Annotated in this window: 56 protein-coding genes and 2 tRNA genes (1 of these 58 only partly in view); 10 read left to right on the top strand and 48 right to left on the bottom strand. The window is 67.2% G+C overall.

What is annotated here, in order from left to right; all coding sequences use genetic code 11:
• Nucleotides 1-195, top strand: a 195-nt coding sequence (locus KF709_12915) for a hypothetical protein (GenBank protein MBX3175308.1), incomplete at its 5' end; no start/stop codon positions are given.
• A 269-nt stretch (nt 196-464) separates the two neighbouring features.
• On the opposite strand, the gene KF709_12910 is transcribed toward KF709_12915, so the two are convergent.
• The 23 genes from KF709_12910 to thrS all read right to left on the bottom strand — a co-directional run bounded on the left by KF709_12910 (nt 465) and on the right by thrS (nt 20782).
• Complete coding sequence (locus tag KF709_12910) at nt 465-956, bottom strand: hypothetical protein (GenBank protein ID MBX3175307.1); 492 nt, start codon at nt 954-956, stop codon at nt 465-467.
• 190 nt (nt 957-1146) lie between these two features.
• Nucleotides 1147-1752 carry a cation transporter gene (locus KF709_12905; protein MBX3175306.1) on the bottom strand — a complete coding sequence of 202 codons (606 nt, stop codon included), beginning with the start codon at nt 1750-1752 and terminating at the stop codon, nt 1147-1149.
• Between the two features lie 471 nt (nt 1753-2223).
• A complete protein-coding gene (locus KF709_12900; GenBank protein ID MBX3175305.1) occupies nt 2224-2553 on the bottom strand; it encodes a hypothetical protein in 330 nt (109 codons plus the stop codon).
• Nucleotides 2554-2917: 364 nt separating this feature from the next.
• The gene (locus KF709_12895; protein ID MBX3175304.1) at nt 2918-3940 is read right to left on the bottom strand and encodes an integron integrase; all 1023 of its coding nucleotides are present in this window, start codon (nt 3938-3940) and stop codon (nt 2918-2920) included.
• 272 nt (nt 3941-4212) lie between these two features.
• Nucleotides 4213-4286, bottom strand: a tRNA-Met gene (locus tag KF709_12890).
• 104 nt (nt 4287-4390) lie between these two features.
• Nucleotides 4391-4464 (bottom strand) — tRNA-Met (locus KF709_12885).
• 118 nt (nt 4465-4582) lie between these two features.
• Nucleotides 4583-4939, bottom strand: coding sequence for a septum formation initiator family protein (locus KF709_12880; GenBank protein ID MBX3175303.1), 357 nt, complete (start codon nt 4937-4939; stop codon nt 4583-4585).
• 99 nt (nt 4940-5038) lie between these two features.
• Nucleotides 5039-6325, bottom strand: a complete 1287-nt coding sequence (gene eno / locus KF709_12875; protein ID MBX3175302.1) for a phosphopyruvate hydratase — start codon at nt 6323-6325, stop codon at nt 5039-5041.
• Nucleotides 6326-6437: 112 nt separating this feature from the next.
• Nucleotides 6438-7178, bottom strand: coding sequence for a 1-acyl-sn-glycerol-3-phosphate acyltransferase (locus KF709_12870; GenBank protein MBX3175301.1), 741 nt, complete (start codon nt 7176-7178; stop codon nt 6438-6440).
• Complete coding sequence (gene thiL / locus KF709_12865) at nt 7175-8122, bottom strand: thiamine-phosphate kinase (GenBank protein MBX3175300.1); 948 nt, start codon at nt 8120-8122, stop codon at nt 7175-7177. The genes KF709_12870 and thiL overlap by 4 nt, the downstream gene beginning before the upstream one ends.
• A gap of 43 nt (nt 8123-8165) precedes the next feature.
• Nucleotides 8166-9701, bottom strand: a complete 1536-nt coding sequence (locus tag KF709_12860; GenBank protein MBX3175299.1) for an NAD(P)H-hydrate dehydratase — start codon at nt 9699-9701, stop codon at nt 8166-8168.
• A gap of 30 nt (nt 9702-9731) precedes the next feature.
• Nucleotides 9732-10118: a hypothetical protein gene (locus KF709_12855; protein ID MBX3175298.1), complete on the bottom strand. Its 387-nt coding sequence runs from the start codon at nt 10116-10118 to the stop codon at nt 9732-9734.
• A 78-nt stretch (nt 10119-10196) separates the two neighbouring features.
• On the bottom strand, nt 10197-11426 hold the full coding sequence (locus KF709_12850) for a serine hydroxymethyltransferase (GenBank protein MBX3175297.1): 1230 nt from the start codon (nt 11424-11426) through the stop codon (nt 10197-10199).
• A 44-nt stretch (nt 11427-11470) separates the two neighbouring features.
• Nucleotides 11471-11944, bottom strand: coding sequence for an RpiB/LacA/LacB family sugar-phosphate isomerase (locus tag KF709_12845; protein MBX3175296.1), 474 nt, complete (start codon nt 11942-11944; stop codon nt 11471-11473).
• A gap of 47 nt (nt 11945-11991) precedes the next feature.
• The gene (locus tag KF709_12840; protein MBX3175295.1) at nt 11992-13068 is read right to left on the bottom strand and encodes a Glu/Leu/Phe/Val dehydrogenase; all 1077 of its coding nucleotides are present in this window, start codon (nt 13066-13068) and stop codon (nt 11992-11994) included.
• Between the two features lie 127 nt (nt 13069-13195).
• The gene (locus KF709_12835) at nt 13196-14347 is read right to left on the bottom strand and encodes an acyl-CoA dehydrogenase family protein (GenBank protein ID MBX3175294.1); all 1152 of its coding nucleotides are present in this window, start codon (nt 14345-14347) and stop codon (nt 13196-13198) included.
• Between the two features lie 50 nt (nt 14348-14397).
• On the bottom strand, nt 14398-15258 hold the full coding sequence (locus KF709_12830; GenBank protein ID MBX3175293.1) for a 3-hydroxybutyryl-CoA dehydrogenase: 861 nt from the start codon (nt 15256-15258) through the stop codon (nt 14398-14400).
• Between the two features lie 87 nt (nt 15259-15345).
• Nucleotides 15346-16173 (bottom strand): hypothetical protein, encoded by an 828-nt coding sequence (locus KF709_12825; protein MBX3175292.1) that lies wholly within the window; start codon nt 16171-16173, stop codon nt 15346-15348.
• A 60-nt stretch (nt 16174-16233) separates the two neighbouring features.
• Complete coding sequence (locus KF709_12820; GenBank protein ID MBX3175291.1) at nt 16234-17445, bottom strand: acetyl-CoA C-acetyltransferase; 1212 nt, start codon at nt 17443-17445, stop codon at nt 16234-16236.
• 76 nt (nt 17446-17521) lie between these two features.
• A complete protein-coding gene (locus KF709_12815; GenBank protein ID MBX3175290.1) occupies nt 17522-17977 on the bottom strand; it encodes a hypothetical protein in 456 nt (151 codons plus the stop codon).
• Between the two features lie 2 nt (nt 17978-17979).
• Nucleotides 17980-18198, bottom strand: coding sequence for a hypothetical protein (locus tag KF709_12810; GenBank protein ID MBX3175289.1), 219 nt, complete (start codon nt 18196-18198; stop codon nt 17980-17982).
• Nucleotides 18199-18284: 86 nt separating this feature from the next.
• Entirely contained in the window at nt 18285-18809 is a 525-nt protein-coding gene (locus tag KF709_12805; protein MBX3175288.1) for a hypothetical protein, read from the bottom strand.
• The gene (gene thrS, locus KF709_12800) at nt 18809-20782 is read right to left on the bottom strand and encodes a threonine--tRNA ligase (GenBank protein MBX3175287.1); all 1974 of its coding nucleotides are present in this window, start codon (nt 20780-20782) and stop codon (nt 18809-18811) included. Before thrS ends, KF709_12805 begins: the two co-directional genes overlap by 1 nt.
• 145 nt (nt 20783-20927) lie before the next feature.
• Here thrS and KF709_12795 point away from each other — a divergent pair, with 145 nt between their 5' ends.
• Nucleotides 20928-21662, top strand: coding sequence for a BON domain-containing protein (locus tag KF709_12795; protein ID MBX3175286.1), 735 nt, complete (start codon nt 20928-20930; stop codon nt 21660-21662).
• 6 nt (nt 21663-21668) lie between these two features.
• Here the strand turns inward: KF709_12795 and KF709_12790 are convergent, their stop codons facing one another.
• Together KF709_12790 and KF709_12785 are read right to left on the bottom strand one after the other, a co-directional pair.
• On the bottom strand, nt 21669-22085 hold the full coding sequence (locus KF709_12790; GenBank protein MBX3175285.1) for a putative toxin-antitoxin system toxin component, PIN family: 417 nt from the start codon (nt 22083-22085) through the stop codon (nt 21669-21671).
• Nucleotides 22082-22342, bottom strand: a complete 261-nt coding sequence (locus KF709_12785) for an AbrB/MazE/SpoVT family DNA-binding domain-containing protein (GenBank protein MBX3175284.1) — start codon at nt 22340-22342, stop codon at nt 22082-22084. The genes KF709_12790 and KF709_12785 overlap by 4 nt, the downstream gene beginning before the upstream one ends.
• A gap of 178 nt (nt 22343-22520) precedes the next feature.
• Here KF709_12785 and KF709_12780 point away from each other — a divergent pair, with 178 nt between their 5' ends.
• The 8 genes from KF709_12780 to KF709_12745 all read left to right on the top strand — a co-directional run bounded on the left by KF709_12780 (nt 22521) and on the right by KF709_12745 (nt 34125).
• The gene (locus tag KF709_12780; GenBank protein ID MBX3175283.1) at nt 22521-25307 is read left to right on the top strand and encodes a valine--tRNA ligase; all 2787 of its coding nucleotides are present in this window, start codon (nt 22521-22523) and stop codon (nt 25305-25307) included.
• Nucleotides 25308-26546 (top strand): Ig-like domain-containing protein, encoded by a 1239-nt coding sequence (locus KF709_12775; protein MBX3175282.1) that lies wholly within the window; start codon nt 25308-25310, stop codon nt 26544-26546.
• Nucleotides 26543-27937 carry an L-seryl-tRNA(Sec) selenium transferase gene (selA, locus tag KF709_12770; GenBank protein MBX3175281.1) on the top strand — a complete coding sequence of 465 codons (1395 nt, stop codon included), beginning with the start codon at nt 26543-26545 and terminating at the stop codon, nt 27935-27937. Before KF709_12775 ends, selA begins: the two co-directional genes overlap by 4 nt.
• Before the next feature lie 61 nt (nt 27938-27998).
• Nucleotides 27999-28556 (top strand): HAD family hydrolase, encoded by a 558-nt coding sequence (locus KF709_12765; protein MBX3175280.1) that lies wholly within the window; start codon nt 27999-28001, stop codon nt 28554-28556.
• 9 nt (nt 28557-28565) lie between these two features.
• On the top strand, nt 28566-29243 hold the full coding sequence (locus KF709_12760; GenBank protein ID MBX3175279.1) for a phosphoribosylglycinamide formyltransferase: 678 nt from the start codon (nt 28566-28568) through the stop codon (nt 29241-29243).
• A gap of 17 nt (nt 29244-29260) precedes the next feature.
• Nucleotides 29261-30793: a bifunctional phosphoribosylaminoimidazolecarboxamide formyltransferase/IMP cyclohydrolase gene (purH, locus tag KF709_12755; GenBank protein MBX3175278.1), complete on the top strand. Its 1533-nt coding sequence runs from the start codon at nt 29261-29263 to the stop codon at nt 30791-30793.
• A gap of 131 nt (nt 30794-30924) precedes the next feature.
• On the top strand, nt 30925-33186 hold the full coding sequence (locus KF709_12750) for a DUF2723 domain-containing protein (protein ID MBX3175277.1): 2262 nt from the start codon (nt 30925-30927) through the stop codon (nt 33184-33186).
• Nucleotides 33187-33270: 84 nt separating this feature from the next.
• Nucleotides 33271-34125 (top strand): tyrosine-type recombinase/integrase, encoded by an 855-nt coding sequence (locus KF709_12745; GenBank protein MBX3175276.1) that lies wholly within the window; start codon nt 33271-33273, stop codon nt 34123-34125.
• A 49-nt stretch (nt 34126-34174) separates the two neighbouring features.
• On the opposite strand, the gene KF709_12740 is transcribed toward KF709_12745, so the two are convergent.
• The 23 genes from KF709_12740 to KF709_12630 all read right to left on the bottom strand — a co-directional run.
• Nucleotides 34175-34582, bottom strand: coding sequence for a hypothetical protein (locus tag KF709_12740; GenBank protein MBX3175275.1), 408 nt, complete (start codon nt 34580-34582; stop codon nt 34175-34177).
• Nucleotides 34582-35202 (bottom strand): hypothetical protein, encoded by a 621-nt coding sequence (locus tag KF709_12735; protein ID MBX3175274.1) that lies wholly within the window; start codon nt 35200-35202, stop codon nt 34582-34584. The genes KF709_12740 and KF709_12735 overlap by 1 nt, the downstream gene beginning before the upstream one ends.
• Before the next feature lie 51 nt (nt 35203-35253).
• Nucleotides 35254-36345 carry a hypothetical protein gene (locus tag KF709_12730; GenBank protein MBX3175273.1) on the bottom strand — a complete coding sequence of 364 codons (1092 nt, stop codon included), beginning with the start codon at nt 36343-36345 and terminating at the stop codon, nt 35254-35256.
• 6 nt (nt 36346-36351) lie between these two features.
• Nucleotides 36352-36849 (bottom strand): hypothetical protein, encoded by a 498-nt coding sequence (locus KF709_12725; GenBank protein MBX3175272.1) that lies wholly within the window; start codon nt 36847-36849, stop codon nt 36352-36354.
• An 85-nt stretch (nt 36850-36934) separates the two neighbouring features.
• Entirely contained in the window at nt 36935-37501 is a 567-nt protein-coding gene (locus tag KF709_12720; protein MBX3175271.1) for a hypothetical protein, read from the bottom strand.
• Nucleotides 37502-38852: 1351 nt separating this feature from the next.
• Complete coding sequence (locus KF709_12715) at nt 38853-39401, bottom strand: peptidoglycan DD-metalloendopeptidase family protein (protein ID MBX3175270.1); 549 nt, start codon at nt 39399-39401, stop codon at nt 38853-38855.
• A gap of 442 nt (nt 39402-39843) precedes the next feature.
• Complete coding sequence (locus KF709_12710) at nt 39844-40425, bottom strand: hypothetical protein (GenBank protein ID MBX3175269.1); 582 nt, start codon at nt 40423-40425, stop codon at nt 39844-39846.
• Nucleotides 40426-40540: 115 nt separating this feature from the next.
• On the bottom strand, nt 40541-41026 hold the full coding sequence (locus KF709_12705) for a DUF416 family protein (protein ID MBX3175268.1): 486 nt from the start codon (nt 41024-41026) through the stop codon (nt 40541-40543).
• A 119-nt stretch (nt 41027-41145) separates the two neighbouring features.
• Nucleotides 41146-41718: a hypothetical protein gene (locus tag KF709_12700; GenBank protein ID MBX3175267.1), complete on the bottom strand. Its 573-nt coding sequence runs from the start codon at nt 41716-41718 to the stop codon at nt 41146-41148.
• A gap of 112 nt (nt 41719-41830) precedes the next feature.
• Nucleotides 41831-42361: a hypothetical protein gene (locus tag KF709_12695; protein ID MBX3175266.1), complete on the bottom strand. Its 531-nt coding sequence runs from the start codon at nt 42359-42361 to the stop codon at nt 41831-41833.
• Between the two features lie 26 nt (nt 42362-42387).
• On the bottom strand, nt 42388-42903 hold the full coding sequence (locus KF709_12690) for a hypothetical protein (protein ID MBX3175265.1): 516 nt from the start codon (nt 42901-42903) through the stop codon (nt 42388-42390).
• A 576-nt stretch (nt 42904-43479) separates the two neighbouring features.
• Nucleotides 43480-44007: a hypothetical protein gene (locus tag KF709_12685; protein MBX3175264.1), complete on the bottom strand. Its 528-nt coding sequence runs from the start codon at nt 44005-44007 to the stop codon at nt 43480-43482.
• A gap of 74 nt (nt 44008-44081) precedes the next feature.
• Nucleotides 44082-44444, bottom strand: a complete 363-nt coding sequence (locus tag KF709_12680) for a hypothetical protein (protein ID MBX3175263.1) — start codon at nt 44442-44444, stop codon at nt 44082-44084.
• Between the two features lie 31 nt (nt 44445-44475).
• Nucleotides 44476-44931: a DUF4329 domain-containing protein gene (locus KF709_12675; protein MBX3175262.1), complete on the bottom strand. Its 456-nt coding sequence runs from the start codon at nt 44929-44931 to the stop codon at nt 44476-44478.
• An 89-nt stretch (nt 44932-45020) separates the two neighbouring features.
• Nucleotides 45021-45614 (bottom strand): hypothetical protein, encoded by a 594-nt coding sequence (locus tag KF709_12670; protein ID MBX3175261.1) that lies wholly within the window; start codon nt 45612-45614, stop codon nt 45021-45023.
• Nucleotides 45611-45841 carry a hypothetical protein gene (locus KF709_12665; protein MBX3175260.1) on the bottom strand — a complete coding sequence of 77 codons (231 nt, stop codon included), beginning with the start codon at nt 45839-45841 and terminating at the stop codon, nt 45611-45613. The genes KF709_12670 and KF709_12665 overlap by 4 nt, the downstream gene beginning before the upstream one ends.
• 504 nt (nt 45842-46345) lie before the next feature.
• Nucleotides 46346-46762 carry a hypothetical protein gene (locus KF709_12660; GenBank protein MBX3175259.1) on the bottom strand — a complete coding sequence of 139 codons (417 nt, stop codon included), beginning with the start codon at nt 46760-46762 and terminating at the stop codon, nt 46346-46348.
• Nucleotides 46763-47990: 1228 nt separating this feature from the next.
• Nucleotides 47991-48572: a hypothetical protein gene (locus tag KF709_12655; GenBank protein MBX3175258.1), complete on the bottom strand. Its 582-nt coding sequence runs from the start codon at nt 48570-48572 to the stop codon at nt 47991-47993.
• A 45-nt stretch (nt 48573-48617) separates the two neighbouring features.
• Complete coding sequence (locus KF709_12650; GenBank protein MBX3175257.1) at nt 48618-49886, bottom strand: hypothetical protein; 1269 nt, start codon at nt 49884-49886, stop codon at nt 48618-48620.
• A 625-nt stretch (nt 49887-50511) separates the two neighbouring features.
• Nucleotides 50512-51087 (bottom strand): hypothetical protein, encoded by a 576-nt coding sequence (locus KF709_12645; protein MBX3175256.1) that lies wholly within the window; start codon nt 51085-51087, stop codon nt 50512-50514.
• The gene (locus tag KF709_12640; protein ID MBX3175255.1) at nt 51077-51652 is read right to left on the bottom strand and encodes a hypothetical protein; all 576 of its coding nucleotides are present in this window, start codon (nt 51650-51652) and stop codon (nt 51077-51079) included. Before KF709_12640 ends, KF709_12645 begins: the two co-directional genes overlap by 11 nt.
• A 596-nt stretch (nt 51653-52248) precedes the next feature.
• Entirely contained in the window at nt 52249-53127 is an 879-nt protein-coding gene (locus KF709_12635) for a general secretion pathway protein GspK (protein ID MBX3175254.1), read from the bottom strand.
• A gap of 41 nt (nt 53128-53168) precedes the next feature.
• Nucleotides 53169-53223: the end of a hypothetical protein gene (locus tag KF709_12630; protein ID MBX3175253.1), read on the bottom strand. The gene runs 476 nt beyond the window's last position; the window shows 55 of its 531 coding nt (coding positions 477-531); its start codon lies off the right edge, out of view; it ends in the stop codon at nt 53169-53171.

The raw sequence follows: 53223 nt of genomic DNA, 5'->3' as shown, positions 1-53223 counted from the left end.
GCCTGGCGCACGCCGATGCGTGCCTATCTGCGCGTCGCGAACCCTTCTACGACCCTTCGCACCAGCCTCTCGACCATCTGGCTCAACTCATGGTCGTACTCGCTTGCACCAGCTTCGGCGGTGATCACGGTTCCCGCCGAGTTTGCGGCCATGTGCAGGCGCACCACCGTGCGCGACTCCTCGCCGCCAGCGTGAAACCGGCATTCGACCACCGTGCCGAGGCGGGTCACGTCGATGGGTTGCTGAGGACGCTCAGCTTCCAGCACGCGGTGAAGCTCGAGGACAAATGCCGATGGCGTTGCGGGAACGGAGGCCTCGAATGCCGCTCTGCCCACGACCTCTCCTCGCTCAGGCTAACGTTTGCTTCAGCTGCGGACGCATTCAATAAACTGGCCTGGGCCCTGCGGGCGCCAGCCCGCTTGGCCCAGGCCTTCCTTAGCGCGGCCCGTCAGCTGCAAGCGTCGTTAGGCTGCCGGTGCTCCAACCATCTCACGCAGCCGGCGGCGGAACGCTACACCCTTCGGCCCGAACCCCACGGTCGATTCGTCGGCTGCATAGCGCGAGAGCACAGCGTCCGCGCCCCCCGCCGCTGCGAAGAATGCGTCTAAGGATGCGGCGGCGAGCACCGCTACCCCCTCGACGTCGATTGCGACTGCCCACATCCCCGATGGCGGCACGATTCGGAGGCCAACGTGGCCGAGCGGCGACCCGACTGCCGCGCTGTCCCATGCCGAGTGACGCAAAGGCAGCACCGACGCGGCCTGATCCTCAAAGTTCCACTCGGGATCCAGAACAAGGCACTCGTGGTCACCATGAACGCGGGCTAGGGCTTCGATTCCGAGAAAGTCCTCGGCGGTCAGCCGGAGACCGCCACCGAGGAGCGCCATTGTCCAGGTGTCGTCGCGGAACGGGCGCTCGTCAACTTCTCGGCCGCTGAACACGCGGCCGTAGAGCACGCGCCAATCGCGCTCAAAGTCCGGTTCACTCAGGAAGCGCATCAATGTCGGTGGGTCAGCCTAACGTTTGCTTCAGCTGTGGCCGTTCAAATAAGACGCGGCGGCGGGGCCGCCGCAAACACCCTGCCCTAGGCCATAGGCGGCGGCCCCGCCGCCGCCTCCGACGCACGGCCATCTGCTGCAAGCGTCGTTATTCGGCGCGCGCGAGACCACTCGCCCGCGCCTGCGCTTCCGCGTCGCGAACCCGGCGCGCGATCCGGAGCGCACCGCGAAGCACCAACCCGCACACGACCAGACCGACGACGAGGTCTGGCACGGGGGACTCGAGGACGGCAACGAGCGCTGCCGCGAGGAGGACGCCGAGGTTCGCCTGCACGTCGGTCGCCGAGAAGATCCAGGCGGCCTGGAGGTGCACCTCCCCGTGACGGTGCCGCCGCAGCAAGGCGAGGCAGGCCACATTGACGGCAAGCGCAATCAGCGAAACACCCACCATGGTCGGCGGCTCTGGCGCGCTTCCCACGATCGCCCGCCGGCCGAGCTCAAGGATGGCGAGCACTGCGAGCGCGAGTTGCACCCGACCGGCGAAGCGCGCCGCGCTCAGCTTCCGCGCTGCGGTGGCCCCGATGGCGAGCAGGGCCAGCAGGTAGACCGCGGCATCGGCGCCCATATCGAGGCCGTCGGCGATGAGCCCCATGGACTCGGCCTGCCAGCCGCTCGCGACCTCGACGACGAACATCACGCCATTCAGCGCTAGTAACGTGACCAGCGCGCGCCGTCCCAGATGCTCGTTGCTCAACGCCTCTGTCTCAGTCCGAATAACGTTTGCTTCAGCTGCGGACGCGTTCAATAAGAGGCCTGGGCCCTGCGGGCGCCAGCCCGCTTGGCCCAGGCCTTCCTTAGCGCGGCCCGTCAGCTGCAAGCGTCGTTATGCTGCGGCGGCAACAGACCCTGTGCGGCAAGACGTTGCGTGCGACTCCGCCGAGCCCACCGGGCGCTGCGCCGAACTCGCGAAGCGCACCTAACCGGCTGACGCGCCGTTCCTTCGGAGCGGACCCTTCCAAAGATTCCGCGGGCTAGCAACTCGAACGCTTGCGATCGGGTTGGTTCGGGCGACGACTGCGGGGAAGCCGTAGCCAGTCAGCTGTCTCCCGCCAGCATAACGTTTGCTTCAGCTGCGGACGCATTCAATAAACTGGCCTGGGCCCTGCGGGCGCCAGCCCGCTTGGCCCAGGCCTTCCCTAGCGCGGCCCGTCAGCTGCAAGCGTCGTTAGCTGGCCGATTGCGAAGGTGGAGCACTCGCCCGAATGAGCACGAAGACCGCGCTCGCGCCGCCTCCGAGATACGCGCCCACAGGCGCGAGGAAAGTCAGGTCCGAGAGCGACCACGCTGCAGGGAAAGAGAACGTAACGAGTCCCGCCACCGTGCCCGTCGCGACCACCTTGCCCGGGCTCATTGCCGCCGGCGAGCCGCCGCGTGCACGAGCGACGAGCACAAGCGCGGCCGTCACGAAATAGGCAATCGGCAGACCGAAGAATGCGAAGAAGAAGCTCGCGTGAAGCGAACCAGGCCACACCTCGGCTAGCGAGCGCTCACGCAACTCCGAAGCGATTCCCAGACTCGTGAGAAGCGGCACTGTCGTCAGTGGCGCGAGCAACAGTGCAAGTCGCGTACTATGACGCCGGCTATATCCCATGGCTCGAAAGTGCTCCGGTCCAGCTAACGTGTATTAGTTGGCGAGTTTATCTGTAACTGCTTGGTATTGTCTGCAGTTTCTCGCCATCAAGCACGTACGCTGAGGACCCGCGGCGTGCTCCGCAACCCCAGACACCGCACCGCCCTAGGCCTTTCGGTGATCGGTGGGCCAGTGCGGTGCTTGTCTGCGAGGGACGGCCTGCGAAGGATCGGGGCCGCGTGGCGGCGGATTCGGCGGGCGTCGAGGTTCAGGCGAGCTACGGGGCTCCCTACTCGCGCGCCGATTCGCGCCGATTCGCGCCGCCCGCGCCGCCCGCGCCGCCCGCGCCGCCCGCGCGACCAGCCCCACCCGCCCCCATCGCATCCATCGGACTCCTCACCCCCATCCCGCCGCGGTTGAGTACGTGCGTGTAGATCATCGTCGTGCTGACATCCGAGTGGCCGAGGAGCTCTTGGACGGTGCGGATGTCGTAGCCCGCTTCGAGCAGGTGGGTCGCGAAGCTGTGCCGGAAGGTGTGGGTGGTGATCCGCTTCTGCAGCCCGGCGGCGCGGCCGGCGTCTTGGACGGCTCTCGAGATGACGGTCTCGTGGACGTGGTGGCGACGCCAGGGGTGTGTGCGGTCGCCTTTCATCTCGTAGGGGCGGCCGGCGGGGAAGACCCAGAACCAGGGCCACTGCGTGGCGGCGTTGGGCAGTTTGCGATGGAGGGCGCCGGGGAGTTCGACGGTCGCTGTGTTGGCTTGGAGCCAGCGGCGGTGTCGGCGTTGGGTTTCCGTGAGGTGGCGGCGCAGCGCGGGGATGATGATGTCGGGGAGCATGGTGAGGCGGTCCTTCTGGCCCTTGCCGCCGCGGACGAGGATCTCGCGGCGGTCGAGGTCGAGGTCCTTCACGCGCAGGGCGATCGCCTCGCCGACGCGGAGGCCGGCGCCGTAGAGGATCGAGGCGACGAGCCAGGGGACGCCGTCCATCGCGGCGAGGACGCTGCGAGCTTCGTCTATGGAGAGGACGGTGGGTTTGCGCTTGGGGCGTTTGGCGTGGACGGGCTGGATGGGGCCCATCGGCTGCTTGAGGACGTCGCGGTAGAGGAAGAGGAGGGCGGCGAGCGCTTGGTTCTGCGTGTTCGCGGCGACGTTGCGTTCGACGGCGAGGTGGGTGATGAAGCGCTCGACTTCGTGGCGGCCGAGGTCGCGGGGGTGGCGGCGGCCGGCCCAGCGGACGAAGTGGCGCACCCAGCCGCGGTAGGCGACAAAGGTGCGGGTGCTGTAGCGGCGCACGGCGAGTTCGTCGCGCAGGGCGTCGTAGAGGCTGCGCGGGGGCGAGGGGTCGCTGCGGATCTCGTCGCGTGGCGTGTGGTCGGATCGTTCGGTCACGCCGCCATTGTGGGGTGCGGTGGCGCGGGCTCGTCATCGGCGCATCGCCTGCGCCGCCGCATCTACGCGGGAACGACAGACCTGCGTCGAGCGTCGGACACGGCGCGGCAGGGGGACTCGGGAGGGAGCGAGAGCGCCGTGCAAGCGAACGCCCCCTGCACCGATCCGATGCAGGGGGCGTCATTGTGATGCGATAGCTGGGGCGGGACTCGAACCCGCGACCCCGGCATTATGAGTGCCGTGCTCTAACCAGCTGAGCTACCCAGCCGTACTTCATTGGAAAGTCCTGCAAATCTAACCGAGCCGGCGAATCGGCTCAAAGTCCCACAAACAATCGAGGCGCCCCGTGAGAGGCGCCTCGAGTCGTACCAGTAGCGGGGGCGGGATTTGAACCCGCGACCTTCGGGTTATGAGCCCGACGAGCTACCAGGCTGCTCCACCCCGCGTCAGTGAGACGAATAATAGCCGCGAAATCACGTTTTTCAAGGGGACGGCAGGCGTGTCGCGGGGCCTCGCGGTGGAGGCGCGGGAGGCGCGGGAGGCGCGGGAGGCGCGGGAGGCGCGCTACTGCGGGTCAGCGAACCGGTACAGCACCTCGCCCGGTTTCACCATCCCGAACTCCTCGCGGGCGATGCGTTCCTGGGTGGCGAGGTCGGTCTCGACGAGGGTCTTGTAGGCTTCGAGGGAATCGACGCGCTGCTGGAGGGAGTCGACCGCCGCGCGCTCGGCGGTCAGCCGCGCGCTCTGGCGAATGAGGTCGACGGTGCCGAACTCCCCGCCCTGCACGGCGAAGCTGAGGGCGGCGATGGCGAGGAGGGCGATGACGACGCGGCCGACGATCCAGCCGGGCGTGCGGGGGGCGGCCGGACCGCGAGTGGGTCCGGCGCGTCCGCTGCGGCTGGGGCGCTTGGCGGGGCTCACGCCGCCGCCTCGCAACCGGATGCCCGAGGCACTCCGCGGGACTGGCCCGCCGACGAGGCTGCAACGCTCGCGGATTCTCGCCGGCGCATCACGTCGACCTTACGCACCAATCCCATAGATTCCGCCACCCGGATACTCGGCGTGCGCGCCGAGTTCGGCCTCGATCCGCAGCAGCTGGTTGTACTTCGCCACGCGGTCCGTGCGGCTGGCGCTGCCGGTCTTGATCTGCCCGGCGTTGGTGGCGACGGCGAGGTCGGCGATAAAGGTGTCTTCGGTTTCGCCGCTGCGGTGGGAAATGATGCTGCGGTAGCCGTTGCGGTCGGCCATCTCGATGGTCTCGAGGGTCTCGGTGAGGGTGCCGATCTGGTTGACCTTCACGAGCACGGCGTTGGCGACGTCCTCCTCGATGCCGCGGGAGAGGAACTCGACGTTGGTGACGAAGAGGTCATCGCCGACAAGCTGGCAACGATCGCCGATGGCCTCCGTGAGCTTGCCCCAGCCGGTCCAATCGCCCTCGGCGAGGCCGTCCTCGATGGAGACGATGGGATACTTGCGCAGCCACTTGGCGTAGAGCTCGACCATCTCGTCGGCGGTCTTGGTGCCAGCGCCGCTCTTCTTGAAGGTGTACTTGCCCTTGGAGAAGAGTTCGCTCGCCGCGCAGTCGAGGGCGAGGGCGATCTGCTCGCCGGGCTTGTAGCCGGCGGCTTCGATGGCCTCCATCACGACGTTGAGGGCTTCCTCATCGGACTTGAGGTCGGGGGCGAAGCCGCCCTCGTCGCCGACGCCAGTGGAGAGCTTGCGCTTGACGAGGACCTTCTTGAGCGAGTGAAACACCTCGGCGCCCATGCGCAGTGCATCGCTGAACGACTCGGCGCCGACGGGAACGATCATGTACTCCTGGAAGTCCACCGTGTTGGTCGCGTGCGCGCCGCCGTTGAGGATGTTCATCAGCGGCACGGGCAGCGTGCGCGAGAGCGGGCTGCCGAGGTAGCGGTAGAGCGGCAGGTCGACGCTGGCGGCGGCGGCGCGGCTGGCGGCCATGGAGACGGCGAGCATGGCGTTGGCGCCGAGCTTGGACTTGTTCTTGGTGCCGTCGAGGTCGATCATCGCGCGGTCGATGGTGAGCTGATCGACGACGTCGAGGCCGATGAGTTCGGGCTCGATGAGCTTGGCGACGTTGGCGACGGCCTTCTGGACGCCCTTGCCGAGGTAGCGCTTGGCGTCGCCGTCGCGGAGTTCGTTGGCCTCGTGTTCGCCGGTGGAGGCGCCGCTGGGGGCGGCGGCGCGACCGTAGGTGCCGTCTTCGAGGACGACTTCGGCTTCGACGGTGGGGTTGCCGCGGGAGTCGAGGATCTCGCGGGCGATGACGGCGATGATAGAAGACATAGGACGGAGGACGGAGGACGAAAGGTGAAAGATAACGGCGATGCGGGGGTGGATGCGGTGTCGGCGGCGGATGCGGAACTGATTACTGGCGCCGGCCGCCTTCCCTCCTACATCACGCTCCCTTGAACGGCGGGGAGTCGACGCCGTATTCCTGCTTGAGGCAGGCGGCCATGGATTCGTGGGTGCGGCGCGCGAGTTCATCGCGGTCCTCGTAGGTCATCCCCGTGGTGGGGATCTCCTCGAGGTAGTGCATGTGCATGGTGCCGGGGCGCACGAAGAAGCGGCCCTTGGGTTGCACTTCCTGTTGGCCGTGCACGAGGACGGGCACGACAGGGGCCTGCGCCTGGATGGCGAGCACGAAGGGGCCCTTCTTGAACGGACGGAGTGGGTAGGTGCCGCTGCGTGTGCCTTCTGGATAGACAGCGACGGATGCGCCGAGTTCGATGCGTTGGGTGGCGAGCGAGTAGGAGCCAAACGCAGCCTTTCGGTTGGCGCGTTCGATGGGGATCATGCCGGCGGCGAGCATGGCGCGGCCGAAGAGCGGGATTTTGAACAGCTCGGCCTTGGCGACGAACTTGATCCAGCGGAAGCTGGCGGCGGCGGCGAGCACGTCGTAATTGGCGACGTGGTTGACGACGAAGATGTGGCGGTCGCCGCGCTTGCGTTCGACGTTGTGTTCGACGATGCGGACGCCGGAGACCCAGAGGATGCCGCGGGCCCAGAGCCGCGGGGCGCGGTCGTAGGGGGAGCCGACGCGGTCCTTGATGCGGAAGATGGCGGCGAGGATGACCCATCCGCCGCAGACGGCGGTCATCACGGCGACGGTGAAGAAGACGATGATGGCGCGGATCATCGGGCGAAGTGGTCGTGGGCGCGCGGGAGTGGCGCGGGGCGGCCGTCGCGCTCGGCGCGGACTTCGCCGCTGCTGCTGCCGACGGCCTCGACGCGGCCGATGGCGGTCAGCTTGAGTCCGCCGGTCGCTTTGGCGAAGGCTTCGAGATCGAGTGACGGCGGAGCGGCGACGAGCAACTCGTATTCCTCGCCGCTGGCGAGTGCGGCGTCGACGCTCACGCCGTCGATGCAGGGGATGGCGCCCAAGTCGAGCACACAGCGCACGCCGCTGGCGGCGGCGAGGTGGGCGATGTCGCCGGCGAGTCCGTCGCTGATGTCGATGGCGGCGTGGGCGCCGTGGGCGGCGAGCCAGGTGCCGGCCTCGATGCGGGCGACGGGGTGGGCGAAGCGGTCGCGGTGGGGTGCGGTAGGTGAAGCGCCGCGCTCCCAAGCGGCGAGCGCAGCGCCAGGTCCGCCGAGTGCGCCGGTCACATAGAGCGTGTCGCCCGCACGCGCACCGGCGCGCGTGAGTGGCTGCTGCGCGTGGCCGAGCACGGTGATCGCGAGTGCGAGTCTATCTCCATCGGTGACATCGCCGCCGACGATGGGCGCGCCAATCGCGCGCGTGGCGTCGGCGATGCCGTGTGCCAGCGCAGAGAGATCGTTGCGCCAGTTGGCGGGCAGCGTGAGCGCGAGCAGGACGCCGAGTGGCGCGGCGCCCATCGCAGCGAGGTCGGAAAGTGCGGCCATGGTGGCGCGCCAGCCGATCTCCTCTGGGGAGAGCCAGGGGCGACGGAAGTGCACGTCCTCGACCGTCGTGTCGGTGCTCACGACGAGGCGAGAACCGCTGGGCACGTCGAGTAGGGCGCCATCGTCGCCGATGCCCTGGGCGGCGCTGCCCCACTGGGCGAGTAGCGCGCGCACGGCGTCGAACTCGGCGCCGGGGCCGAGGGGGGTGTGGTTCATCGCGCTGCCTCGATCGGCCGGGTCGGCAGGGAGCGATCCGCGCTCATCGCGCCTGTCCGGCGGCCGGCAGCTGCGCGAGGATCGGCGCGGCGTGCGGCGAGTCGTCCAATCGCCAGACTTCGCGCAGGGCCATCACGACGTCTTCCAACGACGTGCCCCGCACTGATCCCGTTGCCGCGGCGCGCTCGCCCGCACGCCCGTGGATCCAGGCTCCGGCGAGCGCGGCGGCGAAGGGATCACCGGTCTGCGCGAGCAACGTGGCGACGATTCCGCCGAGCACATCGCCGCTGCCCGCCATGCCGAGCGTGGGACTGCCGGCGGCGCTGACGCCAACACGACCATCCGGATGCGCGACCACCGTGGGCACGCCCTTCAATAGAACCGTGGCGCCGAGCTGCTTGGCTAGCTCGAGCTCCACACCGAATCGCCCGGCGATCACGTCCGTGCTCGCGCGGCGCAGCAATCGCGAGGCTTCCACCGGGTGCGGCGTGACGACAGCGGGCCGCGCACCGAGCAGCGAGCCGAGCGTGCGCGGCTCGCCTTCGAAGACGTTGAGCGCGTCGGCGTCGAGCACGACGGGGCCCTTCCACTCGACGAGCAGGCGCTCGATCAAGGCGCGCGTCATCGCGGTGCGGCCGAGACCGGGGCCGAGCAGCAGGCAGTGCGCCCAGTGCAGCACGCGATCCTGGTCCTCGGCGGTCACGGGCCAGCGCGCGGCCATCGTCTCGGGCAATGCGGCCTGTACGACAGGCACGTTCGTGGGCTGCACGAGCAGTTGCACCATACCGATGCCGCTGCGCATGGCGCCGCGCGCGGCAAGCATCGGCGCGCCGGCCATCCCTTCCCCGCCCCCGATAATGGCGAGGCGGCGACGCACGCCCTTGTGCGCGTCGGCCGGAATGGGCGGCACGGCGGCGCGCACCCACTCGGCGTCAACCAGCTGCGGCGCGCCGTCATCGAGCAGGGCGTAGGCGCCGAGTCCGATGTCGAGGCAGACAATCTCACCGCACTCGTCGCGGCGCAGCAGGATGCCGCGCTTGACGGTGCCGTAGGTGACGGTGAGGTCGGCGCGCACGGTGCTGCCGCCGGCGCCGCTACTGGCGTCGATGCCGCTGGGGATGTCGAGCGCGACGACGCGGGCGCCCTGCTGGTGCCATTCGGCGATGGCGGCGATGAGCGGCACGAGTTCGGCGCGGATCTCGCCCTTGGTGCCGACGCCGAGCAGGCCGTCGATGATCACCGCAGGCCGCTGCGGCTCGCTGACTTCGGCGACGCGTGGCAGCGCGGCGTCGCGGGCACGACGTGCGTCGTCGGTGGTCGGCTCTGCGCTAGCGACGATGCGCAGCGGACAACGCGCCTCAGCGAGCACGCGCGCGACGACGTAGGCGTCGCCGCCGTTGTTGCCGCTGCCGGCGTAGATGACGGCGCCGCCGGTGCGCACGTCGGGGAATCGCTGCAGGATGAGCTGCGCCGTGCGTTCGCCGGCGGCCTGCATCAGGGTCCAGGAGTCGACGCCTCCGGCGATGGCTGCCGCATCGCGGGCCGCGGCCTGCTCTGCTGTCGTGACGCGCACCGTCATCGGATCACTCGCGAGGAAAAGACCGACGCCTCAGGCGTCGGTCGGCGTCGTCCAGCGATACGCCCGATCGAAGGCTTCGTGGAAATCGAACACGCCGATGAATTCGTCCTTCGTGTCCTGGGGCTCCTTCATCAGCAGGCCGGTGTCCACCATCGTGAAGACGACCTCGCCGAAGTCGGCGGTGCTGGTGATGCCCCAGTGCTCGAGCACGGTGCGCGCGAGGACGCCATAGCGCGCGAGTGCGAGGTCGCGGCAACCCTCGGCGAGTTCGCTGCCGCTCAGGTGGCGGCGCTCGGGCAGGCGTTGCTGCACGAACTCCAGCGCGGCGAGCACGAAGAGATACGCACGCTCGTCGTACCGCGATTCGCGCAGGCGAATGCGGTCCATCACCCCGTCGCGGAAGGCGAGTTCAGGCACGGGAGGGCGCGGTGCGCCGCGCGGGACGCATTGTCCCGCGCATTGAGCGGCGGTGAGTGATGGAGCGATGCATGGCCGTCAAATGTACAGCGGGAAATCCTGGGTGAGCGCGTGCACGTCCTTGCGCACGGCTTCCGTCACGCTGGCATCGTCGGGTGCGGAGAGGACGCGGTCGATGAGCGAGGCGATCTCCTTCATCTCGCGCTCCTTCATCCCGCGCGTGGTGACGGCGGGCGTGCCGATGCGGATGCCGCTGGTCACGAAGGGCGACTGCGTCTCCTTCGGCACGGTGTTCTTGTTCACCGTGATGCCGGCGCGGTCCAGCGCCTGCTCGGCGACCTTGCCCGTGAGCTCGGCGCTGCGCGTGCGCAGGTCGCAGAGCATCAGGTGGTTGTCGGTGCCGCCGGAGACGACGTGCACGCCGTGCGCGATCAGCGCGGCGGCCAGGGCCTGCGCGTTGAGCACGACCTGGCGGCAGTAGTCCTTGAACGAGGGCTGCAGCGCCTCGCGGAAGGCGACGGCTTTCGCTGCGATCACGTGCTCGAGCGGGCCGCCCTGCGTGCCGGGGAACATCGCCTTGTCGATGGCCTTGGCGTGTTCGGCCTTGCAGAGGATGAGTCCGCCGCGCGGGCCGCGCAGCGTCTTGTGCGTGGTGGTGGTGACGACGTCGGCGTGCGGGACCGGGCTCGGGTACACGCCCGTCGCGGCGAGGCCGGCGAAGTGCGCCATGTCGACCATGAAGATCGCGCCGACTTCCTTGGCCGCGGCGGCGAACTGCTCGTAGTCGAGCACGCGCGAGTAGGCGCTGTAGCCGGCGATGATGAGCTTGGGCTTCTCCTTGCGCGCCGTCTCACGCATCGCGGCGTAGTCGATGAGGCCTTCATCGTTCACGCCGTAGTGCACGGCGTTGTAGTTCAGCCCCGAGAAGTTCACGGGGGAGCCGTGCGTGAGGTGCCCGCCCTGCGAGAGGTCGAGGCCCATCACCGTGTCGCCGGGCTTGAGGAAGGCGAGGTAGACGGCGGCGTTGGCCGTCGCGCCGCTGTGCGGCTGCACGTTGGCGTGGTCGGCGCCGAAGAGTTGCTTGGCGCGATCGATGGCCAACTGCTCGACCTTGTCCACCACCTCGCAGCCGCCGTAGTAGCGCCTGCCCGGCAGGCCCTCGGCGTACTTGTTGGTCAGCGAGGAGCCCATCGCCTCGAGCACGGCCGGCGAGACGAAGTTCTCGCTGGCGATGAGTTCGAGGCCTTCGCTCTGTCGCTTGGTCTCCTCGGCGACGAGCGCGGCGATCTCGGGGTCGGTGCCTTGCAGGGCCGCGCCCGGCAGGCGGCGGTCCCAGTTCTGCCAGCCTGGCTTCACTTCGCCTCCGATGAAGTCTTCGCGTCTCGCTGCGTCGGCGATGCCGACGCGCTCTGCGCGCCCGCTGCCTCCGCGTGTCCCGTTGCCTCGATCTTCTCCACGCGACGACCGTGGCGGCCGCCTTCAAACTCCGTGTCCAACCAGGTCTTGAGGATGGCCACGCCATCCTCCTCGCTCACGAAGCGCGCCGGCAGCACGAGCACGTTCGCGTCGTTGTGCTTGCGCGCGAGCGAGGCGATCTCCGGCGTCCACACCACCGCGGCGCGCACGCCGGGATGACGGTTCGCCGCGTAGCTCATCCCCAGGCCCGTCCCACAGAGCAACACGCCGCGCTTGGCCTTGCCCTGCTCCACCTGCTCGGCCAGCGGGTGCGCGTAGTCGGGATAGTCGGTGGAGGCCGGCGAGTGCGTGCCGAGGTCCTCCACGTCGTAGCCCATCTCCGTCAACGCGCGACGGAGATGCTCTTTCATCTCGAACCCCGCGTGGTCCGAGGCGATGGGGATGCGCTCGGCCACGTTCAGCTCTTCCGCGGCCACTGCGGCCAAGTGCGCACCATCCCGTGCACCGCGGCGATGCGCCGCTCGGCGAGCTTGTCGGCCGCGTCGTAGCTGAGCAGGCCCTCTTCCTTGCCAATGTGATAGACGCCGAGGATGGTGTCGTAGATCTCGTCGGCCTTGCGCAGCGCACGCTCGCGCGTCCAGCCAGCGACCTCGCCGTAGACGTTGATCACGCCGCCGGCGTTGGCTACGAAATCAGGCGCGTACATGATGTCGCGCTTGGCCAGCGCCGGGCCGTGCTTGTCCGGCTCGTGCAGCTGGTTGTTGGCGCCGCCGCACACGATCTCCACCTTGAGCTGCGGGATGGTCTCGTCGTTGATGATCGCGCCGAGGGCGCAGGGCGCGAAGATGTCGGCCTTGGCGCTGAAGATCTCCTTGCCGTCGACGGCCTTGGCGCCGAACTCGTCCACGACCTTCTGCACGCGCTCCGGGCGGATGTCGGTGACGATGAGCTTGGCGCCCGCCTCGTGCAGTTCGCGCGAGAGGTAGTAGCCGACGTTGCCGAGGCCCTGCACCGTGATGGTCTTGCCCTCGAGCGAGGACGAGCCCCAGCGCTGCTTGGCCGAGGCCTGGATGGCGCGGAAGACACCGTGCGCGGTGACGGGCGACGGGTCGCCCGACTTGTTGGCGAGACCCGCGACGTAGTCGGTCTCCATGTGCACGTAGTCCATGTCGGACGTGCTGGTGCCGACGTCCTCGGCCGTGACGTAGCGCCCGCCCAGCGACTCGACGAAGCGTCCGTGCGCGCGGAAGATCATCTCGCGGTTCGTGGTGCGGTTGTCGCCGATGATGACCGACTTGCCGCCGCCGAGGTTGAGGCCAGCGACCGCGTTCTTGTACGTCATGCCGCGCGCGAGGCGCAGGGCGTCGACGATGGCTTCCTCGTCGGAGGCGTAGTTCCAGAAGCGCGTGCCGCCGAGCGCGGGGCCGAGCGTGGTGTCGTGGATGGCGATGATGCCGCGGTAGCCGGCGCCTTCATCCGCGCAAATCACCAGTTGTTCGTGGCCGAGGGCGGCGATGGTCTCGAAGAGTTTCATTCGGTTGAGAAGACGAAAGACGAAGGACGAAGGACGAAAGCGGAACTGCTGGATGCGGTGGAGGATGCAGAATCGGAGCGCGAATCCGGAAGCACGGTGCCATTGCTTCCGTCCTTCGTCCTCCGTCCTACGTCTTCCTCGTCACCGCCCTACCAATAACGAGCCGCTGAATCTCAGAGGTGCCCTCGTAGATCTCGGTCACCTTTGCATCCCTGAAGTACCGCTCCACCGGATACTCCTTCACGTAGCCGTATCCGCCGAAGATCTGGATCGCCTGCGTCGTGACCCACATCGCGGTCTCGGAGGCGAAGAGCTTGCACATCGAGGCTTCCGGATAGCCGGCGACAAGCGCGTCCTCGGCGAGTGCCGTCGAGTGCAGCAACGAGCGTGCCGCCGTGATGCGCGTGGCCATATCGGCGAGCTTGAACTGGATCGCCTGGAACTCGGCGATGGGCTTGCCGAACTGCTTGCGCTCGTTGGCGTAGGCCACCGAGGCGTCGAAGGCCGCCTGCGCGATGCCGATGGCCTGCGCGGAGATGCCCAGGCGGCCGTGCACCAGCGACTGCAGTGCGTAGATGAAGCCCTGCCCTTCCTCGCCGAGCAGGCGATCGCCGGGCACGCGCATGTTGTCGAAGCGCAACTGCACCGTGGGCGAGGCGCGGAGGCCCATCTTGTCCTCCTTCTTGCCCACGCTGAAGCCCGGCAGGTCCGGCGTGATGAGGAAGGCGGAGATGCCCTTGGCGCCCTTGCGGGCATCCGGGCTGTCGGTGCGCACCATCGCGACGCAGACCCCGGTGTGCGTGCCACCGGAGATCCAGGCCTTCGTGCCGTTGAGGATCCAGTCGTCGCCGTCGCGCACCGCCTGCGCGCGCATGTTGGCGGCGTCGGAGCCGGCGTCCGGCTCGGAGAGCGCGAACACGCCGAGCAGTTCGCCCTGCGCCAGCTTGGGCAGGAAGCGCTGCTTCTGCTGCTCGTTGCCGAAGTGCAGGATCATCTGCGTCGGCAGCGAGTTGTGCACGGACATCAGCACCGCGGCGCTCGCATCGGCCTTGGCGATCTCCTCGAGCGCCAGCAGGTAGGTGCGCAGGTCCAGCCCCAGTCCGCCGTACTCCTCGGGCAGCAGCATGCCGAGGAAGCCGAGTTCGCCGAGCTTCGTGATCAGTGTGGGATCGAAGTGCGAGTCGCGGTCCCACTGCGCGGAGAATGGCCGCAGGTGCTCGTCGGCAAAGGCGCGGGCCGTCTCGACGATGGCGAGCTGCTCCTCCGTCAGCGAGACGATGCCGCGGTAAGTGAGCGCCTCGCCGGAAGCTGTCAACGTCGTCCCCACCTTCAGCCCGCGTAGTTGTAGAAGCCGCGGCCGCTCTTGCGGCCGTACCAGCCGGCGGCGACGTACTTCTTGAGCAGCGGGCAGGGCCGGTACTTGGGGTCGCCCAGGCCTTCGTGCAGCACCTCGAGAATCGCCACGCAGGTATCGAGGCCGATGAAGTCGGCCAGCGTCAGCGGGCCCATCGGGTGGTTCATGCCCAGCTTCATGACCGCGTCCACCGCCTCGGGCGTGCCGACGCCTTCCATCACGGCGTAGCAGGCCTCGTTGATCATCGGCATCAGGATGCGATTGGCGATGAAGCCCGGGAAGTCGTTGGCCTCGACCGGCGTCTTGCCCAGGGCCTTGGAGAGCTCGATGGTGCGCGTGTTCGTCGCGTCCGAGGTGGCGAGGCCGCGGATGACCTCGACCAGCTCCATCATCGGCACCGGGTTCATGAAGTGCATGCCGATCACCAGTTCGGGCCGCGTGGTGACGGCGGCAATCTCGGTGATGGAGATGGAGCTCGTGTTCGTGGCGAGGATCGCACCCGCGGGGGCCAACGCGTCGATGTCGCGGAAGATCTGGAACTTGAGGTCCTTCCGTTCCGTGGCGGCCTCGACGATCACCGTGGCGTCCTTCACCGCGTCCATCGACGTGGAGGTCTTGATGCGCGCGAGCGTCGCGGCCTTGGCGGCGGCGTCGATCGTGCCCTTCTTGAGCTGGCGGTCGAGGTTCTTCTCGATGGTCGCCTTGCCCTTGGCGAGGGCGGCGTCGTTCACATCGATCAGCGTGACATCGAAGCCGCTGGCTGCGCAGACGTGGGCGATTCCGTTGCCCATCTGTCCGGCGCCGATGACGGCGAAACGGTCGGTGGTCTGTGACATCCTATCAAAATAACCCCTGAGCCAAGGGGCCGGGGGATGCGGGGTCAGCGCCCGGATGAGGCCTGCCCGCGACCGTCGGGTTCGCGCCTAGCGCTGCGAGGCCGCTCGCGACTTGCGCGGCCAGATCGCCAGCGCCAGCAGCAACGCCACGGCCGCAGTCAGTGCCCCGCCAGCGATGCCAAGCGCGCCGCCAGTCAGGAGTTCCGGGCCACTGAGCACCAACTGCACCGAACTGCCGGCTCCCACGCCAAATACCAGCTCGGCCAGCTCGCCACTCGAGAGCGTCACCACGGGAATCGTCACGGCGAGTTGGCAGAGCCAAGCGGCGGGCAGGCTCTGCGTCCTCAGACGCACGCTGCCCAGCAGCAGGCCCGTCGCGAGCACGGCCGTCAGGCCGATCCACGTGTGGTCCTGCGCCCAGAAGCGGTAGACCGTGGCAACCAGCGCCGGCACGAGCACGGCGACGACTCGCGGCACCTGCTGTTCGAGCAGGCCTTGGAAGTAGCCGCGGAAGGCCAGCGTCTCCACCAGCGTCGCCGCGGCGACAATCGACCAGAGTTCGCCGGCCGCCGCCACGCGCGCCGTGTCGACGGCCTGGAAGTCGGCGTAGGCCAACCCAACTGCGATCGCGATCGGCAGCGCAGCCGCCACGAGGCCGATCGCCGGACCGCCGAGAAGCGCCAGTGGGGCGATGGCGTAGCGACCAAACCCGACGACCTCGAATCGCCCGCGATCAAAGAGCAGCACCACGGCCGCGTGCGCGATCAACAGCGCGATGGCGACCAGGAACAGCAGCAGGATGCGGCCATCACGGCCGGCCGGAAGTCCGTCGGGCAATGCCGGCTTCAGCGCGATGCCGAGCACGAAGATGGCGACCAACGCGAAGCCAGCCAGCGCGGCAAGCCGGCCGGCCATTCGCAAGACCACGTCTGACGCGCTCGCGCCTTCCCTCAAGCTGTCTCCGCTGACTGGCGCCTAGACCCGCTCCACACTCAGCGCCACGGCATTGCCACCGCCGAGGCAGAGCGTTGCCATCCCCGTGCGCTTGCCCTGCGCCGCCAGCGCGTGCAGCAGCGTCACGAGCACGCGCGCACCGCTGGCGCCGATCGGATGGCCCAGCGCGATTGCGCCGCCGTTCACGTTCACGCGATCCCAGTCCCAGCCCAGCCCATCGCCGTCGGCCAGCGACTGCGAGGCGAAAGCCTCGTTGGCCTCGATCAGGTCGTAATCGCCGATCTTGGCGCCGGTCTTCTTCATCAGGTTCTGCACCGCCACGATGGGTGCGAAGAACAGGTCCTGCGGATCGCCGCCGCCCGAGGCGTAGCCCGTGATGCGCGCGAGGATTGGCAGGCCGTTGGCCTTGGCGTAGGCCTCGCTGGCCACCACCACCGCAGCTGCACCGTCATTGAGCCCAGGCGCATTGCCCGCCGTGACCGTGAGCTCCTCGGGCTTCATGTCCTTCGGCGCGTCCTTCGGGAACGCCGGCTTCAGCTTGGCCAGCGCGTCGAGGGAGGTGTCCTTGCGCGGCGATTCGTCGGTGTCGATAGTCACCGGCTTGCGGCCGCCGATCTCCACCGGCACGATCTCGGCCTTGAACTTCCCGCCCTCGATGGCCGCCACGGCCTTCTGGTGCGAGGCCAGCGCGAACTCGTCCTGCCGCGCGCGCGTGATGCCCGCCTTCTTCGCCGTGTACTCGGCGTGGCCGCCCATATGGCGGTCGTAGAACGAGCACCAGAGCCCGTCCGTGATCAGGCCGTCCTGCATCACCTGGTTGCCGAACTTCACGCCGCCGCGCATGCCGCGCACGTAGTGCGGCGCGTTGCTCATCGATTCCTGCCCGCCGGCGATGAGCAGCTTCTCGTCGCCCGCGCGGATGGCCTGCGCCGCCAGCATCACCGCCTGCAGGCCGGAACCGCAGACCTTGTTGACCGTGTAGGCGGGCACCTCGCCGGGGATGCCGGCCTTGATGGCGGCCTGGCGCGCGGGGGCCTGGCCGACGCCACCCTGGAGGACATTGCCCATGATGACTTCGCCAATCTGGGCCGCGTCGATCTTTCCACGCTTCACGGCCTCGCGGATGGCGATGGCGCCGAGTTCGGGGGCGGTGAGGGGGGCGAGGCCGCCGAGGAAGCGCCCGATTGGGGTGCGGGCGGCGGAAATGATGACAGGGGTGCGGTCAGCGGACATGATCGTCGGTTGAGAGTGCTCGGGAAAGATAATCCCGGGGCCCGGCGAATCGTGCGGTGCCGGTCTAGCTGCCGCGCTAGCGCTCGCCCAGCGACTCGAGGTCTGCGAGATCGCGGGTACGGCCGGTCGCGCGCTTGTTCACCACGAGATCGCTGCGGCCGAGGAACGGGGCCCGAACCCCGTCAAACTCGGCCTCCACGCGATTCTGCCACGCGTCCGCGAATCGCACGCCGGACAGGCCGGTCATCAGGTCGATGCGAACAGGCGGCAGCCCGAGCTGCGCCACGATATCGGGTCGACTCAGCTCTGCTTTGGTGAGCCCCAAGCTCTCGACGGGGGCGCCGAACGCGGCGAGCGCACGCCACACACGCTCCGCGTTGCCCTCGGTCGGTTCAATCCAGATGTCGAGGTCGGCCGTGGCCCGGGGAACGCCGTGCGCAGCAAGCGCGTGCGCACCGACAATCAGGAACCGCGCCTCATGGCGAATGAGTTCGACGACGATGTCGCGGAAATCGCGGTGCACGGTGCTCACGACTAGACTGGCGGCGCGCCAAGGGGCCGAAGTACGGCCGTCATCTGCGCGCGTTGTACGTCGGGAATCGGCTTGCCGCCGAGCTTCCAGGACTGCTCACTGAGCTCGGCGAGCAGTTGAAGGCGCGCCGCGATACTTGTTGGCGGGAGCGGCGGCGCGGAGGCCTCGTGATCGTCGAGGCGCAGGACCCGCAGGGTCATCCCTGAGCGGTCATGGGTCATACCTAAATCTACCGCTCGGCGCCTGCCGTGTCGCCGTGTGCGCGGCGACTGCCAAGAGGGGCGGCGGTGCGCTGCCTCGCGTCGCCCTACCGCACCCGCCGCGACGAGTTGAACCCGATCGTCGCACCCAGTGCCGGCAACATCGCCAACACATTCGCCGTCGCCCAGCGCGCGGCGGTGCTCATCCCCGTTCGCGGCCGCTCGGCCGGCCCAAGAATCGCCCGCGAAAGCGCCCAGCCGGCCACGAAGCCCACGCCGGTGCCAAGGTAGGTGGCGTCGAACTCGCCCGTCTGGTCGCCGATGTTGCCGATGCCGTACACGGCGCCCGCCGTGGCGAGGCCCGCGACCAAGACGCCGCCGGTGTAGCCCATCCGGCGACGCGTGTCCTCGGAGGTGACGCCCATCAGGTCGCCCACGCCTTCGCCGGCGAAGCGGCCGATAAAAAAGCCGCCGATGCCGGCGTAGGTGCCGGCGAAGAGCTCACCGGCGATGCGGCCGGCGCTGAGCTGCGGGCGGGCTTCCTGGGCGGCGATGGCGCGTGGTGCGGCAACGCTCGTGACTGCCAGCAGCCCGAGGAAGCAGGAAAGCCTGGCGATTCGCTGCGCGCCCATCACTCCGAAGCCGCCGTTGCTGCCGCCGCCGGCACCAGGGCCCGCGTGCGGATCTCATCGCTCACCCGCGCCAGGAAGTCATCCACAGAGACCACTTCCTGCTTCTTCCCCGCCCCGCGTATGCGCACGGCCACCTGCCCCGCCTCGGCCTCGCGCTTTCCGCAGACTGCCATGTAAGGAACCTTCATCAGCTCGCCGTCCCGAATCCGGTAGTTCAACGTGTCGCTGCGGTCGTCACAGACAGCACGGATGCCGGCCGCCCGAAGTTTCGCCGTCACCTGCTCGGCGTACCCCGCCACGTCGTCGGAGATCGGCAGCACGCGCACCTGCTCGGGCGAGAGCCACACGGGGAAGGCGCCCGCGAAGTGCTCGATCAGAATCGCGATGAAGCGCTCGAAGCTGCCACAGACCGCGCGATGGATGACCACCGGCCGATGCGCGGCGTTGTCCTCGCCCGTGTAGCTGAGGTCGAATCGCTCCGGCGCGTTGTAGTCGAGCTGGATGGTGCCCAACTGCCAGGCGCGGCCGATGGAATCGGTGACGTCGAAGTCGATCTTTGGGCCGTAGAAGGCGCCATCGCCTTCCTTGAGCTCGTACGGACGACCTGACTTCTCGAGTGCCGCCTTGAGACCAGCTTCTGCGCGGTCCCATAGCTCGTCCGAACCAATCCGCTGCTCCGGCCGCGTGGCGAACTTGAGCCGCGCGGTGAGCCCGAACGTCTCGTAATGCCCAAGGATGAAGTCGAGGAGGAACTGCACCTCCTCGGCGATCTGATCCTCGCGCAGGTAGACGTGGCAATCGTCCTGCGCAAACTGCCGCACGCGCGTGAGACCGGACAGCGCACCGCTCAACTCATTGCGATGCAGCACGTCGAAGGTCACGTAGCGCTTCGGCAGCTCGCGATACGAATGCTTGCTCGCGCCATAGTAGAGATGGTGCGAGGGACAGTTCATCGGCTTGAGCGACATCGACAGCGCCTCGTCCGCGCTGGCGCCCGCCTCGGCCGCCTCCTTGTCGTGCACGAGGAACATGTTCTCGCGGTACTTGCCCCAGTGCCCCGACTGCTCCCACAGCTTCTTGGTGAACAGCAGCGGCGTCTTGATCTCGAGGAAGTCGGCCTTCTGCCGATCGCGCACGAAGGCTTCCAAGGTGTTGTAGAGCACCGTGCCGCGCGGCGTCCAGAAGGTCGCGCCCGGCGACTGCGGGAAGAACTGGAAGAGGTCCAGCTGCTTGCCCAGCACGCGATGGTCGCGCTTCTTCGCCTCGGAGAGCCGGTGCAGATGCTGCTCGAGGTCGTCCTTCTTGAAGAAGGCCGTCGCGTAGATGCGCTGCAGCATCTGCCGCCGTTCATCGCCGCGCCAATAGGCGCCCGCGGTGGAGAGCAGCTTGAAGTGCTTCACGTAGGACGTGTCCGGCACGTGCGGCCCGCGGCAGAGGTCCACGAAGGGCCCGTCCGTGTAGGTCGAGATGACCTCGTTGGGGTCCGTGAAGTCCTCGAGGCGCTCCAGCTTGAGCGGATCGTCGGCGAAGACCTTCTTCGCCTGCTCCTTGGTGACCTCGGCGCGCTCGAAGCCGAACTTCTCCGCCACGACCTTGTGCATCTCGGCCTCGAAGGCCTCGAGGTCCTCCGGCGTGAACGGCTTCGCAACCTCGAAGTCGTAGTAGAAGCCGTCGTCGATGGCGGGGCCGAAGCCGATCTTCGCGTCCGGGCGCAGGCGGCGCACCGCGGTCGCGAGGATGTGCGCGCCGGAGTGTCGCAGCACCGGCAGTGCGCGCGGGTCCTTCTCCGTGATGACCTGGAACGCGCCAGCTTTCCGGATGGGCGTCATCAGGTCCTGGATCTCCCCGTCCACGGCCACGGCGATGGCGGCCTTGAGCAGGCCGGGTCCGATGCTGGCGACGACGTCGCGCGCCGGGGTGCCCGGTTCGACCTCGCGGGTCTTGCCGTCAGGGAGGGTCAGGACGAGCGGCATTGCGTGGGAGCGGGGGGAGAGCGTGTGCGAGGCGAGGCCGGGCGCGACTGCGCTTGCCACGGCCGAAGCAGTTGGTCACGTTGAAGTTAGCCGCGGGCCGTGGGGCTCGCCAAGCGATGCACGACCCTTCCCCCGAGTTTCTGCGATGCGCGTGATCGAAGTCGAAGAGGAACGCAACGGAACTGCCTGGCTCTGGTGGATGGTCGCCGGGACGGCACTGGGCGTGGGCGCGGGCATCCTGCTCTCGGAGAAGTTCAGCGGGCGGCGCACGGGGGCGCGCTCGCTGCTGCGGCGCGCGCGGACGATGGCGAAGACGGCGGCGGCGCAGTGGGGGCCTCTGGTCGACCTCGCGTTGGAGCTGCGCGAGGCCTGGGCCGAAGGGCGCGAGGAGGCGGAGTTGGAGCTTCCGGCCGCGGCGTATGACGATGCGGATGAGTACGACGAGGACTACGAGGAAGAGGAGCTGGAGGACGACGAGGACCTCGACGATGATGACGACGAGGACGAGGACTTGGACGACCTCGACGACGAGGATTCGGACGACGAGGACGAAGAAGAAGACCTTGATGACGAGGACTTCGAGGACGAGGAGGAAGACGACGACCTCGACGACGACGATGACCTCGATGCGGACGCCGACGACGATGCGGACGAGGACGAGGAACCCGTCTCCGAGATCGGCAGCCGCGTGCTCGAGGCGTTCGTGAACGACCCCGTACTTGTCGAGCGCGACGTGGAGATCGAGGCCGACGAGAACGGCGCGGTGCTGCTCCACGGCGCCGTGCGGGCGTCGAAGGAGATCCCCCACGCCGTGACCATCGCCAAGGGCGTGCCCGGCGTGACCAGCGTGCGGCAGCGGCTCAAGGTCAGTCGGAAGTAGCCCGGCTCAACGCCCGCGGTCCAAGCGATCGAGGAACGACCGGGGCGCGAGCACATCGATGCCACGCCATCCTGTGACCCTGAGTAGGTGTTTGTCACCTGACACGATGACCTCCGCGCGCGCCGCCAGTGCCGCCGCAAGAAACTTGTCATCGTCGGAGTCATCGCAAACGGATTCCGCGAGCGGCGGTGCGTCAACGAGAATCGAAGTAGCCGCCAACAAGGCGAGCACCGGTTCAAACGTGCCCGTCAGTCTCGGATAGCGCCCTTCCAACTCGGCGCCGACGCGGCGGTACTCGTCCAGGATCTCGGGTGACAGGACAAGCGCGAACCGCCGCGTAACGAGCGCATCAAGCACGCGTCCGGGGACGCCGCCGAAGAAGACGGCCGACACCAGCACGTTGGTGTCGACCAGCGCCCTCACCGCGACCGGCGGCTGCGCACCACGGCATCCGCCACATCACGCCGCGTGAGTCCGGCCGCCTTCGCGGCGGATCGGGCCCGAGCCAGCAGCGGCGCGAGCCCCTCGAGCGCCGGGGGCTCCAGGACCTTGAAGATGACGACGTCCTTCTCGGCGACCACGACAAAGCGCGCGCCGGCGCGCAGCCCGAGGCGTTCGCGAATCTCCTCGGGAATGACGACCTGCCCTTTGGACGAGAGAGTGGTGGTGGCGGCGCTCATGGGCTCCTCGGTGCAATCTTACTGGTAAGATAATGTTCCTGCCGCGCGGTAGCAAGCAGGGGGTCCGTCCCCTTGCCACACCCGGCACCGAGACCGGCGGTCAGCTACGGCGAGGCACCAGCGTCCGGACAACGGCACGCGGTAGTCCACCGGTTGCCCATCCGGCTAACTTCTATAGATGGCCGAGACGACCACCCCGCCCGCTGATTTCCCCACGCACTTCGACTTCGCCAGCGCCGAGCCCAGCCTCGCCAAGGCCTGGGAGGACGCTGGGCTGTTCACTGCCGACCCCGACCGCACCACGCGCTTGGGCGGCGACCGCGATCCCTTCACAATCCTCATCCCGCCGCCGAACGTGACGGCGGTGCTGCACGTCGGGCACGGACTCAACAACACCGTGCAGGACGTGCTCGTGCGTTGGCGCCGCATGGCCGGCGACGAGACGCTCTGGCTCCCGGGCACGGACCACGCCGGCATCGCCACGCAGAACGTGGTCGAGAAGCTGATCGCCAAGGAAGGCAAGACGCGCTTCGACTTGGGCCGCGAGGCCTTCGTGAAGCGCACGGAGCAGTTCGTCGAGGAGACCGGCGGCGTCATCCTCAAGCAGCTGCGCGCCATCGGCGCGTCGGCGGATTGGACGCGCACTGCCTACACCTTCAGCCCCGAGCTCTCGCGCGCCGTGCGCGAGGCCTTCGTGCGGCTGCACGAGCGTGGGCTGGTGTACCGCGGCCATCGCGTCATCCACTGGTGCCCGCGCTGCCTGACCTCACTCTCGGACGAGGAAGCCGAGTTCCACGACAGCGAGGGCGCGCTGCATCACGTGCGCTATGCCTTCGCGGACGACCCGTCGAACGGCATCACCATCGCGACCACGCGGCCGGAGACGATCCTCGCCGACGTCGCCATCGCCGTCCATCCGGAGGACGAGCGCTACGCCGGGTTCGTGGGCAAGCAGGTGCTGCTGCCCATCACCGGGATCAAGATGCCGGTGATCGCCGACGGCTACGTGGAGAAGGACTTCGGCACCGGCGCGCTCAAGATCACGCCGGCGCACGACGCCAACGACTTCGAGGTCGGCAAGCGCCACGGCTTGGCGATGCCGGTGGTGATCGACGCCAACGGCAAGATGGCCGAGGTCACGGACGCGGCTGGCCGCGTGCCCGCCGACCTGCAGGGCGTGGACCGCTTCGAGGCGCGTAAGAAGATCGTCAAGCTGCTCGAGGCCTCGGGCGCGCTCATCAAGATCGAGAAGCACGCGAACTCCATCCGCCGCTGCTATCGCTGCGACACGGTCGTGGAGCCGCGGCTCTCCGACCAGTGGTTCGTGCGCATGGAGCCGCTGGCCGCGCCGGCGCTGGCCGCCGTCAAGAACGGCACCACGCGCATCCTGCCCGAGAAGTGGGAGAAGGTCTACATCAACTGGCTCGAGGGCATTCGCGACTGGAACATCTCGCGGCAGCTCTGGTGGGGACACCGCGTGCCGGTGTTCACCTGCGCCAATGGCCACGCCGTGGCCTACCGCGAGGATCCCACCGAGTGCAGGAGCTGCGGCAATGCGACGCTGACGCAGGACCCCGACGTCTTCGACACTTGGTTCTCGTCCTGGCTCTGGCCCATCAGCACACTGGGCTGGCCCGACGAAGGCACGAAGGATCTCAAGGCGTTCTTCCCCAGCGACGTGCTCGTCACCGCGCCCGAGATCCTGTTCTTCTGGGTCGCGCGCATGATGATGTCGTCCTACGCGTTCATGGACCGGCCCGCGTTCCACACCGTGTACCTGCACGGCACCGTGCGCGACATGCAGCATCGCAAGATGTCCAAGTCGCTGGGCAACGGGATCGATCCGCTGGACGTGGTCGAGCGCTACGGCGCCGACGCGCTGCGCTGGACGGTGATCCAGGGCATGGGCCTTGGCGTGGACGTGATGCTCGACCCCACGGACCTCGACAAGTCCTTCGCACCCGGCCGCAACTTCGCGACCAAGCTCTGGAACATCGGCCGTTTCCTGCTGCTGCAGGTGGGCGATGAACCGCTGTCCGCGATGCCCGCCGATTCCGCGCTGCGACTCGAGGATCGCTGGATCCTTGGCCGTCTCGATGCAGCGATCGCCGAGTGCGATGCCGCACTTGGGCCGGCGCGTCCCGCCACCGACGGCGGCAAGTGGCCTGAACAACAGCGCCAGCTCGGCATGCGGCTCGACGCCTACGCCGAAGCCGCGCGACGCTTCGTGTGGAACGAACTCGCCGACTGGTACGTGGAGGCCGTGAAGCCGCGGCTCGCCACGCCGGGCCCGGACCGCGAGGTGGCGCGTCGGGTACTCGTGCACGTGTTTGACCAGGGCCTGCGACTGCTGCATCCGATCATGCCGTTCGTCACCGAGACGCTGTGGCAGCGACTGCCGGGGCAGACGGCGGGTGCGTTCCTCGCGGTGGCGCCGTGGCCGACGACGCGCGCGACTGCTGGTGCAGCAACGCGCGCTGGTGTCGATGCCGCCGCCGACAGCGGCGCCGCATTCGACACCGTGCGCGAAGCCATCGACGCCATCCGCACCCTGCGCGCCGAGTACGGCGTGCAGCCTGGCGCACCGATCCGCGCCTTCGCTGCCGACACGCCGGCCACCGCGCCGCTGCGGGACGCTGCCGCCCTCATCCAGCGACTCGCGCGCTGCGAACTCACGCTCGGCGCCACGCCCGAGGGCGCCGCCGCGCACGCCGTGTTGCCGAGTGGCATTGAACTCTCCTTGCCGCTCGAAGGCATGGTGGACCTCGCCAAGGAACGCGCACGACTCGGCACGGAACTCGCCGGGCTCACCAAGCAGCTCGATGCCCTGCGCGGGCGGCTCTCCAACGAGAAGTTCACCGCCAAGGCGCCGCCCGCCGTGGTCGAAGCTGAGCGTGCAAAGGAGCGCGAGTGGGCGCTGCGCGCCGAGCAGTTGGCGCAGAAGGTGAAGGAGCTCGGCGGCTAGATGAAGCGCGGCTGGCACGCTACGTATCTCCTGCTCGCGCTCGCCGCCTGCGCCTCCCCCGGGATGCCGCCGGGCGGCCCGCCCGACAGCGACGTGCCCGTCATCCGGCGCATCACGCCCGACTCGAACGCGACGAACGTCAGCGCCGACGAGGTGCTGATCTTCTTCGATGAAGTCATCTCCGAGCGTCCCGGCGGCGCCGGTGCGGCCGCCGCGGGCAGCATCGCGGACCTTTCCGCCATCGTGACCATCTCGCCCAGCGACGGCCGCGACCGCGTGACCTGGCGGCGCACGGCGATCGAGCTCAAGCCACGACGCGGCTTCCGAGCGAACACGGCGTATCGCGTGACGATCCTGCCCGGCGTCGTGGACCTGCGCGGCAACGTGCTCGGCGAGCGGACCGAGTTTGTGTTTTCGACGGGCCCCGACATCCCGACGGGTGAGGTGCGCGGCGCGGTGTTCGACTTCGCCGAAGGCCGCGCCGCACCGCTGGCGCGCGTGGAGGTGTTCCCGCCGAGCGACTCCACGTTCCGTTGGACGGCGCGCGCGGACAGTACGGGTCGCTTCGTCGTGCGCGATCTCGGGCCGGGCACCTATCGCGTCCGTGCGTGGATCGATGCGAATGGCGATCGTGCGGTCGGCAGGAACGAAGCGGTGGATACGACGACGGTCACGCTGGAGACCACGGCCAGCGCGGATCTCTACGCCTTCGTGCGCGACACGATGGCCCCGCAGCTCGAGCGTGTGACGGTGCAGGACTCCACGGTGCTCTTGCTGCGCTTCAATCGCGCCGTCGCGGGCGATTGGGCGGCGGGCGCCGCGGTGCAGTTGCTGCGTGCGGACTCCAGTGTCGTCACGCTCGGCGGCGTGCCGATGCCGGCGACGCGCTTTGATTCGCTCGCGCGTGCGGCGGCGCCGGCGGATACGGCTGCCGCGGACACGACCGCTGCAGCGCCAGCCAACGCGCAAGCGGCTGCGCCCGGCCAGGCCGCAGCGGCGGCGGCCGACAGCGCGGCAACGACGGTCCGCGCTCCAACGTTCGCGCGCATCCGCCCCTCGCAGGAGTGGAAGGTCCGCCTCGCCGCACCACTTGAGCCTGGCGACTATCGCCTGAAGGTCAGTGGCGCACCGGGACTGAACGGCTTGGCCTGGCCCTCGGATCGCAGCTTCAAGATCGACGCGCCGAAGCCAGCGGAGCCGAGCGAGACCCCGCCCGAAACACCACCCGCCCAACCGTGACCGCCCTGCGCGCCCTCCCCGCCGTCGGCAGCACCCTCGACCGCCCGAGCGTGCGCGCCCTCTGCGACAAGTGGCCGCGTACGCTGGTCACCGAAGGCATCCGCACCCTCATCGCCGCCGCACGCAACGGCGCCGCCGTCCCGCAATCCGACGACGACTGGCGCCGCGCGCTCGAACAGTGGCTCGCCGCGCGCACCGCCTCCACGCTGCGCCCCGCCATCAACGCCACGGGCGTCATCCTCCACACCAACCTCGGCCGCGCGCCGCTCGCACAGGCCGCACTCGACGCCATCGCCAGCATCGCCGCGGGCGCGGCGACGGTCGAGTACGACGTCGCCGCCGGCGCACGCGGCTCGCGCCACGTGCATTGCGCCGCGTTGCTCTGCGAGCTCACCGGCGCCGAAGACGCCATCGTCGTCAACAACTGCGCGGCGGGGCTCGTGCTCGCGCTGCAGGCCCTGGCCGCGGGTCGCGAGACGCTCGTAAGCCGCGGCGAGTTGATCGAGATCGGCGGCAGCTTCCGCGTGCCGGAGATCATGGCCGCCAGCGGCACGACTCTCGTCGAAGTCGGCACCACCAACCGCACGCACGTCGCGGACTATCGCCGCGCGCTGGCGCCGAGCGTGGCCGCCATCGTGAAGGTGCACCGCAGCAACTTCACGGTCGATGGCTTCGTCGCGGAGGCGACGGTGCCAGAACTGGTGCCCATCGCCGCCGAAGCGGGCATCCCGCTCATCCACGACTTCGGCAGCGGCTTGATGCTCGACCTCGCGCCGCACGGACTCGGCGGCGAGCCCACGGCCGCCGACGCCCTGCGCGATGGTGCCAGCCTCGTCATCATGAGCGGCGACAAGCTGCTCGGCGGCCCGCAGGCCGGCATCGTGCTCGGCAAGCGCGACGCGATCGCGAAGCTGCGGCAACATCCGATGGCGCGCGCGCTGCGCGTGGACAAGCTCACGCTCGCGGCGCTCGAAGCCACGCTCGCGCTGTACCGCGAGCCGGCGAAGGCCCTGCGCGAGATCCCGACACTGGCGATGCTCACCGCGCCCGTGAACGAGATCGAACAGCGCGCGGTCGCGATTGCCGCCGAGCTGCGTGGCGACAACATCAGCGGAACACGCGAGCACTCGCTGCTCGGGCCGGATTGGAACTTGAAGGTGGAGCGCACGGAATCCACGGTGGGCGGCGGCGCCTTCCCGACGGCGCGGATTCCTTCCGTGGCGATCACCGTCAGTGGCGATGTCAGCGCGCTGGAGCAACGGCTGCGCAACCACGCCGTGCCGGTCATCGCCGTCACACGCGAGGGGCGCCTGTGGCTGGACCTGCGCAGCGTGCCGGCGCAGCAGGACGCGCTGCTCACGGAGCGGCTGCGCGAGGCGATCGTCGGGTGATGCACCGCCTTCGCCAAGTGATGCGGGCCGGTTGGGAGCCCCTCAAGGCCGCGACGCGCGTATGAGCACCGGCCGCCCCGCCGCCTTCCTCGACCGCGACGGCACCATCATCGTCGACGCGGATTTCCCGAACGATCCCGACGCCGTCACCCTGATCCCCGGCGCCACCGCCGCGATGCGCCGCCTCGCCGACGCCGGCTACGCACTCATCGCCGTCACCAACCAGTCCGGCATCGCCCGCGGCCTCGTGACCACCGCGCAATACGAAGCCGTGCGCGCGCGACTCGACGCCTTGCTCGCCGCCGAAGGCGTCACGCTCACCGACTCGTATTACTGCCCACACCACCCCGACTTCACGGGCCCCTGCGAGTGCCGCAAGCCGGGGACCCTGCTCTACCGCCAAGCCGCCGAGCGCTACGGACTCGATACCAAGCAGTCGCTCTTCGTCGGCGACCGTTGGCGCGATGTCGGCCCGGGCCTCGAGCTCGGCGGCACCGCCGTGCTGGTCCCGAGCAGTTCCACGCCAAGCGCCGACCGCGAGCGCGCCGAGCGCGAGGCGCGCGTGCTGCCCACGCTTGATGCCGCCGTGTCGCTCGTCCTCGGGCCGCAGGGCGGCTAAGTTTCGTAGGTGACGACCACGCCCGCGCGCCTCGCCGTGCTTGCGTCCGGCGGCGGCAGCAACCTGCAAGCCATCTACGACGACCTCGAGGACCGCGGCGCGAACGCTGCGGCCAAGCTCGCCCTCGTCGTGTCGGACCGCGCCGCGGCGGGTGCGCTGGACCGCGCGCGCGGCTGGAAAGTCCCCGCGGTGCATCTCGCCAAGGACCGCAACGACTCGCTCGGCGCACTGCTCGCGGAGCACGACATCACGCACGTCGCGCTCGCCGGCTACCTGCGGCTCATCCCCACCGAGGTCGTGCGCGTTTTTCACGGCCGGATGATCAACGTGCACCCCGCGCTGCTGCCCGCCTTTGGCGGCCCCGGGATGTACGGCGCCAAGGTGCACACGGCCGTGCTCAAGTCCGGCGCCCGCGTGAGTGGTCCGACGGTACATTTTGTCAGCGAGCAGTACGACGAAGGCGCCATCATCGCGCAGTGGCCCGTGCCGGTGCGCAGCGATGACACGCCCGAGTCGCTCGCCGCCCGCGTGCTCGCCGTCGAGCACCGCATCTTCCCCTGGTGCCTGCACGCCGTCGCCAACGGACAGATCACACTCGGCGCCGACGGCCGCACGAAGGGCGCGCCGGCGTACGACTTCAATGTGTTTGCCCCCGAACCACGACAGCGCCATCCGTTCGCCGGGTGACGCGCAGCGAACTGACTATGCCCATCGCCCTGCTTTCCGTCTCCGACAAGTCCGGCCTCGTGGACTTCGCCCGCGGCCTCGTGGACCACGGCTACACGCTGCTCTCCACCGGCGGCACGGCGAAGGTGCTGCGCGAGGCCAAGCTCAAGGTCACTGACGTCAGCGAGGCCACACAGTTCCCCGAGATGCTCGACGGCCGCGTGAAGACGCTGCACCCCGTGGTGCACGGTGGCCTGCTCGCCCGCCGAGACCTGCCGGCGCATATGGCGGCCATCGCCGAGCACGGCATCGCGCCGATCGACCTCGTTTGCGTGAACCTGTATCCCTTCCGCGAGACTGCCGCGAAGAAGGGCCTGGAGCCGGCCGAGGTGATCGAACAGATCGACATCGGCGGTCCATCGATGCTGCGCTCGGCGGCGAAGAACTTCGCGGCCGTCACGGTGGTGGTGGATCCCGCCGACTACGGCCGCGTGCTCGAGGCGATGCAGAACGGCGGCGACGCCACCGAGCTGCGCCGCGACCTCGCCGAGAAGGTGTACGCGCACACGGCGGCGTATGACGCCGCGATCAGTGGATGGTTCGCCAGCCAGCGCGGCGAGAAGTTCCCCGAGCGGATGGCGATGGCCTTCGAACGCGTGCAGACCCTGCGCTACGGCGAGAACCCCGGCCAGGCCGCCGCGTTCTATGTCGAGAAGGCTGGCGGCGGACTCGGCGCCCTCAAGCAGCACGGCGGCAAGGAACTCTCGTTCAACAACCTGCTGGACCTCGAAGGCGCGATGCTGGCCATCGACCCCTTCGGCGACGAAACCGCCTGCGCGATCATCAAGCACACCACGCCCTGCGGCCTCGCCACGGGCAAGTCCGCGCTCGACGCCTACCAGAAGGCGCTGGCCTGCGACCCCGTCTCGGCCTTCGGCAGCGTGATCGCCTTCTCGGTGCCGGTGGACGAAGCCGCGGCCCAGGCCGTGGCCTCGTTGTTCGTGGAATGCATCGTCGCGCCCTCGTACTCACCGGAGGCCCTCGCCGCCCTCGGCGCCAAGAAGAACCTCCGCGTCCTCGAGGGCAGCGCACGGGTGACCGGCACCGCGCTCGACGTGAAGGGCGTGCGCGGCGGCGTCCTCGTGCAGGAACGCGCCCCCTCCAACCTCGGCGACGCCGGCTGGAAGGTCGTCACCAAGCGCCAGCCCACGGCCGCGGAGTGGAAGGATCTGCTCTTTGCCTGGCGCGCCGTGGCCAGCGTGAAGTCCAACGCGATCGTGCTCGCCCGCGACGGCGCGACGATTGGCATCGGCGCCGGCCAGATGTCCCGCGTGGACGCCGCGTTTCTGGCCGTCCACAAGGCCAAGTCCGCCAACCACAAGACCGACGGCGCGGCCCTAGGCTCCGACGCCTTCTTCCCCTTCCGCGACGGCGTGGACCAAGCCGCCCAGGCAGGGGTACGCGCCATCGTCCAGCCGGGCGGTTCGGTGAGGGACGACGAGGTCATCGCCGCGGCGGATGAGCACGGAATGGCGATGGTCTTTACCGGCCTTCGGACCTTCAGACACTAGGCTGAACGGCAGTGGTAAGTAGTAAGTTGTAAGTCATAAGTGATGAGTTCCTCACCTCTTACAACTCACCACTTACAACTTACGACTGCAGTTGAAGCTTCTTCCGCATCCACACCCCCGCATCAACGCGAATGTCAGCAGAGCTCGACTACCGCCCCAGCTACTACGCCGCCGCCATCGCCGCAGGCGCGACCTTCCTCCTCTACCTGCTCACCCTCTCCCCCGAGACGGCGATGTGGGACACGAGCGAGTACATCGCCGCCGCGTACACGATGGGCCTCCCGCATCCGCCGGGGAATCCGTTCTTCGTGCTGATCGGCCGCGTGTTCTCGATCCTGCCGATCGCGCCCAATGTGGCCATGCGCATCAACCTGCTGGCCGCCATCTCCAGCGCCGTCGCGGCCGGGATGTGGTTCCTCATCACGGAGCGGGTGCTGGTCGGCTGGTTCGAGAAGCGCTGGCAGCGCATCATGGGCGGCACGCTGGCCGTGTTGATTGGCGCCACCGCGTTCACGGTGTGGTCCAACTCCGTGGTGAACGAGAAGGTCTACACGGTTTCGCTGGTTGGCATGGCGATCTGCTCCTGGCTCATCGTGCGCTGGTGCGACGAGCCCAATGGCCCCAAGGCCGACCGCCTGCTGGTGCTGGTCTGCTTCCTCTGCGGCCTCGGCTACGCGAACCACATGGCCGGCTTCCTCGTGCTGCCGGCGGCCGCTCTTGCCGTGGTGCTGCGCAAGCCCACGACCTTCCTGCGTTGGCGGTTGATTCTGGCCGGCGTCGGCGCGCTGCTCCTGGGCATGACGCCCTTCGCCACGCAGCCCATCCGCGCGGCGCACAATCCGCCCATCAACGAGGGCGACCCCACCGCCTGCCGCGACGGCATCGCGGTCTCCTGCACGTTCTCCGCGGAGACCTACGAAGCCTTCATGTACAACTTCAACCGCGGCCAGTACGGCAAGCCCGACGTCACGGAACGGATGGCACCCTTCCCCGCGCAGGTCGGGATGTGGTGGCTGTACTTCAAGTGGCAGTGGTGGCGCGACCATCAGGGCCTGCAGCCAGGCATCCAGGGCGGTTTGGCCGCCATCTTCCTGCTGCTCGGCATCCTCGGCGGCTGGGTGCATTACCGACGCGACCCTCGAAGTTTCGCGTTTTTCGGCCCGCTGATGCTCACGCTGACGCTGGGGCTGATCTACTACCTCAACTTCAAGTACGGCTCCTCGCAGGACCCGCAGCTCGGCCAGACCGTCGAGCGCGAGGTGCGAGACCGCGACTACTTCTATCTCTGGAGCTTCTCCGCCTGGTCCGTGTGGGCCGCGCTGGGCCTCGTGTACCTGTGGGAGACGCTGGCTGTGCTGGTCGGCCGCGAGCGCGTGACCGTCGGCAGCGAGACCTACGACCTGCCCACGAACAAGGGTTGGATAGCCGCCTCACCCGTGCTGCTGCTCGCCATCCTGCCGATGATCGGCAACTGGGACGCCGCCTCGCGCAGCGGCCAGACCGACTCGGCCGACTTCGCGGTGGATATGCTCAACTCGGTGGAGCCCTACGGCATCCTCGTGACCGTGGGCGACAACGACACCTTCCCGTTGTGGTACGCGCAGGAGGTGCTGGGGGTGCGTCGCGACGTGACCGTCGCCAACACCTCGCTGCTCAACACGGATTGGTATACGCGGCAGCTGCTCAAGCGGCCGATCGAGGAGTACGACCGCGAGAAGGGCCCCGCCGTCTGGCGCGACCAGGAGTGGCCGAAGCCAGAGCATCCCGTGCTCAAGATGACGATCGACCAGGCTGATGCCCTGCCGATCTATCAGGAGGTCTACACGCCGCAGGTCTTCACCAAGGGCGAGCTGCGCGCGACCATCCAACCGAGACTGCTGACGCGCGCCGATATCGTCGTGCTACGGATGATCCTCGACAATGATCGCCGTGCCGTGCACCTGAGCCGCACCGCCGGCAACCTCGGCGGCGAGCTGGGCCTGCGGCCCTACCTCGTCACGCAGGGGCACGTGCAGAAGGTGAATCCGGGGCCCGTCCAGGCCGGTGGCGACATCGTGCAGGTCCCGGGCGAGGGCTTCGTGAACGCCAAGCGCTCGTTGGCGCTGTGGGACGAGTTCAAGGCGCCGGCGTCGCTGATTCGTCGCGGCGACTGGATCGACCGGCCCTCGCAGGGCATTCCGTTCCTGATCTTCAATACCGGGCTCGTGACCAGCGAGGCGGCGTCGCGCTATGGGCAGGAGGCGAAGGCGAATGAGATCCTGCGGATCTCGCGCGATGTGGCGCTGGCGTCGGAGTTTGGCGACGTGTTGCCGGAGGTGCCGGTGATTCCGTCGACGGCGCCGGCGGTGCCGGGGGATACGCGGCAGGGGGTGCCGGTGCCGATCAGGCAGTAGCGACTTCGGAAGCGAATGCAGCCGCGTGAGGCGGAGCGGCTGCATTTGCGCTGGTTGAGGGCCACGGGGGCCGCCGAGAGTACGATGCGAGGGCGCGCCAGGTCCCTCCGGCCATTCTTGGCTTGGTGCGCTGAGGCGGGAATCTGTGACTGCCGCGAGCTGAGTCACGAGCGACTTGCAGCGTATCAACTCTGGCTCGGGGCTCCGGTAGCGGCCCCGTCTCCCAGTTCCCTCACCCTCCGGGCACGTCTCACCGCAGTTCGAGCGCTCACGCGGTGGGCCGTTCAGTCCGGGCTGTTGGAGGCCGACCCTTCCGCCACCCTCTCCCTGCCCCGCGCGCCGCGGCGCCTTCCAGCTGCCGTGCTCACGCGCGACGAGGCTGAACGCGTCCTGTCCGCGGTCGATACCTCGTCTCCGGCCGGGGTTCGAGACCGGGCCATCCTTGAGATGCTATACAGCTGTGGGCTCCGACGCGCCGAGCTGCTCGGGCTGGATGTCGGCGACGTCGACTTCGGGCGTGGCACGGTCTACGTGCGGCGCGGCAAGGGAGGAAAGGCGCGATACGTCCCACTAGGTCGCCGCGCGGCCGCCTGGCTGGCAAGCTATCTGGACTCCGCACGAAGGAGTCTTGTCCGAGACCCGCGAGAGCGCGCGCTCTTCCTCGGAGCCCGAGGCCGCCGGGTGACGAGGTCCCGCCTTACCGAGCGGCTGCGTGGCTATCTGGTGGCGGCGGGCATTGGGAAGCCTGGGAGCTGCCACATCTGGCGGCATACGATGGCGACCCTAATGCACGACCGAGGTGCGGACATTCGTGTGCTGCAGGAGTTGCTTGGGCACGCGCATCTGTCGACGACGGCGATCTACACGCACGTGTCTGTGGAGAGGGTGCGGGAGGTGCATCGGCGGACGCATCCAGCGGAGGCTGCGGACAACGTGTAGGTCGACAGCATGCAGCTCCCTTGAGCAAGCCAGTGTGCTCTCGATGTTCCTATTCCGGCTCCTTGCTCGCGTCAATAGCCGCCAGCTCGACCGCAGTAGCCAGCAAATCCCGTCCATCGGCCAGCGGGGGAGTTCCGTGGTGACCGGCCTGAGCGACCACCCGCTTCACCACGCTCGCCAGCTGCTGTATTCGTTCCCCGCGATCCGACGCCAGGAACACGTCGATATCCATCGCAACGTGAGCCTCGACCTCCCGAGTGCGGGATCGGTACTTGTAGGACTCTTGTATCTTGGTGTCGGCCGCGAGCAGCATCGGAACGATCGACCACTTCACGACGCCACCACCGATTTCAAGCCGGCCGAGGTGATGGTTGAGTGCGCGCTCGAACGCGTTGCGGACGGGCCGAAACGCGTCGTACGCGGCAGCGGAGACCTCGCCTCCAATCCAAACCTTCATCAGTCGTGGTCCGTCTTGTTGAGGGCTGGGCGAGACCCTGTGCGCTCCGTGTGGCTCTGAATCTGCTCGGTTTCCCACTCGCGCATCTCTTTCTTGGTCCCGGTGGCCTCAACTACAAAGTCAACGTTGTGCTTCTCAAGATATCTCTTCGAGTATCGCCGCTCGCCCTGGGTCGTTTCGCCGTACTTCACGACCTCTCCCGTATCTCGGTCTCGGAGCGAATAGCGAACGGCAGGCTTGGACGAGTTCAGATTGTTTGCGTGCAGTCCATCGGACACCCACTCACGGACAGCCGCTGCGTGCTGGGCCAACATGGACGCTCCTGCCTCGGCTACCGCACCGAGCACTGCCCCTGTCGTTGCCACCACGGCCGCTGGGATCGTGACGCTGACCGCCGTTCCTACCTTCCCCATCGCGGCGAGGCAGACTGGCCGTGTAGTCGGTGTCAGGCACAGCCCAAACGGATCCGAGAAGTTGACCGGATCCCCACCAACGTACCCATACTGGTTGACCCCACCCGCCAGCCCGATCGGGTCGCGCTGCGTGGCGGGGCCTGACGGCCGATTGTCCCAGTTGAGCGTCCGAGTGCTAGCTACAACTTGGCGGCCACGGGCGCCCAATGCCCTTGTTCGCTCGACAATCGTCCGACGATCGGGAAGGTCGATCCGAACTCAGTCTGCGGCAGCCGTGTCCGCCATTGGCGCCTTCGCTAGCCGCTTCATCAACCACACCGTATGTACCTCCTTCGAAAGGAGTGACTCCGAGAGTTCTCGGAACCACGTGCGGCCGGGGGGAGACGACAGAAGCCTGCGAATTGTGCCTCGCATCGCAGTGACGTCCTCGCCATCTGGCAGATGCAGAGACGTAGCTCCAGCGACATGAGAGGCGAGTTCCTCGCGAATGACGGTTAGAGCGCGTTCTGACTGAGGTCCTAAGAGACGAATCGCCGCACCCCACCACAGCCCGGCAAGCTGATAGGTAAGGTGATGCATGAAATCGGCGGAGTTCGCCGAGACACCGAGACGCGCGCGAGCCACATACAGCGCGGCTGCCGAACGACCGTGTTTGGCATCGCCATCAGGCCCAATCCGAAGCTGGACTTCTCCGCACGGGCGGCCGGGCAGGACCGCTCCTAGCCTACGTGCTGACAGCTCCACTTGCGCGATCGTAGATAGCCGCTGCTCGGCAGATACCGTCCCCCAGTCGGCTCCAACGAACTGCGCGTGAAGGGAGCCGTCTCCGATCTCCCTTCGCTCGAAGCGTTCGCCACGAGAAATCGACGCGTCGTACATCTGTGACCCCTGCCCGCTCTGCACGCCAATCATGGAAACGATCGGGCCGGGAGCGAGTGGCCCGAGTTCGGTGGTCGCCATCGGAGCAGGTCGGAGCCGCGAGCGCAGGACTTCCGGGAAATCAAATGGATATCGCAGTGGATAGCGCTCATCCAACCAGTCAAACGCAAGATCGACAACCTCCACACTTCTCGTCGATCTAAGCCGAAGCGAGACAAGCGGGCCGGGACTCGAAATCTCCTGCACTTTGCCCGCATGGCTGAGGCTGCGCCACTGAAGCCAATCAGCCCATGCAGGCCGTAACCAGACAACGGACTGCCAGCGCGACGGCGCCTCGACGAACAGGCGAAGCACGACGCGACGGGGGCTTCCATCCTCCGGTATCTGGAGAATCTGATGGCGCACGGTTGCGGCGCGCGAGAGCGGAACTGCCGCCAACTTTGCGGAGATCAGGGACAGGATCGGATTCACACAGCCTTACGGAGTAGAGGGAGGAGCAGACTCAAAGTCCGGAGGAGTACCCGTCTGATGATCAATGCGACAATCGAGAGTCGAACATCCCGCTTCACTGTAATTGATCAAGATACCGGCGACGACCCCGAGCGCCGTGCCAAGAATGCGACCCAGAAGACCCCTGCCCGCGCTGGTTGCCCCCCGCGACGCGCCAGAAGACCCACCGTCAGGACCACCTGCCTTGGGGGAGGCGGACGGCGTGCCCGGCTGGCGCTGCTTTGCGGGAGTCTTCGGTCCATCCGGCTCCGACGGATTGTCTGTTTGGACCTGTTCGATCTGTGGCCGGGGAGTTCCATCTGGACTCGGGTGGGCGGTGGCGCCGTGTGATGCCATCCACGTCGCGACCGCCGCGACGACGTTCCGAACCCACCTGGGAAACCCCCATAGCCCAAACGGATCCGAGAAGTTGACTGGATCCCCGCCCACATACCCGTACTGGTTGACCCCACCCGCCAGCCCGATTGGGTCGCGCTGCGTGGCGGGGCCTGGTCAAGAATGAGTGGACACCTGCTTTCCGCAGCCTGGGCGGCAGGTTCGGCGAGTGTGGCTACATCCGCGGGTTGAAGCGAACAGGGAGCAATATCCCTCCAGATGAGTCGACCACCGCGACGAATCTGATTAGCCCTCCATCGCACGGGACAATCGGCCCCTCCTTCCAGTCGACAACAAGCGGGCCGCGGCCTGAGCCCTCAAAGTAGAAATGCTTTGACATCAACGCGACGTTGACGCCGTTCACCAGAATCGCCGACTGATTGCGAAACTTCACCCCGAGCAGCTGAGCCTTGTAGTCCCCTGGAAGCAGCCCGGAGCCAGCTAGAGCGTCACTGAGATCGGGGTGAATCGCTACGAGTACCCGTGCCACATCCTGCTCCCCAACTTCCCAACGAGCTTCCATCGAGTCGACCGGCGCGTTCCAGCAACGTTGGAGGTAGCGCTCCTTCCAACGCTGCGACTCTACACGCCAGTTCATCACGGCGTCCGCGATCGAACCTGCTGATTCTGGCATCTGGCTGTCGGCCTCGCCAGGACGCGCGAGGTGGCCGCAAGCAGAAGCGTACGCGACCGCCAGCGCGGAGAGCAGCCACCGCCTATCGACAGCGAGTCGGAGTCTCATTGTGATTGCTTCGAGGTGGGCAGCCAAAAACAACGCGAGCAACGTTCTCCCAGCTGACGGCTCCCCCGTCAGAGTAGTGATCGATACCGGAGACTTCCCCGAACGCTCCGCCCGCTTCATGACCGAGGGTGGTTAGGGTGCCGGCCAAGGGATACCCGCGGTTGGTGGCGACGTTGATGTTACAGATTAGGCCATTGCAGTACTGTTCTCCTCCACCGGTCCTGCCGAGCTTTTCGGAGTCGTTCCAACGCGAGAACTGCACGACATATGTTGTCACTGAGTCGTCCTTCATCGCCTGGAGCATGTCGCCCAGCTTTCTTCCTGCTGCAGCCACCGTGGAGTCCTTCGAGTTTGCTGCGCGGCGCGCCTCCCACTGGAGCCGCTCGAAGTAGCGCTGCGCCATCGGCCCGACATAAGTGACTTTCAACCCGAAAGGGTCATTGTAGCTAACGGGGTCTGCACTGGCGTATCCATACTGATTGACCCCACCCGCCAGCCCGATCGGGTCGCGCTGCGTGGCGGGGCCTGTCCCTAGGCAAAGCTGTCCGAACCGGGGCCATCAAAGGTCAGGATGCGGCGACCTACGGGCGAACTGCTGCGTTTCCCTCAAGGCGAACCAGCGAGTCACCTTGCAGGGCCAAGGTGTCAAGCGGAAGATCGCAGTCAGTCCCGTGTCCGACAGTCGATTCAGGCGAGATAGTCTCTCTGGCCAATCGCAGCTGCCGGCCGTCAGCTAGTGCAGGCGCGAGACGACTCCAGCAGGAGGCGCCCCACTCCGTCTCGTTCCGCAACCGATAGCCGCTAGGAATTCGGACGCGCTCGTACATCCTCTCCCGAGTCGACCGCATCAGGTGTGGTACCACGCCGCCTTCGTCTTGACCGAGGAAGAGCACATCCGACATACCATCCGAGTTCAGGTCTGCGGCGAGAGCGACGCCTTCGTATCCGTCCACGACCGACGGGTCTCGGAGAACGAGCCTCCAACTTGCCGAATCTCGCAAGAAACCTGTGATCCATAGGCGCGACCTGCCCAGCCCATCTAGTTCGCTTGTCTGCGCCACCAGGTCCTCGATGCCGTCACAATCCAAGTCGATTCGCTCCAACGACAGCACGGTAGTTTGTGCTAACGAGAGCTGGCTAGGATCGTCAGGCTGCGGCTCCGTGTTGCGAGTGCGCAGCCAAAGTGGTGCTCGTTGCTCGGTCGAGCAACTAAACGAGTCAGCACGTGCTTGCTCGGCATCTTTCGAGGGTGAGCACCCCGCAAGAAGAGCGGCTGACAAAGCGGCTGTGATGACGGCGAACGCCTCTGACGCGAAGTGCGTGGGCGAACGTAGCAAGGTCAGAAGACGAATCATTGGGGCACCTCCGGGTCTACATCCTGACCGTTCACTTGTCGCCGCGCATGCAGGTGAGGTCGTCGCCCGGAGACCGCGGGGTCGGCGTTTCCAGAAGTCCCACTGCTTCCAATCTTCTGTCCTCCTGTGACCCGTTGGCCAACAACCACATCCACTGAACTCAGATGCCAGTACGAGGTTGTCTCGCTCCCGTCGGCATCCGACTTGATCGTGACGCGCAAGCCAGCGGCGTTGCCGTCTTCTTCCCCAACCGCTCTCGTCACGACACCGTCAAACATGGCGAATACGTCGCTCCCGGGTGCTGCCTCGAGGTCAACACCTTGGTGCTGATACTTTGATCCGTCCTCACGCGTGCGCTGGACGAACCCACTTCCGCGGGTGCTCTCCGATCCGACGAGCCGAGCAAGCTTGAGCGTCCCAGAGAGGGGCGGACAGGGGACTCGGTTCCCACTGGAATCCTTGCAGTCAAGCCCAAACGGATCCGAGAAGTTGACCGGATCCCCACCGACATACCCATACTGGTTGACCCCACCCGCCAGCCCGATCGGGTCGCGCTGCGTGGCGGGGCACAGCTAACGCACTCGATGCCTCACCCTGAAGACGCTATCAGCACCTCCAAATAGAGTCTCCATGCCCCACAGGGAGTCACAGCCAACCTTCCCGTGAAACTCTCGGCGCGAACCGCCGGTGCCCTCGGCGAAGCGAACACTTGAGTCACCGCTCTCCACGGCCAACAAGTCTAGTGGACGGGGGCCGGCGAGTTCTCCACGGGCGAGCCGAAGGTATCCCGACCACTTGCCGTCGGCTTCTTGCCACAGGGCCAGGAGCGAACCAGACACGTCGCCCGTCTCGGGCGAACGGCTCAGATCCGCGAACCGGAATGTATCGGGGACACCGTCGGCGCCGTCGCAACGGGGAAATCGCGCCGTCGACGCAGGCCGGGGTGAGCAAGCTGCAGCTGCTACAAGCAGCGCTAGGAAGATCCGCTCAACGCTCGTCATTGGGCTGCGTGCTGAGGTGGACATGATCCATGTGGTCCTTCTGTAGCTTCACGCGCTTCGGGGAGCCGTCTTGGTAGTTGGACTTCGGCTTGCCGGTGCCATCGGCCTTGAACAGCCCGGCGGGGCCGAAGTTCTCGCGGACGTCGGCGTGTGCGTTCGCGGCCTTCTGCACCGCCTCGATCTGCTTTGCGGCAAGGGGATTCATTCGTGATCCATCTCCCACGTCCAGTCCGCCGATCTTCGAGATGTCGACCGCGTTGCCGGTGCCGTGGTGTGGGCCATCTCCCGGCCGCAGTCCGCTGGACAGCACGAGGTCATAGCCCGCTGCGTCGGCCACTTCCTGGACGACCCGCATGGTCTTGGCCGACACGTTCGGGTTCGGCGCTGGACTCTCTGAGGTCGACCACGTGACGGTACAGGGGCGGCGGACGCCATCAGGGCCAACGCAGTCGAGCCCGAACGGATCCGAGAAGTTGACCGGATCCCCACCCACATACCCGTACTGATTGACCCCACCCGCCAGCCCGATCGGGTCGCGCTGCGTGGCGGGGCCTGCGCCGCGAGACAGTCGCTCCCCTTGTTCGCAGCGTCATTCGACCTCGGATTGAGCCGCACCGGCGACAGCCGACGATTGCCCCGCTCGTTCGAGGCAATCCAGAGCGGCACGGCAAGTGCTCGGTCAGCTATTCGCGACGACGCGGGGGTCTGCCTGCCGCCTCGTTCCGAACCGCAGTCATTGCCTCTACTTGGCCCGCAGCCGCGCGCAGCCGTTCAAGAACGTCACGTTGCATCACCATCTCACTGCGAATCGCAGGGTTGCTTCCGAGGTCACGCTGATCGTCGGCCGTGAGGAGCCCCGGAGAGCGATCTTGCTGAAGGCGGCGGTCAACCGCGTCCGTCACACCGCGAGCCGCCCAAACAGCATGCGATGGGTCTGGGTCCGCTGCCTGACTTAGTGCGTGGAGCGCCGCTTCGACCGCCTCCTGAGCTCCAAGCGTCCGCTCGGCACCATCGCTGGAATCGTCGGGTGCGACAAGACTCGCCAATCGGGCCAGCTGTTCTTGGACTTCCGCAAGTGTGGCTGATCGTCCGACCACCGATTCCCATGCCAACTCGACTGACCGAGACGCTTCGCGAGAGACCGTTTCTGGTGTCAAGTCAGGTGTCATTGCCATCACCCGGTCAGCACAGATTACGGCGAATCCAACACGCACCGATCGGTCAGCCCCCGCGAGGAGACGTAGTAGCGCCTGCTCGTGATCGCGAGTCTCCATTTCGTTTCAGTCCCCTATGGCCACACTGCAGTGGTAGGGCTGGTCACCTGTCCACCACTCGCAGTCACCGCTGCCTGGCAGTTGCTGCACATCGGTCGTGACACGGCGAGCGCGTCTGGCTTGAACCCAGCCCGGAAGGCCGCTTGGAGGGCGGTCTGCTCCGCGTGGACGCCCGGTGCGGCGGCGGTCTGAAGGCCCCGAGAGGCCGCCGCCCCACGCTGTGCAGGGGTCAAGTCGCGAGCTCCACCCGCCGCAATTCGCCCTCCATTCGTTTCGAGAACCGCCGTCGTCCTCATCGACTGTGCCACTGGATCAAGTGCACCGTGCACCTCGGAGACGTCGTCCGCAAGTGAAGCCGCTTGGGCCGCCCGGCGCGAGGCAGCGGCCTGGCGCAACATACCCAAGCCGCGGCCGATCGCACCCATTGCCGCTCCCACGACGACCCCGATGGCGGCCTTCGCATCGAGGCACTTGCCATTGACCTCAACCTCTCCAGCCTTCTCGCCACACAGCCCAAACGGATCCGAGAAGTTGACCGGATCCCCGCCCACGTACCCATACTGGTTGACCCCACCCGCCAGCCCGATCGGGTCGCGCTGCGTGGCGGGGCCTAGGAGCGCCGCCCAAAGAGGCCTCGTAGAGTATCAGTCCCAGATGGAAACGGCTGTGACTCACGGTTCGGCCTTCGGTTCTTTAGCCTCATGGCCAACCCGGGTGCAACGGCCAACCCACCTGCCCGAAAAGGTGCTGCATCAGGTGTCGAATCGGCGCCCCCCAGCCAATCAGATTCTCGTCGACGCCGGTGATCACTTCGGCCCGCAGTGCCGTTCTCCCACCCCAGGCCTCCTCGAGCTGATCTATGACCTCGGCTTCCGCCCCGATGAGTGCGAATCCCTCGGGCGAGCAAAGGGCAGCCCATCTCGACGACGCGGCCACAACGGCCGTGTCGATGTGACCCAGAACGGTAGAGAACGAGATCCGCTCTAGGTCGGACAGGTCTCCGATCTCGAGAGAAGGCTGATCCTCAAACTCGGAGCGGCAGCCGAATACATAGGCGACGGTGGACTGGCCCGACTGCGCTGCAGCGCCAAGGACGAGGCGCGTTCTCTCGTCCAGCTGAAGCCCGACCGGCAGAACGGCAAAGTGCCATCCCGCTGGCCGGAACGACCGTCGGTCAATCGCAGACCCGTCAAGGATTTCGGATACTTTGCCGGAATTGGGGATTGGCATAGCGTGGGGGGCCGTGTGATCAGCGGTCAAGGACGATCATGGCGAATCTTCGTCGTTTTCTTGCCAGGACGGTTCACCTGCACTGTCGGGCCGCCGGTGCTCTTTGACGTCGGGCGCGCAGAGGCCGTGCCACCATCCGGCAAGTTGACGTAGCGCGTCTCCCCATCCCGCGACGTCCGTACCTCCTCTCCGAGGCGATCCGCAAGTGCATCGAGCTCGTCGTTTGCGCTGAGTCCTTCGCCAGTACGATCGACGTTTCGAACTCTGCTGCCTTCTGAGACTTCGCCTTCACCATCCAGCCCCGCAACCGCGTCGTCCGTGCGCTGACTGGCCTCCTCGTTCGCGCTTTGGGCCGCCTTGAAGATTCTGCCGACGAACCTTGCCACTCCCCAAGCGCGAGAACCTACGCTGACCAACGTTGTAAGGCACGCTACCGGGTTGGCAGCGCAAGCTGCGAGGGGCCACAGCCCAAACGGATCCGAGAAGTTGACCGGGTCCCCACCCACATACCCATACTGATTGACTCCACCCGCCAGCCCGATCGGGTCGCGCTGCGTGGCGGGGCACGGTCAATCTCTCGAATACTGCCCAATTGGGACCTGCCCACAGCGTCCGCGCTGCCCGCCGCGGCCCGTCTACTCTACCTGAAATCGCGGTCCGGCTCGAACGACAAAAGATCCCACATTTGGGGTCTCAAGCGTCCACTGGTCCTCATTCTCGGGCACCTGGGCATCCGCAAGTACGATCAGCTTCGTCGACTGGCCGATTCGAAGCCACACGGTGCCATCTGCGAGCACTCCTGCCTCCTCAATCGACTGTCCGCTGAGTCGTCCAATGTTGAGCTGCTCCAGCTGAAGCGGCGGACGAGTCAGGGCTGCATTTGACTCATTGGTGTCCTCAACTCTCACGGGAGCTGCCCAGATCGTGAGCACCCATTCTCCACGCGCGCGCCTTCTCGGCCCATCTCTCATCAATTGCTTCCCGATGTGCAAGCTGCCACTATCGGCATAGCCCCCGCGCCATTCAAGAACCCGCTGTCCGGCCATCGTCGCTACCGCGCGTACGAGACCCTCGTGGGGCGAGTCGTGCCGCTCAGGGCCTTCGAGTCGTGACATCTGTTACTCGGGTTGGTTGAAGTACTCGCGCACCTTGTTGACCAGCTCGCGCCACGTGAAGTCACCCCGCTCGTTCTTGGTCCCGGTGTCGCCGTCCGCCTTGCACTCCTCGAGGTAGTCACCGACGCATCGTCGGTTCTCGGCGGTGTTCGCTGCGGCACCCATCACCTCAGTGATCGCCTGTCCAATCGCAGCTGACTCGCCCTTCGAGAGGAGCACGAGCGCATCGACCGCGCTGCCGACGTAAGCCCCAACCGCAGCCCCCTTGAGCGCTCCCGCAGCCGATAACACCGGAACCGCCACCACGGCTCCGGGGCCAGCCACGAGTCCGGTTCCTCCTCCGGTCGTTCCGCCGACGAGGGCCCCAATCGCAGCGCCTACCGCCGCGAAGGTACCGGGAGGACACTTGTCCGCTGGCACCGGACACAGCCCAAACGGATCAGAGAAGTTGACCGGATCCCCACCGACATAGCCATACTGATTGACCCCACCCGCCAGCCCGATCGGGTCGCGCTGCGTGGCGGGGCCCAGCTACGCCAGCAGCCGCCACCCGTTGCGCGCTCGTCGCGCGGCGCCTTTGACCTCTCTCTCAGTTACACTCGAACCTACAACCCATGGCGGAGCTCGAGAACCGTGCCGGCAGATCTCGATAGGCGCACGGTCGCAGTTCCGCCGACGTGATCCGGCGGGAGGGTACCGCGGATGACCCAGTCGCCGCCATCGCGCGTCACGCGCAGCGGACGCTGCGCCTCGAGGATGCTGGAACCATAGATGGAGGCGATGTAAACCGCGCCGATCGCGGCGGCCGTCGCGGAATCGCGGACGATTCCGCTGTCAGGTACGAAGAGCCGTCGCCCGTCCCGCTCGACCGTCGAACCCGGGACGTCGGCAAACCGAGCCGGTTCTGGCGCGCACGCGCTTGCCGTGGCAACGAGCAGGGCGGCGCCTGCAACAAGAAGTCTGCGCATGGTGGCTACTCTCCTGGACTGAGCTCTCGATTCACGGGCGGATCGTCTTCTCGGAGCCCTTCGCCTTCTTGTCAGGATCCGGGTCCTTCCGCTTGATCTTTCCCGAAGGCGTCTTCACGTACACCGGCTTCTCCGTCTTGTCCGCGAGCTCGCCATCCCCATCCGAGAACTCCTCGGGCTCCGTGTCAGGTCGCGGGTCGGGGTGGGTGTGATACGCTCCCTCGTATCCCTCTGTCCCGGTCTTGATGCCGCAGCGTATTGCATCGCCTGGCCGAGACGGAGTATAGCGATAGCCGTCGTCCGCCCGAACGATCTCTCCGCAGCGCTCGCGCCAGCCACCGGTCGGGACTGCATCGAGCGCCTTGGTCGCGGCCTCGTCGCGACTCTTGCACGCTGGAGTGGTCCGCCCCAGCAGCCGATTCAACAGGCCTTCCTTGGTCGGGCACAATCCGAACGGATCCGAGAAGTTGACTGGATCTCCGCCCACGTACCCGTACTGATTGACCCCACCCGCCAGCCCGATCGGGTCGCGCTGCGTGGCGGGGCCTGAAGGGCACCAACGCCAAAGCGGTTATCCTATCTTGCCCTCTCAAAGGGACCGATGACCGCCTCCACGCGCCGCGCGACACGCTCCAGTTCCTCGAGCAACTCCGGTTCCCCCTTCAACGACGCGAGGTCGGTGAGATCCGTCCACAGCTGAGGCCAGTCGAGACGCCCGCGCTGGCGCAGCAGGACGCCCTCGATGTCGGCCCAGTCCTGTGGGCGCGCCGCGAAGGCCTTGTGGACGACGAGGTCGGTCGCGGAGCAGGTCCTGAGCACCGCGCCCTCCGCCAGCTCGCCGTCCGTCGCGCGTTCGATGGTCGCCGCCTCGAACGGCATCGCCCCCAGGGCGATGTCAATCGCGAATCCGTCAGGCGTCCGTAGCAGCGCGACTCGGTGCCGCGTCGCGAACTCCGCGGCGTCCGAGATGCGCGGTTCGAAATCCTCCAAGAGCCCGGCGATCACCGGGCCTTCGCCCCCGAACCCCGTCAGGACGGTGAGGTCGAGGTCGTTGGTCAGGCGGGGGGTGCCCCAGCGGAAGTTGGCGACCCCGCCGATGAAGCAGAACGGCCATCCCCGGGCCCGCAGCCGCGCCTGGACGCGCGCACCGGCCTGCAGGAGGGATCTCACCCCCGGCGGGCGCGCGCGAACACCCGCTGCTGCTCGACGAGCCCAGAGGATGGCGGGGGAGGCTCCATGCGCATGCGCGCGTCGAGGGCCCCCTCCAACTCCTCAGCGACGACCACAACGTCAACCGTCGCGAGCTCGGCGGCGCGTACGCGGGCAAGGGCCGGCGCGGCGGCTCGCCACTGGCGCATCCAGCTCTGCGCCTGCTCGGTGGTGGGGTGCGTGCCCATTTCCTGAATATACCTCCTGAATGTACCGCCAGTGGGTGCCTCACGCCGCGGGAGATGTGAGGTGGCCGACGAGGCGCTGACGTCCTTGCCCGAACAACCGTGGGAAGCGCCACCGTGAACGGCCCCGTATGGCCGGCGGCTCCTAATCGCGGGCGGTCGGAGCCATGCGCAGACGTTCCCCAGACTCGCGTGACACTCGCGAACACGAACACGGCACGGGCCAGCGGCCTGTGGAGGGGACTGGAGGTCGCCGAGTACGCAGCGCCGCATCGCTAGGGACCACGCCACACGCGCGGCCGTGGGAGTCAACTAGCCGAGCCGCCGAAGAATCGGGGCCGGTTCAGCCAGGCCGCGACTCGAGTACTCCGTCAGGCTCCGGCCTTGGCGCAGTGAAGGCACATCAGGTCCGCCCCTGTGTTCGTGCATCGCCAACCTGCGATTGCGTGCGCTTCGAGAGGATCGGACAGAAGCCTCAGTGATGGAATGCAGCAAACCCCTAGCCACTCAGCGCGACTCGCGTGCTGAAGGCTCAGTCTCGCCACTGGACAAGAGTCTAAGCGCAACGTTCAGAAGTATTCTGGCCGCAAACGCCAACGCGATGAGCCAAACAAAGTCTTGTGCCCCAAGGCCCCATTCAAAGCGACGATATCCGTCGCGCCAAAGAAGGTACGCGAGAGCACCGGCTGCCACCGCGATCTCAGCAGCGGCTACCCTCGCTGAGACCGCGAACGCGCCACGAAGGGTGAGCGTTGCCGCCAGCACTTGGAGCGCGATGCTCCCGAGCGCCCCGAAAAGCTGTATGGCAGGCGCTGGCTGACGCGCGTCCGATCCGTTCAAGTTCCACGAGTACGGGTCGAGAACGACCGCTACGACAATAAGAGCGGACAACGCGGCGGCGGCCACGCGTACTGAGAAGGTCATCGGCACGGAGGTAGCGAGTTATGTGATGGACGGAAGTTCCTGCACCGCTCGAGCCCGCGGACTGCGTTCTCCGCTGTAAGTGCGCTCGTATCGTTCTCGTCCGGCTCCTGCCCGGTCATGTATCCAAACGCATGACCGACCTCGTGGGCTAGACCGGCGACTCCCGAGATTCCCCAGCGTTGACTGATGTGAGCTTGGTCAAGCGCCGTACGAGCACCAACTCCCGCACCTTGAACCTGAACCCTGGTGAATCCACCTCCGTCAAGGAAGTTCTTGAGACCGGAGCGCCTCTTCACGTCAATCGTAAGTACCGTCCGCGACGTGTCGATAAATGCCAACATCTGCTGCAACGCGCGGCCGTTCGCTGCGATATCTGCGTCCTCGGACTTCGCGGCGGCATTCGCCGCCTGCACTAGCTGATTCCACAGAGCTCTGGCGGCCTCGCCCTTGAAGACAACCTTCTCCCCAAACGGATCCGAGAAGTTGACCGGATCCCCACCTACATACCCATACTGGTTGACCCCGCCCGCCAGCCCGATCGGGTCGCGCTGCGTGGCGGGGCCCGGACCGGCTCATCGTATCCGCCGAGCCGGCTATAGCGGTAATGCTACAATGGAGAGCAACGTGTTGGTTGCTCAGCGGAGGCCCCCAATCGGCCTAACGCTTTCGCGCCTTCGTCGCACTTAGCCGGGGCTGCAGTCTATCCGCGTCATCTGAGCTGGGGCGCGCGAGGCCCTAGGACCCAAGTCCATAACGTATGACATGAGGCCGGAGAATCCCGTGGCGGAGCGCGAAGCGCGAAGTGTGTACCCACTTCGGAGGCCCCGGCCAGTGACCACGATGGAATCACCGGACGCGCTCGCCGGGTACCAAATTTCTAAGTCTGGCGTGCGATTTCCGTCTCCATCTCGCACCGCGAATACCTCGATATAGCGGCCCGCACCGGCATACACAGTATCCACGGTCAGCTGAAGTCTCAGGATCGGTGACAGCCCTGCATGCGAAGCGGAGTCCGTGTCCCACGGTCCGGCCGCCAGCCTGTAGCAGCCTGCCACTCTCGCGGCGGCCCCTCGATTCGCTGCTACCGACGGTGCGATTCCCGCAGGCGAGCCGCCTCGAAATGGTCGGCAACTCGCAGCTGCGGCCAGCAGTATCGCCACAAGGAAGAGGACACAGATCTTCACAGCGCGACTGCGCAGCCACTCTAGACTGGACCACCCACGGCTAATCACTTGCATGGCCAGCCCGCCGCCTTGTTGCACGCATTGTCGCGCGCGTACTTCTCCGCCGCGGCCTCGTGAGCCCTGTTCTCCGGGCTGTCCTTCGTGAACACAGCAGCCTTCTGGGAAGCGTCCATGCTCTTGAGGTCTATCACATGTTTGGTCTCGTGCATCAAAGTCTCTGCGAGCATGATGGCAGGCGCATCGAACACGCTGCCCGAGTAATGGACGTCCTTAACGAGATCACCCGAGAAGTTCACGTTGATCACAACCGTCCCTTGCTCGGACCTCGAGACGCCTCCCGCCGCGTTGGACGGCAGTGGTCGCTCCCCATCACTGGGGCTGATATTGCCGCTGTGAAGAAGCCCTCGCACCGCACCCGCTGCCTCGGCGCTCATGTTGTTCTCCGCTGCATATTCGACCTGTCGCCATTGGCGAACCGACAGACCACCGGGGCACTTCCCATTCTCATTGGGCTTCTCGCACAGCCCAAACGGATCCGAGAAGTTGACCGGATCCCCGCCCACATATCCGTACTGGTTGACCCCACCCGCCAGCCCAATCGGGTCGCGCTGCGTGGCGGGGCCCAACAAACTGGCCCGTCTCGCGCCACCTTCGCAAGCAGACCTGCGCCCTCAAGGCTGGCGACTGCTGGCGCGTTCCTCATAAGGAGCACTCAGCCGCATTGCATCATCGTCCGTGCGAATCACACGAGGCGTGAGAAACACAAACAACTCGGTTTCTGTTGTTCGACGCTCCGCCGAGCCGAAGAGCCCCCCGAGCAGTGGAATCGCGCTAAGGAACGGCAGTCCACGCTGCGCGACGTCTCGCTGGCGATCAGCCAGACCACCCAACACGACGGTCTGGCCATCGCGCACGAGCAGCTGCGTCTGAATGCTTCGCGTGGAGATCACGGGCGCGTTGAATGCAGTTTCGGCTGTGGCGCTACTCACCTCTTGGAGCACGTCAAGCTGCACCGCGCCATCGACGCTGATCGATGGCTGTACGGTGAGCTTCGTACCCACCTCCTTGTACTGCACGATCTGGTCTCGTGACGCGTTATCGGTCGGCAGCGCGCGCTGCACCTGCACGAACGGACGCTGGCTGCCGATGACGATGGACGACTGCTGGTTGTTCGTGGCGAGCAGCACGGGTCGACTGAGAATGCGCACTTCGCCGCGCTGTGCCGCGAGGTTCAGGGTGGCATCGGCGTTGATGCCGCCGATTCCCATCACTTTGAGCGCGAAGTCACCGAGCCCCTGGCCCTCGAGACCGGCGGTGGCCGTCGTCCCCCGGTTTCCGACCGGGACGTCGGCCACCTGTCCGTCGACCGAGATGCCGAGCGACCGATCCCGACGCACCTCTGCGATCAGCACCTCGATGATGACCTGCAGCGGTCGCACGTCGATGCGCTCAACCACGGCGAGTACGAGATCGTAGTCCGCGCGATTCGCACGCACTAGGAGACTGTTTCCGCGCGCGTCAGGTACGACAATCAGCTCCCCCGACAGGGCCGCGGCTCGCGGCTGCGCGAATCCGCTCGACGGCGGCGTCAGTTCGCCAACTGGCGCCACCAGATTCCCACGAAGCTCGTCGCCCAAGGTGGACACCAAGGGAGCGGCGGCGCCTCCGGAACTTGACCGTCCGTAGAGCGCATTGACGGTCTGCGCCACGTCCGAGGCCCTCGCGTGGCGCAAGGGAATCACAAAGAGCTCGGGGAGACCCGTCCGCTGTGGGCTTGAGGGCGGCTGCAGCTGCGGCGGCGGCGCTGGAGGTCGCGGCCGGACGCGGTACAGTCCTGATGCGGAGTCATCCACCAACTCGAAACCGTGCGACTCCACGAGGCCGCGCAGCAGGCGGAGCACGTCACCGCGGGCAATCGGCGCCGGTGTCTCGAGCGTCACCGACGCATTGCTTTGCCCAACGAAAAGCACTGGGCGCGTTAGGTACGAACCCAAGAGCTGAACCGCCTTTGAGAGCTCCACGCCCTGCAACTGTACTTCAACACTGTCCGGAGCCTGGGCCTGCGCTCCAAGGCGGCTCGCCGTCACGAGCACGAGACAACACAGGGATCGAAGCCTCACAGGCCCCTCCGCACGATTGGGACCGCTCGGGTGCTATCTCGACCCCGCAGCACCACGCCTTTGCCTGAGATGATCTCGACGACGGCGGGGCCGATCGAATCACCGACTGACACGACCCGGGAGGTGATCCCGAGCGACTGGGACCGCACAACGGCGCGCCAGGGCGAGCCGCCGGCGACGGCAAGCACGGTCAGGTCGAAGTCCGACCGCGGCGGCCCGGCGTCCGCGTCCTCCTGCTCTGACGCAGACACCTGTGGACTGAGGCGAAACGGATCGCGGCCGCGGATCCAGGGTCCGGCCTCTGCACGTGTGCTGTCAACACGCTCCTTGGACTCCGCGGGGCGATCGATACCAAGGCCGCCCTCCGAAACGGCGCTCCACATCCTGAGCGAAGCGGCAATAAGGCAGATGAGCGCGCCGATAGCCGGCTTGCGGTAGGCGCTTCTCACTGGCCGGCCTCGCGCTCAGACTCGGCGACCACCAGTGCCTCAACGACGACGGAGATGTGCAGCACGGCTTCGGCGGACGCAGCGATGTGAACGTCGGACTGTGTGATGGTGAGCTCCCGAACGCGCACCAGAGCGTCCTTCGGAGTCAGCAACACTAGCCAATGCGCCAAGCGACTTGCCGAACCGAGAGCCGTGAGCTGGACGCCAACCGTGTCGATCCGATTGAGGAACGCGGGGTCGGCATCCGCTGACGATCCCGTCAGTTCAATCCCCGCCACGCGAGCCGCCGCTGCAAGGTCGCGTTGGACCAGCGCGGCTGCAGCGAGGGGCGAGGAGGCGCGCACTAGGCGATGACGAAGCGCGACGAGTTCATCTGCGGACGCGGCGACGGTAGGTCGAGCGGAGTGCTCAGCGAGCAACGCCTTCTCGGTCTCGAGCGCATTCATCAGTCGTAGCGCATCTGCTTTCGCCGTACGCTCCATGGCGAGCAACCGCGGGAGGCCGCGGCCCAGACCGACGATGAGTGCGATCGCAGCGGCACCAAGGGCCAACACTCGACGTTCACGGCTCATCGGTTCCCTCGCTGCCGAGACTGCGGCGCGCGGTGACGACGACTCGCTGGAAGCGCGCTCCGTCCCGAGATTCGCTGCTCAACCCACCGATGGGCACTACGTCCTGCAAGGCAGTGGATCGCGCGATCGCGTCGAGGACGTCCAAGGACTCAGGGGCCACGACGGTCGCTGTCACCCCGGTCGCGTCTACTCGCAACGCGGCCAGGGCCGCACCGCTTGGGAGCGCTTCGACGAACGCGAGCATCGCGAGCCGCCGCTCCTCGGAACTCGAAAGGAACGACGAGATCGCCTCAAGGTCTTCGCGTTCGGCCCGTGCACCTGCCGCTGCGCGGATGGCGTAGTCCACAGAGTCGGCGATCAGTGAGCGCGAGGTAGCCGCTGCGCGCACCCGCGCTGTGTGCCAGGCATAAGGGCCCACCGCGGCCACTCCAAGCAGTACCACCGAAGCCGCAGTCGCAGCGGAGCGAACGAAGCGCTCCCTGCGATTGCGCCGGCGCTCCTTCGCCGGAAACTTGCACGGCGCTCCGATCGCGACGGCGCTTGCGATTCCGCGCAGGTCGTCCATTCCGACCTCCGTGGACCCGTCAATCTCCGCCGATACCTGCCGGAGTGCTTGAATGCGCGTAACGCGCCCGCCCCGAACAACGATGGCGGAGACTCTGGTACCGTCACTCCACTCGAGTGCGCCGTCCGGAGAGACCGCAGCCACTGCGCAGACCGCTGGAACGCACACGCGGACAGCAACGCGAACGCGATTCGCGGCTCCGAGGACGGCCTCAAGCACCGCCGGATCGACGACGCCCACCCAGAGCTGTCCCTCGTGACGGCGCCAGCCCAAGAGGCTCCACTGGGCCGCAGGCCCGAGAAAGAACCGGGCGCGGTTCTCGCTGAGGGCGGTGCTGAGCTCCGTATCCATGACGGTCGCCGGCACGTGCTCGACGCGCTTGAGGCGGCTGTAGTTGGGCCCGACCGAGAGCAGAACCTCGAAGCCTTTGCCGATCTGCGTGGCAGCGTTCCTCAAGAGGTTCGTCGCCGCCGTTTCCAGCTCCTCGGTAGAGCGGAAGTGGTGACTCGCCGCCCAGTGCGCCGTGGGCGAACCATCTCGGAAGGCCGCCGCGCAGAGGTGCTGCGCGCGAACGGTGAGCGCCAGAGCGGGAGCACTCATTCGGGAACCCACTCGAGAACGTGAGTGCCGTGCCCTGACAGCACGACGCGTGCGCTTGCCTGTACATCGGCACGTCCGCCCACTCCCGGGATTCTCATTCGGATCAACCAGGATTCCGGCGCTGCGACCGCGACGGCGAGGAGGGCGGGCCACGCTCGTTCAAGCTCCTCTCGCTCCTGGGGCGCAACCAGCTCTTCAAGCTCCAGCGCGCTTCTCAACGGTCGCCCGCTGAGGCGCCGTGCCACCACCCGGGCGGCTAGCCGCGGCCCAATTCCCGGAAGCGCCTCGATCACTGCTTGCGGCGCGTGGTTCAGGCTCACGTACGCATCGCGAGCGATGAGGCCTTCCAACACACTGTCCGGAAGCAGCTCCAAGCCCGCGACGAGGCGCAACTCAGCAACCGAGGCCGCAGCTGCATTCCTCGGCCCCACTCGACCGGCGCGACGGTACCAGCTTCTCTCTGCCCCTCGCGCCCGCGGCCGCTCGTCCGTGTCGGTCCAGTCCAACAGTGCATCCCGAAAGTCGACCGATCGCGACCCGTACCCAAGCACATTGAAATACGTGGCGAGCGCGAACTCGTCCTGCAGGTCGTGTGGAAGCGAGACCCCGCCAGGCTGGAACGACACATCGCAGGTCCGCGCAGCTCGAAGCGTCGGCGCCCCGCGCCCATCAGCAACGCGCCGGACGGCAGCTTCAAGTGAAGCGCCGTCCCGCAGCGCGACGTGCAGTTCGGCTCTGACGACGGCGAGGCACCCGCGAAGCTCCCAATGAGCAGCCAGCAAGAGGTCCCGGCTTGACGACGCGTCCGTGAACCGACGTGCATCACTGACCGCCGCTGCCGTCGCAACGGCCATCATCGAGACCACCCAGAGCACCGTGACCAAAGCGGCGCCTGCTCTCCGGCGGCTGCGGCGCTTCATCGACTGCCGACGCTGAAGAACATGGTGTCGCTGGAGGCGACCAGAGCCACA

The sequence above is a fragment of the Gemmatimonadaceae bacterium genome, assembly GCA_019637445.1.
Taxonomy (GTDB): Bacteria; Gemmatimonadota; Gemmatimonadetes; order Gemmatimonadales; family Gemmatimonadaceae; genus Pseudogemmatithrix.
This window is presented reverse-complemented; position numbering and strand designations above follow the sequence as displayed.

What these genes read in the sequence shown, in the direction of transcription:
- KF709_12810 (MBX3175289.1), bottom strand. Translation starts at nt 18,198, where the DNA reads ATGACCCATGACCGCTCAGGGATGACCCTGCGGGTCCTGCGCCTCGAC.
- KF709_12805 (MBX3175288.1), bottom strand. Translation starts at nt 18,809, where the DNA reads ATGGGCGCGCAGCGAATCGCCAGGCTTTCCTGCTTCCTCGGGCTGCTG.
- eno (MBX3175302.1), bottom strand. Translation starts at nt 6,325, where the DNA reads ATGTCTTCTATCATCGCCGTCATCGCCCGCGAGATCCTCGACTCCCGC.
- thrS (MBX3175287.1), bottom strand. Translation starts at nt 20,782, where the DNA reads ATGCCGCTCGTCCTGACCCTCCCTGACGGCAAGACCCGCGAGGTCGAA.
- KF709_12785 (MBX3175284.1), bottom strand. Translation starts at nt 22,342, where the DNA reads ATGAGCGCCGCCACCACCACTCTCTCGTCCAAAGGGCAGGTCGTCATT.
- KF709_12660 (MBX3175259.1), bottom strand. Translation starts at nt 46,762, where the DNA reads ATGACCTTCTCAGTACGCGTGGCCGCCGCCGCGTTGTCCGCTCTTATT.
- KF709_12720 (MBX3175271.1), bottom strand. Translation starts at nt 37,501, where the DNA reads ATGAGACTCCGACTCGCTGTCGATAGGCGGTGGCTGCTCTCCGCGCTG.
- KF709_12825 (MBX3175292.1), bottom strand. Translation starts at nt 16,173, where the DNA reads ATGGCCGGCCGGCTTGCCGCGCTGGCTGGCTTCGCGTTGGTCGCCATC.
- KF709_12750 (MBX3175277.1), top strand. Translation starts at nt 30,925, where the DNA reads ATGTCAGCAGAGCTCGACTACCGCCCCAGCTACTACGCCGCCGCCATC.
- KF709_12840 (MBX3175295.1), bottom strand. Translation starts at nt 13,068, where the DNA reads ATGAAACTCTTCGAGACCATCGCCGCCCTCGGCCACGAACAACTGGTG.
- purH (MBX3175278.1), top strand. Translation starts at nt 29,261, where the DNA reads ATGCCCATCGCCCTGCTTTCCGTCTCCGACAAGTCCGGCCTCGTGGAC.
- KF709_12795 (MBX3175286.1), top strand. Translation starts at nt 20,928, where the DNA reads ATGCGCGTGATCGAAGTCGAAGAGGAACGCAACGGAACTGCCTGGCTC.
- KF709_12870 (MBX3175301.1), bottom strand. Translation starts at nt 7,178, where the DNA reads ATGATCCGCGCCATCATCGTCTTCTTCACCGTCGCCGTGATGACCGCC.
- KF709_12820 (MBX3175291.1), bottom strand. Translation starts at nt 17,445, where the DNA reads ATGTCCGCTGACCGCACCCCTGTCATCATTTCCGCCGCCCGCACCCCA.
- KF709_12860 (MBX3175299.1), bottom strand. Translation starts at nt 9,701, where the DNA reads ATGACGGTGCGCGTCACGACAGCAGAGCAGGCCGCGGCCCGCGATGCG.
- KF709_12680 (MBX3175263.1), bottom strand. Translation starts at nt 44,444, where the DNA reads ATGCGCAGACTTCTTGTTGCAGGCGCCGCCCTGCTCGTTGCCACGGCA.
- KF709_12645 (MBX3175256.1), bottom strand. Translation starts at nt 51,087, where the DNA reads ATGAGCCGTGAACGTCGAGTGTTGGCCCTTGGTGCCGCTGCGATCGCA.
- KF709_12780 (MBX3175283.1), top strand. Translation starts at nt 22,521, where the DNA reads ATGGCCGAGACGACCACCCCGCCCGCTGATTTCCCCACGCACTTCGAC.
- KF709_12745 (MBX3175276.1), top strand. Translation starts at nt 33,271, where the DNA reads ATGCGAGGGCGCGCCAGGTCCCTCCGGCCATTCTTGGCTTGGTGCGCT.
- KF709_12695 (MBX3175266.1), bottom strand. Translation starts at nt 42,361, where the DNA reads ATGCCAATCCCCAATTCCGGCAAAGTATCCGAAATCCTTGACGGGTCT.
- KF709_12830 (MBX3175293.1), bottom strand. Translation starts at nt 15,258, where the DNA reads ATGTCACAGACCACCGACCGTTTCGCCGTCATCGGCGCCGGACAGATG.
- KF709_12740 (MBX3175275.1), bottom strand. Translation starts at nt 34,582, where the DNA reads ATGAAGGTTTGGATTGGAGGCGAGGTCTCCGCTGCCGCGTACGACGCG.
- KF709_12705 (MBX3175268.1), bottom strand. Translation starts at nt 41,026, where the DNA reads ATGACACCTGACTTGACACCAGAAACGGTCTCTCGCGAAGCGTCTCGG.
- KF709_12665 (MBX3175260.1), bottom strand. Translation starts at nt 45,841, where the DNA reads ATGGGCACGCACCCCACCACCGAGCAGGCGCAGAGCTGGATGCGCCAG.
- KF709_12775 (MBX3175282.1), top strand. Translation starts at nt 25,308, where the DNA reads ATGAAGCGCGGCTGGCACGCTACGTATCTCCTGCTCGCGCTCGCCGCC.
- KF709_12845 (MBX3175296.1), bottom strand. Translation starts at nt 11,944, where the DNA reads ATGAAAGAGCATCTCCGTCGCGCGTTGACGGAGATGGGCTACGACGTG.
- KF709_12640 (MBX3175255.1), bottom strand. Translation starts at nt 51,652, where the DNA reads ATGGACGACCTGCGCGGAATCGCAAGCGCCGTCGCGATCGGAGCGCCG.
- KF709_12765 (MBX3175280.1), top strand. Translation starts at nt 27,999, where the DNA reads ATGAGCACCGGCCGCCCCGCCGCCTTCCTCGACCGCGACGGCACCATC.
- thiL (MBX3175300.1), bottom strand. Translation starts at nt 8,122, where the DNA reads ATGAACCACACCCCCCTCGGCCCCGGCGCCGAGTTCGACGCCGTGCGC.